Origin of the sequence: Chromobacterium rhizoryzae (assembly GCF_020544465.1) — a bacterium.
In the GTDB taxonomy this organism is placed as follows: domain Bacteria; phylum Pseudomonadota; class Gammaproteobacteria; order Burkholderiales; family Chromobacteriaceae; genus Chromobacterium.
Genome location: NZ_CP066126.1, coordinates 1,420,933 through 1,477,145, shown reverse-complemented (window position 1 = coordinate 1,477,145; position 56,213 = coordinate 1,420,933). Strand labels below are relative to the sequence as shown.

General features: G+C 66.2%; 52 protein-coding genes (2 of these 52 only partly in view). 27 read left to right on the top strand and 25 right to left on the bottom strand.

What is annotated here, in order from left to right; translation table 11 throughout:
* A protein-coding gene (locus JC616_RS06810) for an ABC transporter substrate-binding protein (RefSeq protein WP_227107393.1) crosses the window boundary here: on the top strand, positions 1-587 show its 3' portion. 448 nt of this gene lie to the left of the window's left edge; the window shows 587 of its 1,035 coding nt (coding positions 449-1,035); the start codon falls outside the window, past its left edge; its stop codon occupies positions 585-587.
* Between the two features lie 66 nt (positions 588-653).
* Here the strand turns inward: JC616_RS06810 and JC616_RS24560 are convergent, their stop codons facing one another.
* From JC616_RS24560 to JC616_RS06785, 4 genes are all read right to left on the bottom strand, one after another.
* On the bottom strand, positions 654-2,084 hold the full coding sequence (locus JC616_RS24560) for a carbohydrate-binding protein (RefSeq protein WP_319792923.1): 1,431 nt from the start codon (positions 2,082-2,084) through the stop codon (positions 654-656).
* A gap of 67 nt (positions 2,085-2,151) precedes the next feature.
* Positions 2,152-2,784: a lytic polysaccharide monooxygenase auxiliary activity family 9 protein gene (locus tag JC616_RS06795; RefSeq protein ID WP_107799917.1), complete on the bottom strand. Its 633-nt coding sequence runs from the start codon at positions 2,782-2,784 to the stop codon at positions 2,152-2,154.
* A gap of 104 nt (positions 2,785-2,888) precedes the next feature.
* Entirely contained in the window at positions 2,889-3,713 is an 825-nt protein-coding gene (locus JC616_RS06790; RefSeq protein ID WP_227107391.1) for a nucleotidyltransferase domain-containing protein, read from the bottom strand.
* A 144-nt stretch (positions 3,714-3,857) separates the two neighbouring features.
* Positions 3,858-5,084: an RtcB family protein gene (locus JC616_RS06785; RefSeq protein WP_227107389.1), complete on the bottom strand. Its 1,227-nt coding sequence runs from the start codon at positions 5,082-5,084 to the stop codon at positions 3,858-3,860.
* 548 nt (positions 5,085-5,632) lie between these two features.
* Between JC616_RS06785 and rtcR the strand changes: the two genes are divergently transcribed.
* From rtcR to JC616_RS06765, 4 genes are all read left to right on the top strand, one after another.
* Positions 5,633-7,237 (top strand): RNA repair transcriptional activator RtcR, encoded by a 1,605-nt coding sequence (gene rtcR, locus JC616_RS06780; RefSeq protein WP_227107387.1) that lies wholly within the window; start codon positions 5,633-5,635, stop codon positions 7,235-7,237.
* Positions 7,238-7,315: 78 nt separating this feature from the next.
* Positions 7,316-7,648, top strand: a complete 333-nt coding sequence (locus JC616_RS06775) for a metal-sulfur cluster assembly factor (protein ID WP_107799924.1) — start codon at positions 7,316-7,318, stop codon at positions 7,646-7,648.
* Positions 7,645-8,736 (top strand): hypothetical protein, encoded by a 1,092-nt coding sequence (locus JC616_RS06770; RefSeq protein ID WP_227107385.1) that lies wholly within the window; start codon positions 7,645-7,647, stop codon positions 8,734-8,736. Before JC616_RS06775 ends, JC616_RS06770 begins: the two co-directional genes overlap by 4 nt.
* Complete coding sequence (locus tag JC616_RS06765; RefSeq protein ID WP_227107383.1) at positions 8,733-9,137, top strand: hemerythrin domain-containing protein; 405 nt, start codon at positions 8,733-8,735, stop codon at positions 9,135-9,137. The genes JC616_RS06770 and JC616_RS06765 overlap by 4 nt, the downstream gene beginning before the upstream one ends.
* A gap of 142 nt (positions 9,138-9,279) precedes the next feature.
* Here JC616_RS06765 and JC616_RS06760 read toward each other — a convergent pair whose 3' ends face one another.
* Positions 9,280-10,152 carry a LysR substrate-binding domain-containing protein gene (locus tag JC616_RS06760; protein WP_227107380.1) on the bottom strand — a complete coding sequence of 291 codons (873 nt, stop codon included), beginning with the start codon at positions 10,150-10,152 and terminating at the stop codon, positions 9,280-9,282.
* 100 nt (positions 10,153-10,252) lie between these two features.
* Between JC616_RS06760 and JC616_RS06755 the strand changes: the two genes are divergently transcribed.
* Both JC616_RS06755 and JC616_RS06750 read left to right on the top strand, forming a co-directional pair.
* A complete protein-coding gene (locus JC616_RS06755) occupies positions 10,253-10,858 on the top strand; it encodes a LysE family transporter (RefSeq protein WP_227107379.1) in 606 nt (201 codons plus the stop codon).
* A gap of 80 nt (positions 10,859-10,938) precedes the next feature.
* Complete coding sequence (locus tag JC616_RS06750; protein WP_227107378.1) at positions 10,939-11,691, top strand: substrate-binding periplasmic protein; 753 nt, start codon at positions 10,939-10,941, stop codon at positions 11,689-11,691.
* 238 nt (positions 11,692-11,929) lie between these two features.
* Here the strand turns inward: JC616_RS06750 and JC616_RS06745 are convergent, their stop codons facing one another.
* Complete coding sequence (locus JC616_RS06745) at positions 11,930-12,352, bottom strand: MarR family winged helix-turn-helix transcriptional regulator (RefSeq protein WP_107799930.1); 423 nt, start codon at positions 12,350-12,352, stop codon at positions 11,930-11,932.
* 82 nt (positions 12,353-12,434) lie between these two features.
* Here JC616_RS06745 and JC616_RS06740 point away from each other — a divergent pair, with 82 nt between their 5' ends.
* Entirely contained in the window at positions 12,435-13,010 is a 576-nt protein-coding gene (locus JC616_RS06740; RefSeq protein WP_158274302.1) for a YIP1 family protein, read from the top strand.
* Position 13,011: 1 nt separating this feature from the next.
* Here JC616_RS06740 and pgaD read toward each other — a convergent pair whose 3' ends face one another.
* From pgaD to pgaA, 4 genes are all read right to left on the bottom strand, one after another.
* Complete coding sequence (pgaD, locus tag JC616_RS06735) at positions 13,012-13,485, bottom strand: poly-beta-1,6-N-acetyl-D-glucosamine biosynthesis protein PgaD (protein ID WP_227107377.1); 474 nt, start codon at positions 13,483-13,485, stop codon at positions 13,012-13,014.
* Positions 13,482-14,729, bottom strand: coding sequence for a poly-beta-1,6-N-acetyl-D-glucosamine synthase (gene pgaC / locus JC616_RS06730; RefSeq protein WP_227107376.1), 1,248 nt, complete (start codon positions 14,727-14,729; stop codon positions 13,482-13,484). Before pgaC ends, pgaD begins: the two co-directional genes overlap by 4 nt.
* A gap of 67 nt (positions 14,730-14,796) precedes the next feature.
* Positions 14,797-16,755: a poly-beta-1,6-N-acetyl-D-glucosamine N-deacetylase PgaB gene (pgaB, locus tag JC616_RS06725; protein WP_227107375.1), complete on the bottom strand. Its 1,959-nt coding sequence runs from the start codon at positions 16,753-16,755 to the stop codon at positions 14,797-14,799.
* Positions 16,755-19,178, bottom strand: coding sequence for a poly-beta-1,6 N-acetyl-D-glucosamine export porin PgaA (gene pgaA / locus JC616_RS06720; protein ID WP_227107374.1), 2,424 nt, complete (start codon positions 19,176-19,178; stop codon positions 16,755-16,757). The genes pgaB and pgaA overlap by 1 nt, the downstream gene beginning before the upstream one ends.
* A 297-nt stretch (positions 19,179-19,475) precedes the next feature.
* Between pgaA and JC616_RS06715 the strand changes: the two genes are divergently transcribed.
* Positions 19,476-19,955, top strand: a complete 480-nt coding sequence (locus JC616_RS06715) for a VOC family protein (RefSeq protein WP_227107373.1) — start codon at positions 19,476-19,478, stop codon at positions 19,953-19,955.
* 10 nt (positions 19,956-19,965) lie between these two features.
* On the opposite strand, the gene JC616_RS06710 is transcribed toward JC616_RS06715, so the two are convergent.
* The 8 genes from JC616_RS06710 to JC616_RS06675 form a co-directional block, all read right to left on the bottom strand.
* Positions 19,966-20,529: a MarR family winged helix-turn-helix transcriptional regulator gene (locus tag JC616_RS06710; RefSeq protein WP_107799936.1), complete on the bottom strand. Its 564-nt coding sequence runs from the start codon at positions 20,527-20,529 to the stop codon at positions 19,966-19,968.
* A 136-nt stretch (positions 20,530-20,665) separates the two neighbouring features.
* On the bottom strand, positions 20,666-21,514 hold the full coding sequence (locus JC616_RS06705) for a 5'-nucleotidase, lipoprotein e(P4) family (protein ID WP_107799937.1): 849 nt from the start codon (positions 21,512-21,514) through the stop codon (positions 20,666-20,668).
* 170 nt (positions 21,515-21,684) lie between these two features.
* A complete protein-coding gene (locus tag JC616_RS06700) occupies positions 21,685-23,940 on the bottom strand; it encodes a TonB-dependent receptor domain-containing protein (RefSeq protein WP_227107371.1) in 2,256 nt (751 codons plus the stop codon).
* 159 nt (positions 23,941-24,099) lie between these two features.
* The gene (locus tag JC616_RS06695; protein WP_227107369.1) at positions 24,100-26,235 is read right to left on the bottom strand and encodes a S9 family peptidase; all 2,136 of its coding nucleotides are present in this window, start codon (positions 26,233-26,235) and stop codon (positions 24,100-24,102) included.
* An 86-nt stretch (positions 26,236-26,321) separates the two neighbouring features.
* Entirely contained in the window at positions 26,322-27,086 is a 765-nt protein-coding gene (locus JC616_RS06690; protein ID WP_227107367.1) for an energy transducer TonB, read from the bottom strand.
* 1 nt (position 27,087) lies between these two features.
* Entirely contained in the window at positions 27,088-27,507 is a 420-nt protein-coding gene (gene exbD, locus JC616_RS06685; RefSeq protein ID WP_107799940.1) for a TonB system transport protein ExbD, read from the bottom strand.
* The gene (exbB, locus tag JC616_RS06680; RefSeq protein WP_227107365.1) at positions 27,508-28,278 is read right to left on the bottom strand and encodes a tonB-system energizer ExbB; all 771 of its coding nucleotides are present in this window, start codon (positions 28,276-28,278) and stop codon (positions 27,508-27,510) included.
* A gap of 91 nt (positions 28,279-28,369) precedes the next feature.
* Entirely contained in the window at positions 28,370-29,212 is an 843-nt protein-coding gene (locus JC616_RS06675; protein ID WP_227107363.1) for a ChaN family lipoprotein, read from the bottom strand.
* 346 nt (positions 29,213-29,558) lie between these two features.
* Between JC616_RS06675 and JC616_RS06670 the strand changes: the two genes are divergently transcribed.
* The 4 genes from JC616_RS06670 to JC616_RS06655 all read left to right on the top strand — a co-directional run bounded on the left by JC616_RS06670 (position 29,559) and on the right by JC616_RS06655 (position 32,991).
* The gene (locus JC616_RS06670; protein ID WP_107799942.1) at positions 29,559-30,155 is read left to right on the top strand and encodes a TetR/AcrR family transcriptional regulator; all 597 of its coding nucleotides are present in this window, start codon (positions 29,559-29,561) and stop codon (positions 30,153-30,155) included.
* A 91-nt stretch (positions 30,156-30,246) separates the two neighbouring features.
* On the top strand, positions 30,247-30,987 hold the full coding sequence (locus JC616_RS06665) for an NADPH-dependent oxidoreductase (RefSeq protein WP_227107361.1): 741 nt from the start codon (positions 30,247-30,249) through the stop codon (positions 30,985-30,987).
* A 48-nt stretch (positions 30,988-31,035) separates the two neighbouring features.
* Positions 31,036-32,136: an N-ethylmaleimide reductase gene (gene nemA, locus JC616_RS06660; RefSeq protein ID WP_107799944.1), complete on the top strand. Its 1,101-nt coding sequence runs from the start codon at positions 31,036-31,038 to the stop codon at positions 32,134-32,136.
* A gap of 432 nt (positions 32,137-32,568) precedes the next feature.
* The gene (locus tag JC616_RS06655) at positions 32,569-32,991 is read left to right on the top strand and encodes a hypothetical protein (RefSeq protein ID WP_146176674.1); all 423 of its coding nucleotides are present in this window, start codon (positions 32,569-32,571) and stop codon (positions 32,989-32,991) included.
* A 90-nt stretch (positions 32,992-33,081) separates the two neighbouring features.
* On the opposite strand, the gene JC616_RS06650 is transcribed toward JC616_RS06655, so the two are convergent.
* The gene (locus tag JC616_RS06650) at positions 33,082-33,753 is read right to left on the bottom strand and encodes a UPF0149 family protein (protein WP_146176675.1); all 672 of its coding nucleotides are present in this window, start codon (positions 33,751-33,753) and stop codon (positions 33,082-33,084) included.
* Positions 33,754-33,846: 93 nt separating this feature from the next.
* Positions 33,847-35,535 (bottom strand): AMP-binding protein, encoded by a 1,689-nt coding sequence (locus JC616_RS06645; RefSeq protein WP_227107358.1) that lies wholly within the window; start codon positions 35,533-35,535, stop codon positions 33,847-33,849.
* Positions 35,536-35,682: 147 nt separating this feature from the next.
* Between JC616_RS06645 and JC616_RS06640 the strand changes: the two genes are divergently transcribed.
* Positions 35,683-36,081 (top strand): MerR family transcriptional regulator, encoded by a 399-nt coding sequence (locus tag JC616_RS06640; protein WP_107799948.1) that lies wholly within the window; start codon positions 35,683-35,685, stop codon positions 36,079-36,081.
* Between the two features lie 119 nt (positions 36,082-36,200).
* On the opposite strand, the gene JC616_RS06635 is transcribed toward JC616_RS06640, so the two are convergent.
* Together JC616_RS06635 and JC616_RS06630 are read right to left on the bottom strand one after the other, a co-directional pair.
* Positions 36,201-36,818, bottom strand: a complete 618-nt coding sequence (locus JC616_RS06635) for a nitroreductase family protein (protein ID WP_227107356.1) — start codon at positions 36,816-36,818, stop codon at positions 36,201-36,203.
* Between the two features lie 45 nt (positions 36,819-36,863).
* A complete protein-coding gene (locus tag JC616_RS06630; RefSeq protein WP_227108558.1) occupies positions 36,864-37,766 on the bottom strand; it encodes an EamA family transporter in 903 nt (300 codons plus the stop codon).
* A gap of 129 nt (positions 37,767-37,895) precedes the next feature.
* On the opposite strand from JC616_RS06630, the gene JC616_RS06625 reads away from it, so the two are divergent.
* From JC616_RS06625 to JC616_RS06610, 4 genes are all read left to right on the top strand, one after another.
* Positions 37,896-38,408, top strand: coding sequence for a MarR family winged helix-turn-helix transcriptional regulator (locus tag JC616_RS06625; protein WP_227107354.1), 513 nt, complete (start codon positions 37,896-37,898; stop codon positions 38,406-38,408).
* 104 nt (positions 38,409-38,512) lie between these two features.
* On the top strand, positions 38,513-40,183 hold the full coding sequence (locus tag JC616_RS06620) for a sensor histidine kinase (protein ID WP_227107353.1): 1,671 nt from the start codon (positions 38,513-38,515) through the stop codon (positions 40,181-40,183).
* On the top strand, positions 40,177-40,905 hold the full coding sequence (locus JC616_RS06615) for a LytR/AlgR family response regulator transcription factor (protein WP_319792922.1): 729 nt from the start codon (positions 40,177-40,179) through the stop codon (positions 40,903-40,905). Before JC616_RS06620 ends, JC616_RS06615 begins: the two co-directional genes overlap by 7 nt.
* A gap of 396 nt (positions 40,906-41,301) precedes the next feature.
* Positions 41,302-42,516: an L-lactate MFS transporter gene (locus JC616_RS06610; protein ID WP_227107351.1), complete on the top strand. Its 1,215-nt coding sequence runs from the start codon at positions 41,302-41,304 to the stop codon at positions 42,514-42,516.
* Positions 42,517-42,987: 471 nt separating this feature from the next.
* Here the strand turns inward: JC616_RS06610 and JC616_RS06605 are convergent, their stop codons facing one another.
* The gene (locus JC616_RS06605) at positions 42,988-43,206 is read right to left on the bottom strand and encodes a hypothetical protein (protein WP_227107349.1); all 219 of its coding nucleotides are present in this window, start codon (positions 43,204-43,206) and stop codon (positions 42,988-42,990) included.
* A 145-nt stretch (positions 43,207-43,351) separates the two neighbouring features.
* Between JC616_RS06605 and JC616_RS06600 the strand changes: the two genes are divergently transcribed.
* Positions 43,352-43,876, top strand: coding sequence for a hypothetical protein (locus JC616_RS06600; protein WP_227107347.1), 525 nt, complete (start codon positions 43,352-43,354; stop codon positions 43,874-43,876).
* 145 nt (positions 43,877-44,021) lie between these two features.
* Here the strand turns inward: JC616_RS06600 and JC616_RS06595 are convergent, their stop codons facing one another.
* Positions 44,022-44,471 carry a YaiI/YqxD family protein gene (locus JC616_RS06595; protein WP_043593836.1) on the bottom strand — a complete coding sequence of 150 codons (450 nt, stop codon included), beginning with the start codon at positions 44,469-44,471 and terminating at the stop codon, positions 44,022-44,024.
* A gap of 140 nt (positions 44,472-44,611) precedes the next feature.
* On the opposite strand from JC616_RS06595, the gene JC616_RS06590 reads away from it, so the two are divergent.
* From JC616_RS06590 to JC616_RS06555, 8 genes are all read left to right on the top strand, one after another.
* A complete protein-coding gene (locus tag JC616_RS06590; protein ID WP_081547845.1) occupies positions 44,612-45,781 on the top strand; it encodes an isovaleryl-CoA dehydrogenase in 1,170 nt (389 codons plus the stop codon).
* Between the two features lie 109 nt (positions 45,782-45,890).
* Positions 45,891-47,489, top strand: coding sequence for a carboxyl transferase domain-containing protein (locus tag JC616_RS06585; protein ID WP_081547843.1), 1,599 nt, complete (start codon positions 45,891-45,893; stop codon positions 47,487-47,489).
* 33 nt (positions 47,490-47,522) lie between these two features.
* A complete protein-coding gene (locus JC616_RS06580) occupies positions 47,523-48,098 on the top strand; it encodes a hypothetical protein (RefSeq protein WP_227107345.1) in 576 nt (191 codons plus the stop codon).
* 8 nt (positions 48,099-48,106) lie between these two features.
* Positions 48,107-48,970 (top strand): enoyl-CoA hydratase/isomerase family protein, encoded by an 864-nt coding sequence (locus JC616_RS06575; RefSeq protein ID WP_227107343.1) that lies wholly within the window; start codon positions 48,107-48,109, stop codon positions 48,968-48,970.
* A 507-nt stretch (positions 48,971-49,477) separates the two neighbouring features.
* Positions 49,478-51,445 (top strand): acetyl/propionyl/methylcrotonyl-CoA carboxylase subunit alpha, encoded by a 1,968-nt coding sequence (locus JC616_RS06570; protein WP_227107341.1) that lies wholly within the window; start codon positions 49,478-49,480, stop codon positions 51,443-51,445.
* Between the two features lie 5 nt (positions 51,446-51,450).
* Complete coding sequence (locus JC616_RS06565; RefSeq protein ID WP_227107339.1) at positions 51,451-51,963, top strand: GyrI-like domain-containing protein; 513 nt, start codon at positions 51,451-51,453, stop codon at positions 51,961-51,963.
* Between the two features lie 12 nt (positions 51,964-51,975).
* Positions 51,976-52,887: a hydroxymethylglutaryl-CoA lyase gene (locus JC616_RS06560; RefSeq protein ID WP_227107337.1), complete on the top strand. Its 912-nt coding sequence runs from the start codon at positions 51,976-51,978 to the stop codon at positions 52,885-52,887.
* Between the two features lie 53 nt (positions 52,888-52,940).
* Positions 52,941-54,899 carry an acetoacetate--CoA ligase gene (locus JC616_RS06555; protein WP_227107335.1) on the top strand — a complete coding sequence of 653 codons (1,959 nt, stop codon included), beginning with the start codon at positions 52,941-52,943 and terminating at the stop codon, positions 54,897-54,899.
* A gap of 132 nt (positions 54,900-55,031) precedes the next feature.
* Here the strand turns inward: JC616_RS06555 and JC616_RS06550 are convergent, their stop codons facing one another.
* Positions 55,032-56,213, bottom strand: the 3' portion of a protein-coding gene (locus JC616_RS06550) for an ArnT family glycosyltransferase (RefSeq protein ID WP_107799961.1). 474 nt of this gene lie beyond the right edge of the window; the window shows 1,182 of its 1,656 coding nt (coding positions 475-1,656); its start codon lies off the right edge, out of view — the gene reads right to left on this strand; its stop codon occupies positions 55,032-55,034.

Sequence of the window (56,213 nt, the reverse complement as noted above, 5' to 3'; positions counted from 1 at the left end):
TCCCCGGCAAGCGGGCATTGCGCCGCGGCGCGCCCTACACGCTGGAGATCGCGCTATTGGCGGACGGCGTGCCGCCGGCCGAGGTTTACAAAACCTTGGCCACGCCGGCCGGGGTGGACCGCGCCTTTCGCAAGCTGGATCAGCTCAAGCCCTATATCCAGTGGTGGGAAAGCGGCGCGCAGCCGCCGCAATACCTGCTATCCGGCGACGTGGTGATGAGTTCTTCCTACAACGGCCGCATCAGCCTGGCGCGGCGCGAGGGCCGCAAGCTGCGCATGGTGTGGCGCAACAATATCAGCGAGTTCAGCTACTGGGCCATTCCCAAGGGCTCGCCCAACAAGGACGAGGCGCTGAAGTTCATCGCCTTCGCCAGCCGGCCGGAGCAGCAAAAGCTGTATTCGGAGCAGATGCCCTACGGCCCCAGCAACCGCAAAGCGCTCAGCCTGTTGCCGGCGGCGGTCCAGGCCGACTTGCCCAGCCATCCAGCCAATATGGCCGGCTCGCTGGCGATGGACGCCGCCTTCTGGACCGATCACGGCGAGGCGCTGGAGCAGCGCTTCGCCAGTTGGGCGGCCAAGCGGCCGTAAGCGGCGCCGCTCACCCCACAAACTTTAATCGGCCCGCCGCCGCAACGGCGGGCCGCCAGGCTAGGCTCAGGCCAGCCGCCACAGGGTGAAGGCCACGTCCGGCGTCCAACCGGGGTTGGAACGGTGCGCTTGCAGGCAGCGGTAAAGCTGGCCCTGGTAGCTGACGCCGTCATCCACCTGGTAGTCGTGCTCGTTCAACCACTCCGGAAACTCCGGCTCCGGCCCGCCGCCGCTGGTGCTGGCGCTCACGCTGTTGCTGGGGCCGGAGGCGTGGCCGGCGGCGTCCAGCGCGGTGACGAAATAACGGTAGGCGGTGCCGGGCCGCAGGCCGCTGTCCAGGTAGTTGAGCGCGCTGGTCTCCCCCGCCGGCTGGCCGTCGCGGTGCAGCTGGTAATGCGCCACCGGCTGTTCACCGCCCTGGGAGGCTTCCCAGCTCAGGCTGATGGCGGTGTCGCTGCGGCTGTCCACCTTGAGGTTTTGCGGCGCGCCCGGCCGGTTGCCGCCGCTTTCGCCGTGGATCAGTTCGGCGTAGTCGCGGACAAAGCCCCAGTCGTACGGCCGGCCGCCGGCGTCGCGTCCGGCGTCCCAGTTGACGGACCAGGTCATCAAGCCGCGGATGGGATTGCCGTCGGCGGCCAGGCGGCTGAAGGCGCGGTACACCGCGCCGGGGTCCGCCACATAGCCGGTGGCGGCGGCGTCGTTGTTGGCCGGCAGGCCGATGGCGAACTTGTCCGCCGGAATGCGCAGGAAGCCGCGGCTGCCGTTGATCAGGCTATCGGTCAGGTAATAAAGAAAGTCTTCTTTTTGCTCCTGGTTGTCCTGAGACAGCCAGGCGTTCAGCTCGTCCACCCAGACGCCGTCGCCGCCCTGGTTGTAGTACTGCGGGGCGATGAAGTCGTAATAGCCGTCCAGCGCGGCGAGGTAAGGCGCGTATTTGTCCCCGGTCTTCAGGTAGGGGAATTCCGGCGCCATGCTGATGATGAAGCCGCGGCCCTCGGCGGCGTAATGGTCCTTGACCCGTTTGAGCGCGGCCGGGATCACCGCGCTGTTGTCGGCGGCGGCGATGGCGCTTTGCTCCAGATCGATGTCCAGGCCGTCAAAGCCGTAGGTTTCCACCAGGCGGATGATTTCGTCGGCCAGCGCTTGCTCTTGCCCGGCATGCAGTTCGATGTGGGCGTCCGCGCCGCCCAGCGAGATCAGCACCGCCCGCCCCTGGCGATTGAGTTCGCCCACTTGTTCGCGGAAGGCCTGATCGCTCAGATTGTAGGGTTTGAAAGTGGGAATGCCGGCGCCCTTCATGAAGGCCACCGCCACGATATTGTAGTCGGCCGGGGTTTCCGCCAGCGGCAGGTCCGCGGACTGGCCGCGCTGGTAGCCGTTGCCCGGCTCCGACGGCCAGTTGTGCCAGAAGCCCATCAAGAAGTTGCCCGCGATCTCCGGCATCAATGAGGCGTCGTCGCTCAGCGCGCGCCGTTCCGGCTTGGCGAATTGATTCATCTGCCCTTCCTTTCATGGAGACGACAGCGGCGGCCCAGGCCGCCGCGCCTTGCGCGATGCGCGTCGATCAGCTGAAGTCGAAATCGATCACCTGATAAAAGGCGTTGCCGGTGTCGGCCACTTCCCAGACCGCCAGCACCACGTGATAGCCCTGGCGCTCCGGCAGCCTGACGTTGTGGATGGTGGGGTCCGGCGGCATCAGTTCGGCGCCGTGGGACCAGTACGGCTGGGCGGTCAGTTCCACTTTGTAGAAAGGCTCGGACTCGAACTGGGCGCGGCTCAGCGGCTGATTGGGATTCCAGCCGGGCTTGGTGATGAAGTAGTTCCAGCGCCGGGTCAGGTGGACGGCGTGATAGCTCCAATGGAATTCCTGCGCCTGACCGGATTTGACCGGGTGCTTGTGCCAACGCTCGGCGCTCTGCTCGTCCAGCACCGCGGCGAAGGCCTGGCCGGCGCTGGCGATCTTGCCGTCCGCCGGCGGGGCCACATTGGCCACGTCGTCCGGCGCCAGCGGGTCGCGCAGGCCACCCGCGCCGGCGGGGAAGAATTTGCCGCCTTCCAGGCCGTTGACCTGCCAGCTTTGCAGCGGGCATTGGGCGTTGACGCCGTCCACGCAGAACTGGCCGCGCGATTCCGGCTTGAACACTTGGCCATGGCGCGGCTGTTGGCCAGGCCTGGATTCGACATTGGTGTAGCTCATCAGGATACCCCCGGGTTGATGTCAGGACGGCGGCGTCCGGCGCAAGTCCGTACCGCCCGCCGCCCACATCTTATTATCCCGATGGAATACGCAATGCTGTCCTTTCAGCTGGACACCAATTTCAGCTCATGGTCTAGCAGCCTGGCCAGCCGCCACAAGGCTTGGTCCAGCCGCGCGTTGTCGCCGCTGGGCCGCGCCAGGGCCGGCGCCGGTTCCGCCGCCGCCAGCTGCCGCTCGATGAAAGCGTGGATCCGCGGGCGGCGCGGTCCGCGCATGGTCTCGCCGCAGGCGATCTTCACCGCCAGCAGGCGGTTGATCTCGGCGGCCAGTTCGGCGTCGTCGACGGTGCCGGCGGCCAGTTGGGCGAAACGCGTCGGCGGCATGCCGCGGCCGGCGTCCAGCCAACGCACCGCCAGCAAGGCTCTCAGCACGTACAGGTATTTTTTCAGGCACACGCTGTCGCCCTGCAGATGGGCGTCGAAGTTTTTGCGCGCCATCGCCAGGTAGTGCCAGCGACACTTGAGGTCCGAGCGGAAGTCCGGCGCCAGGCCGCGCAGCAGCCGCAGCGCCTGCGGGTCCGCCCGGTACACCAGCGGCGATTGCAACCATTCGCACAGCGTGGGGTTGGAGCCTTGCAGCAGGCGCAGCGCCTTGCGCAGCTCCCAGCCGCTGATGTCCAGCTCATCGTTGATCGGCAGTTCGATCACGTCGCGCTGCGGCATCACGCGCAAATACCATTCCGGCTCGTGCACGTAGATGAAGCGCACGTCGTAATCGCTGTCCGGCGACGGAAAACCCCAGGCGCGGCTGCCGGATTCACAGGCGTAAAGCACTCGCACCCGGTGCCGTCCTTCCAGCGCGTCCAGTTCGCGCCGCACCCGCTCGCGCATCGCGTCTTCCAGCGGGTGTTGAAATAAAAATTCTCGCATTATCTTTGTCTCCAGCCCTGCCTAGGGGCTTGCTTTAGCTGCTGTTCAATGTCCGCCGCGCGCAGGCCGGACGGCTAGCAAAGAAGCTTAAAAACCGCTCCCGCGCTGGCCCGCCCCGCCGCGCGCCCGATCATGAACCGCCGCTCATCCTTTCACGCACACCACCTGGCGCAAGGTGTGCACCACCTCCACCAGGCTGGACTGCGCCGCCATCACCGCGTCGATGTCCTTGTAAGCCATTGGGATTTCATCGATCACCTCGGCGTCCTTGCGGCATTCCACATGGGCGGTGGCGCGGCGCTGGTCTTCCAGGTCGAAGCGGCGCTTGGCTTCGGAGCGGCTCATCGCGCGCCCGGCGCCGTGGCTGCAGGAACAGAAGGCTTCCTCATTGCCCAGGCCGCGCACAATGAAGCTCTTGGCACCCATGGAGCCGGGAATGATGCCCAGCTGGCCCTTGTGGGCGGCCACCGCTCCCTTGCGCGTCACCAGCACTTCGCGGCCAAAGTGGGTCTCGCGCTGCACATAGTTGTGGTGGCAGTTCACCGCTTCCACTTCGGCGTCGAAGGGCTTGCTTATCACGCCGCGCGCGGCGTCCACCGCCTGGCGCATCATCAACAGGCGGTTTTGGCGCGCGTAGTCCTGGGCCCAGCCCACCGCTTCCACGTAGTCGTCGAAATGACGGCTGCCTTCTTCGAAATAGGCCAGCTCACGGTGCGGCAGATTGGCGATATGCCCGCGCATGTCCGCCTGGGCCAGTTCGATGAACAGATTGCCGATGGCGTTGCCCACGCCGCGAGAACCGGAGTGCAACATGAACCAGACCCGGTCCGCCTCGTCCAGGCACACTTCGACAAAGTGATTGCCGGTGCCCAGCGTGCCCAGGTGAAGGTGGTTATTGGTTTTCGCCAGCTTGGGATATTTGGCCGCGATGGCGTCGAAACCCGGCAGCAGCCGCGCCCAGGCGGCGTCCACGCCGGCCGGCGGCCGCTGCCAAGCGCCTTTGTCGCGGCCGGAGCGGGAGGCGCTGCGGCCGTGCGGCACCGCGGCTTCAATGGCGCTCCGCAAGCCGCCCAGCTGGTCCGGCAGGTCCGCGGCGCTCAAGGTGGTGCGCGCCGCCATCATGCCGCAGCCGATGTCCACGCCCACCGCCGCCGGAATGACGGCGCCCACCGTGGGGATCACGCTGCCTATGGTGGAGCCCTTGCCCAGATGCACGTCCGGCATCACCGCCAGGTGCCGGAAGATGAAGGGCAGTTGCGCGGTTTGCAACAGTTGCTGACGCGCGGCGTCTTCCACAGGCACGCCTTGCGTCCACATCTTGATGGGCGCGCCGTTGGCCGCCAGCAGGGTTTGATAGGGATTCACGGTCATATTCTTGTCTTTCTTTGTGCATATCTGTTTTTAGAGCCGCTAACAAAACCGCGCTGCCTACCTGAGCCAAGGCGCGCCGACGCAGAAAACGAAGTGTCTGCGAAGCGACAGCACCAGTCGTACGACAAGGAGGCGCAACGCAGGATCAGGGGTTCTGTTAGCGGGTCTTAGAACCTGTTCACGATCTCGCGAGCAAGAGCGAGGCAAGGCGAAAACAAGCGAAAAGGCGGAATGTACTCGTGGTACATGAGCATTTTTGAGCTTGTACTCACCGTGCAACGCTTCACGAAGCGCAGCAGATCGTGAACAGGTTCTTAGCGCGCCGCCGGCGCGCTTCGCCCCAAGGCGCGGGCAGGCTTGCGCCGCCGCGCCCGTTCCGCGTATTGCCAGAATCGTGCCAGCTTCATGACAACTTGAAATTAAACATTCAAGCCATTGATTTAACAATAACAATCCTTCCACCCAGGTCCGCGCCGTCGGTTTCGGCAAAACCGTCATCAAGTCTTTTTTGATAAAATAGTCTATTCAATTATCCAAATAGATAATATATGCACGATAGAGTGGCGATTGGTTTCCTGGGCACGGTGCTGGACCGGCGCGGCCACGGCGCCGAGCGCTGGAAGAAATGGCGGCCCTCGGTGGGCATTTGCGCGCAGCCCGACATGCCGCTGCGGCGGCTGGAGTTGCTGCACGACAACCATCATGCGCGGCTGGCGCAGCTGACGGCGCAGGATATCGCCGCGGTGTCGCCGGGCACCGAGGTGCGGCTGCATGCGGTCAATCTGCAAGACCCGTGGGATTTCGAGGAGATGTACGCGGCCTTGCACGACTTCGCCGCGCGCTACGCCTTCGACACCGAGCGCGAGGATTACCTGGTTCATATCACCACCGGCACGCATGTGGCGCAGATTTGCTGGTTTCTGCTCACCGAATCCCGCCACCTGCCGGCGCGGCTGCTGCAAAGTTCGCCGGCGCGCCAGGGCCAGCGCCTGGCCGGCGAGGTCAGCCTCATCGACCTGGATCTGTCGCGCTACGACCAGATCGCGCAACGTTTCCGTCAGGAGAGCGACGACACCGTGTCCTTTCTCAAGTCCGGCATCGCCACCCGCAACACGCGCTTCAACCGCATGATCGAGCAGATCGAACGGGTAGCGGTGCGCTCCGACGCGCCCATCCTGCTCAGCGGCCCCACCGGCGCCGGCAAGAGCCAGCTGGCGCGCCGGCTCTACCAGCTGAAAAAGACGCGTCACCGGCTGGACGGCCGCTTTGTCGAGGTCAATTGCGCCACCCTGCGCGGCGACAGCGCGATGTCCGCGCTGTTCGGCCATGTGAAGGGCGCGTTCACCGGCGCGCACGGCGAGCGCGCCGGCCTGTTGCGCAGCGCGGACGGCGGCATGTTGTTTCTGGACGAGATAGGCGAGCTGGGCCTGGACGAGCAAGCGATGCTGCTCAAGGCCATAGAGGAGAAGCGCTTCTTCCCTTTTGGCGGCGATTGCGAGGTGCACAGCAATTTCCAGCTGATCTGCGGCACGGTGCGGGACTTGCGCCAATGGGTGCGCGCCGGCCGCTTCCGCGAGGACCTGTACGCGCGCATCAATCTGTGGAGCTTCGATCTGCCCGGCCTGGCCGAGCGCCGCGAGGACATCGAACCCAATCTGGAGTTCGAGCTGGCGCGCCACGCCGAGCAGCACGGCCTGCGCGCCCGCTTCAACGCCGAGGCGCGCCGCGCCTACCTCGCCTTCGCTGCCTCGCCGCAGGCGCGCTGGCAGGGCAATTTCCGCGAGCTGTCCGCCTCGGTGACGCGCATGGCCACGCTGGCCGACGCCGGCCGCATCGACGAGGACGGCGTCAGCGAGGAGATCGCGCGGCTGCGTCACGGTTGGCAAGACGAGACGCAGGACGAGGCAAGGGACGAGGCGCTGGCGGCGCTGGACCCGGAGCGGCTGGCGCAGCTGGACCTGTTCGACCGCATGCAGCTGGAAGGCGTGTTGCGCGTCTGTCGCGACGCCGCCACGCTGTCCGAAGCCGGCCGCCGGCTGTTCGCCGCCTCGCGCCAGCTCAAGGCCCAGCCCAACGACGCGGACCGGCTGCGCAAGTATCTGGCGCGCTTCGGCCTGGATTGGGAGCGAGTGCGCCGCCGCGATTTAGGCTGAACGGGCTATTGCCCGCACCCCGCCGCCGGCGTAGCATCCATAAGGTGTAATAAACATATACCTTTAAAGGCGACCACCATGCCGGACCCGCTCTCAGCCGAACAGCAACAGGAAGTGGACTTGGCGCGCAGCTTGCTGCGCCAGGTCATAGACCCGGAAATCGGCGTCAACATCATCGACCTCGGCCTGGTCTATCGCATCGATCCGCAAGCGGAACAGCTGTTGATCGAGATGACCATGACCTCGCCCGCCTGTCCGATGGGCGAAATGATTCTGGACGAGGTGGAGTTCGCGCTTACCCACGGCCTGCCGCCGCAGCGCCGCATCCACGTCAATCTGGTGTGGGAGCCGGCCTGGTCGCCGGAAAGAATGAGCGAGGACAGCCGCCGCCATTTCGGCTGGCAGGCATGAAGGCCCGGCTGCCCTGGCTGGGTCTGGCCGCGCTGGCCCTGCTCTGCGGCGCGCTGGCTGGTCTGGCGCGCCTGGGCTGGGCCGTACCGGCCGCCGCCGCGGCGCTGGCCGGCTGGCACGGCGCGCTGATGATAGGCGCCTTCTTCGGCGGCGTGATCAGCCTGGAGCGGGCGGTGGCCTTGAACCGCGGCTGGGCCTTGCTGGCACCGGCGGCCGCGGGCTTGTCCGGTCTGTGCCTGATCGCCGGCCTGCCGCCGCCGGCGGCGCAGTGGCTGCAAACGCTGGCCGCCGCCGTCTTGCTGGCCGGCAGCGTCCAGGTGCTGCGGCGTCAGGCCGCCGCCTTCACCCTGACCCTGGCCGCCGCCGCGCTGTGCTGGCTGATCGGCGCGCTGGCCTGGCAGCTGGGCGGCGATCTGCAGACGGCCGTGCCCTGGTGGCTGGCCTTCCTGATCCTGACCATTGCCGGCGAACGGCTGGAACTGACCCGCTTGCTGCCGCTGTCTTCCGCGGCCCGACGCGGCTTCGCGCTGGCGGCGCTGACGCTGGGCGGCGGCGCGGTCCTGTCCCTGTGGCGGCCGGACGCCGGTCTGCGGCTGTACGCGGCGGCCTTGCTGGCGCTGGCCGTCTGGCTGCTGCGCCACGACATCGCCCGGCGCAACGCGCGCCAGCGCGGGCTGACCCGCTATATCGCCGTCGCCCTGCTCTGCGGCTACGGCTGGCTGGCCGTCGCCGGCGCATTGGGCCTGGCCGGCGCGTTGCTGCCCGGCCATCCCTGGCGCGACGCGGCCTTGCACGCGGTGGGCCTGGGCTTTGTGTTTTCCATGGTGTTCGGCCACGCGCCCATCATCATTCCGGCGCTGACGCGGCTGAAACTGCCTTACCGCCCGCTGTTCTACGCGCCCTTGGCGGCCCTGCACCTGTCCTTGCTGCTGCGGCTGTACGGCATGCTGGACGGCGCTTTCGCCTGGCGGCGCGCGGCCGGCCTGCTCAATGCGCTGACCCTGCTGTTTTTCATCATCCTGCTGCTGAGCAGCCTGCGGCGCGGCCGCGCGTCGGCGAAGCCAGGCCAGAAAGAAGCCACCTCATGAAGCGACACCCCGCGCTGCTGGAATTGTCCCGCGAACACCACCACGCCTTGAAAATGGCGCGCCAGGCCCGGCTGGCCGTCGAATCCGGCGATCCGGAGCGGCAAACCCAGCTGGCCGCCGCGCTGCGCGCCTGGAGCGCGGAGGCGCTGGAGCCGCATTTCGCGGAAGAAGAAGCGACGCTGCTGCCGCGGCTGGCGCAGACGGAACACGCGGCGCTGGCCGCCCGGGCCTTGGACGAACACCGCCGGCTGCGCGCGCTGATCGCGGAATTGGCCGCGCCGCAAGCGACGACGCTGGCGCGCTTCGCCGAACTGCTGCAAGACCATGTGCGCTTCGAGGAGCGCGAGCTGTTCGAACGCTTTCAGGCAGGTCTCCCGGCCGGCGATCCGCTCAGCTCTTAGAACCGGTTTACGATCTGCTGCGCGTCGTGGATGCGTGACACGGTGGGCCCCCTTTCGAAATGCTCATGTGCCACGCGTACATTCCGCTTTCTCAGCCGTAACGCCTTGTCTCGCCTGAGCTCACGAGATCGTAAACACGTTCTTAAGTCAGATTCCGCGCCATCTGCCGGCGCAACCAATCCAGCACCGCCCGCCGGCGCGGGTCGCCGTCGAAGGGCCGCGACGACAGCAGCACATAGTTGGAGCCGTCCTCGCGAAAACCGGCCGGCGCCGTCAATTGGCCCAGCGCCAGCGCGTCCGCCGCCATATAGAGCGAGGCGATGGCCAGCCCCAAACCGGCCTCGGCCGCCTGCAGACTGAGGTAAAAATGCTCGAAGCGCCCGGCCTCCCCCGCCGCCGCCTCTCCCTGCGCCGCCAGCCAGCGGCTCCACGCTTCCGGCCGGCTGTCCGCATGCAGCAGGGGCAAGGCGCGCCAGTCTCCGCCCGCGGCCTGCAGCCGCGCCGGCGCGCACACCGGCCCCATCCGTTCCCGCGCCACTTCGGCCACGTGGTCGCCCAGGTTCCAGCCGCTGTCGTCGCGGCGCAGCGCCAGGTCGATTCTCTGTGAGGAAAAATCGACTTTCCCGCCGGCGGCGGACAGCAGCAGCTCGATGTCGGGATGTTCGGCCTGGAAGGCCGGCAAGCGCGGAATCAGCCAGCGCATCGCGATGGTGGGTTCGCAGGACAGCCGCAAGGGCGCGTCCGCCTGCCTTTGCGCGCGGGCCGCGCCCTGCTCCAGCACGCGCAGCGCCTCGGCGCAGCTTTGGCGGAAGCTCTCGCCGGCCGCGGTCAGAAACACCGCCCGGTTGCGCCGCTCGAACAGGGCCACGCCCAGCCCTTCCTCCAATTGCTTGACTTGGCGGCTGACCGCGCCGTGGGTCACGCACAGCTCGGCGGCGGCTTTGACGAAGCTGCCGTGGCGGGCGGCGGCTTCAAAGGTGCGAACGGCGGTCAAGGCCGGAATGCGATAGCTCATCTGTGATTTTTCCTCACGCAATGCAAGGACAATAAATCGATTTTCACCGCGCGCCAAGCCCGCGACAATCGCCGCGTCTCCCTTTGAAAGCCTTGTCGCGATGAACGAACTCCTGACCGTAGCCCTGCTGACCCTGCTCGCCGTGATCAGCCCCGGCGCAGACTTCGCCGTCATCACCCGCAACAGCCTGCAATACGGACGCGGCCACGGGCTGCTGGGCGCTTTCGGCATCGCTTTGGGCGTGCAATTCCACGTGCTGTGCGCGCTGCTGGGCGTCAGTCTGCTGCTCAGCCGCACGCCCTGGCTGCTGGCCGGCTTCAAGCTGCTGGGCGCCGCCTATCTGCTCTACATCGGCTACCGCACCTTCGTCCAGCCGCCACTGAGCGCCGGCCCCGCGGATAGGGGCGGCCGGCAGAGCGCCTGGGCCGCGCTGCGCGCCGGCCTGCTGTGCAATGCGCTCAACCCCAAGACTTCGCTGTTCGTGCTCAGCCTGTTCAGCCAGGCGGTCAACGCGGACACGCCGCTGTCGCTGCGCGCGGGCTACGGCCTGTTCATCTCCGCCGCCCATCTGGCCTGGTTCGCGCTGGTGGCCTTGCTGTTCACCCAGCCGCGGCTGCACGCCGGCATGTTGCGCCGTCAGCGCGGCTTGAACCGCGTCATAGGCTGCGCCTTGATCGGCCTGGGCGCCGCGCTGGCGCTGCGCTGAAACCGCCCATTTGTCATCAAACCGGCCCTTTTGTCTGGCAAACTGCCATGCTGTGAACCATCACGCATAACGGACAAGAAATGGTCATACCGGGGACTCTCATCCGCCCGCTGCTGGCGGCGCTCGGCGCATGCTGGGCGCTGACGGCGGCGGCGGCCGACATCAAGGCCTATACCGAGGACCTGCCGCCGCTCAGCTATGTGGAAAACGGCAAGGTCAAGGGCTATGCCGCCGAGGTTTTGCGCCTGGTCGCGGCGGAAGCCGGGCTTAGCCTGGCAATCGAGGTGCAGCCCTGGCTGCGCGCTTACGCCACGGTGCGAAAAACGCCGGACGCGCTGTTGTTCGCCATGGTGCGCACGCCCGAGCGGGAAGCCCAATTCCAGTGGGTGGGGCCGATAGGCCCGCGCCGCGTCTTCCTGTACCGGCTGTCCGCCCGCCGCGACATCCGCCTGAGCGGCGCGGCGGACGCGCGGCGCTATCGCGTGGGAGCGCTGGCCGGCTCCGCCGCCTTCAACCGGCTGGCGGCGCTGGACCCGCGGCGCGAAGGGCTGGACGCCGGCCAGGACGACGCGGCCAATCTGAACAAGCTGCTGCTGGATCGCGTCGATCTGGTGGCGATGCTGGACTGGGCGATGCGTTGGCATCTGGACAAGCTGAAGCTGCCGCCGCGCACGGCGGCGCCGGCCTATTTGCTGGACGGCGGCGGCCAGTACTGGTTCGCTCTCAACCCGGCCGCGCCGCCGCAGCGCGCCCGGCGTTTGCAGCAGGCCTTGAACCGCCTCGCCGCCGACGGCCGGCTGCGGCTGCTGCGCCGGCGCTATCTGGGCGATTGAGAGCCGCGAACAAAACCTCGCAGAGACGCGCCGATGCAGAAAACGAAGTTTCTGCGAAGCTACAGTACCCGTACAACGCAGGATCAGGGGCTTTTGTTAGCGGGTCTAAGAACCTGTTTACGATCTTGCGAGCTAAGGCGAGACAAGGCGAAAAAGCGGAGTGTACATACGGTACATGAGCATTTTGAGTTTGTTTTTAACGCGGTATCGCCGACGCGCAGCAGATCGTAAACAGGTTCTAAGCCGGGTCGAAGCCCGGCGGCGCCAGCTTGTCGCGCAGCAGACGGATTTCGTCGCGGTGCAGCGCGGCCAGCGCCTGCGCCTGATTGCGTCCGGCCTCGGTCAGGTGGATTTCCACCTGCCGCCGGTCCTCGCGGCCGGGCCGGCGCTGCACCAGGCCCAGCTCCTCGCAGCGGCTGACCAGCGCCACCACGCCGTGGTGGTGGGATTGCAGCCGCTCGGCCAGTTCGCCCACGGTGGCCCAGTCGCGGCCCGGATAGCCTTGCACGTGCAAGAGCAGTTGGTATTGCAGCGGCGTCAGGCCGTGGCCGCGGCAGGCGTCTTCGCTGAAACGCAGGAACACGCGCAGTTGATGGCGGAATTCGGACAGGCGTTCAAAATCCGCCTTGCTCAGGATGGGGGAGTCTGGAAAGGGATTCATGCTTGAATTTATATCACATCATGATACATATTGAGAGTATGTTCCGCCCGCCATGCCAGACCCGTCCTCAAGGAGCTTTGCCATGAAACTGAGCCATTATCCGAAGATGCTGTTTTCCAGCCACGGCGGCTGGGACGAGTTGCGCGGGCGCGCGCCGTCGCCGCGCCGCCTGATGTGGAAGCTGGTGCTGCCGTTCTCGCTGCTGCCCGCCCTGATGATTTGCTACGCTGGCCTGGCTCACGGCCGGCTTTACGCCCCCGACGCCGGCATGGAGCGCTGGCTGGCCGCCGCCGCGCTGTTCTTCGTCGCCGAACTGGCCACCGTGCCGCTGATGGCCTGGACGCTGCAAACGCTGGCCGCCAGCCACAAGCTGGCCGCGAGCTTCAAGGATTGCTTCTTGCTGGCGGCCGGCGCGGCGGTGCCGCTGTGGCTGTCCAGCCTGGCCTTGCTGGCGCCGGATCTCGCCTTCAATCTGCTGGGCGCGCTGCTGGGCCTGGCCGCGGCCTTCGCCCTGCTCTACCACGGCGCGCCGGCCATGCTGGGGCTGGAGGAGGAGGTGGAGTCGCAGCACTTCGCGTACAGCGCGCTGTGCGCCGGCGCGGCCGCCTGGGCGCTGTTGCTGGCCTTGGTGCTGCTGCCCTTGTTCGGCGGCTGGTGACTCAGCTGGGCGGCGGCAGCCGCGTCACGGTTTCGATGCGGGCGATGCCGCCCTCGCCGCAATGATGGACCACCGCCACCTTGGCGGCCTGGCCCTCGCGCAGCTCGTCCGGAGACACGCCCAGGTCTTCCGCCAGTTTTTCCAGGGTGACGTTGGGGATCGGGCTGCGTTTCTGCTTGCCGGCGAAGCGCCAGTAGTTGATGCGCGACCACAGCAGCAGACATAGCCCGATCAGCGCGATTTCGAAGCCGTAATCGCGCAGCCTGCCCAGGTGCTCCGGCGCGTCCTGCGCGCGCAGCGCCGCCGGCAACACGTCCCGGCCCCAGATCAGGTAGCCGACATAGGCCAGGGCCGGCAGCCACAGATAGATCCACGCCAGCCAGCACGCCAGGGTCATCAGCCAGGACAGCAGCCGCTGCAAGGCGCTCATATTGTGCGCGGCCTGGATGATCAGGCCGTCTCCCAGCCGGCTCATGCCCTCACCCCCCGGTCCGGGCTGACCCAGCGCGCGCGCTTGCCCTTTTTGCGGAACACCGCCTGCGGGAAGGCCACGATGGTGGTGCAGACGTTGAGCAGCCAGTAAACCAGCGGATACCACACCATCCAGTAGTAGTTCTTGCCCAGCTTGGCGTCGTACTGGCTGTCCATCATCTTGCTGATCATGAATTGCAGCATGCAGGTGCCGCCCAGCACCATGCCGTGCCAGCGCGGAATCAACGGCGTGCCCATCTGGGGCAGCCAGTCGCCCAACACCAGGCTCAGCAGCCAATAGACGATGATGCCGGCCATGGTGTAGGACCACACCACGCTGAGGAAGTACTCGGAATACACCGGCCACATGTGGCGGTGGCGCCAGGTGCGCAGCACCCAGGCGTTGCGCATCAGCGCCTGGGTGCCGCCCTTGGCCCAGCGCAGCCGCTGTTTCCACAGCCCGCGCAGGGTTTCCGGCATCAGAATCCACACCAGCGCGCGCGGTTCGAAGCGCACGTTCCAGTGCTTGAGCTGAAGTTTCCAGCTGATGTCGATGTCCTCGGTCAGCATGTCCTCGCTCCAGTAGCCCGCCTGGTAAACCGCGGTCTTGCGGAAGGCGGTGATCACGCCGGAGACGGTGAACAATCGGCCGTAAGTGCGCTGCGCGCGCTTGATCAGGCCGATGATGGCGGTGAATTCGCCCACCTGCAGCCGTCCCAGCAGGGTGGTGCGGTTGCGGATGCGCGGGTTGCCGGTGACCGCGCCCACGCGCGGCGAAGTCAGGAAATGGCGCATCAGCCATTTGCCCGCGTACGGGTCCAGCAGCGCGTCGCCGTCTATGCACAGCAGGTATTCGTGGCGCGCCAGCGCCAGCGCGGTGTTGAGCCCCACCGCCTTGCCCTGGTTGGTGGCCTGGTGCACCACCCGCAGCCGCGGATGGGCGGCGGCCAGTTCGTCCAGGATGGCGCCGGTGGCGTCCCGGCTGCCGTCGTTGACCGCGATCACTTCGAAGTCCGGATAGTCCAGCGCCAGCGCGTAGGCCAAAGTCTCGCGCACATTGTCTTCCTCGTTGTAGCAGGGCACCACCACGCTCAGCGGCGGATAGTCCAGCGCCGGCGGCTGATTGAGCGGCGGATCTTTTCTTTCGTAGTGGAGGTAGTAATGCACCGCCCCCACCATCCACAGATAAGCCATGAACAACGGATAAAAAAAGGCATATGCCAGCAGCAGTATCAATGCCAGGTTCACAACACTTCTCCTCGCCCCTTGATGCGACGGGTCATCAATCGTCCATGCGGTCTCCCGCCGCCGGCCTTCATTCTTCCGGCCTCGCCGTCAGCGAAAACACTCGCTTGAACGTCTTCAGCCTGGGCTGGTCCTGGAACAGGTCGTCCGGGTAGTAGGCGATGTGCCGCGCGCCCAGGGTGTTGAGTTCGCGCACCGTGGCCGCCAGTTCCGCGGTGGGAATCGGCTTGCGGCTGCGCCAATCGACGGCCTGCAGTTCGAACACGGTTTTTTCCAGCGCGCCGGGTTTGGCCGCCACTTTGTCGAACAGCCGCCGCAGCCAGGCCTTGGGCTGGGCCGCGTTTTCCATATAGGGCATCGCCATCACCGCCACCCGGTCGTAGCGGCTCAGCGCGCTGTCGAAGGACTGGGCGAACCAGGTTTCCGACTCCGGATTGAGCACCACCTCGGCGTAGAGATTGCGCGCGGTGCGCAAATCCGGCTGGTATTGGCGCACCACGGCCGCCAGCTCCATGCTGAAATCGTCCAGCAAGGCGGTTTTGTCGCGCGTCCAGCGCGCCATCTGCTCCGGGTCCGCGCGCACGTCGGCCACGCTGGCGGCCAGGCCCCGCCCTTGCCGCGCCTGCCTCGCCGCCGGGCCGGCGTCTTCGAAGTCGGACAGGGTGGCGTCGTCGTGGAACAGCAGGCCGCTGAAACGCGAGCTGCGCGCCAGGTCTTCGTAAATCTCGCGGATCAGTTGGCGCACCGGCGGCGAATACGGGGTCAGCCGCGCATAGCCCTGCACCTTGGCCTGAGCGCCGCCGCCCTGCTCCGCCAGCACCCGCTCGCCGGCCAGCGGATGGCCGGCCGGCAGCGCGAAGCCCAATAAGGGCATCCAGGCGTAGACCCTGACATTGGCCCGGGTCTGCAATTGCCAGGCGGCGCGGTTGAACAGGTCCGCGCGCATCGGCAGATGGCGGTTGGGGAAATACAGCGCCTGCGCCACGCCGTCGCCGTCGGGATCGGCGAAGGCCTGCAGGTAAACGGTGCTCGCGCCCATGGCCTTGACCCGGTCCAGCAGCCGGCCCAGGTTTTCGTCCTGGCGTTTGGGATCGGGATCGTAGATGTAGTCCAGATCCACGTGCATGATGCGGCTGGGTTCCGGCCGGACGCCGTCCGGCCAGCCGTTCAGCTGCTTGAATTGATAAGCCAGATCGCCCAGATCCATATTGGCGTCCAGCAACACCCGGCGCAGCGAGGACAGCGGGGTGTCGCGGACGTTGATGCCCGCGCCCAGCCCCATGGTCACCGGCATGCCCTCCTGCGCCGCCACCCCCGCCGCTTGCGGCGAGTAGCTGCCGTAGGGCCATACCATCGCCCTGGGCGCCACGCCCAGCCGCGCCTTGAGCAGCGCGCTGTTGCGGCGCAAATCGTCGCGGATGCGCGCCAGATAGGCCGATTCGCTTTCATAGCCGCCGGCGCGGAAGGCGCGGGCGGTCAGCGCCGGTTCCAGATTGCCCTGGGGATTGGCCAATACGCCCAGATGCGAGGCGTAGCTGTGGCTGGCCACTTCCACCAGGCCGCTGGCCCGCATTTCGCGGATCTGCGCCCAGCTCAGGAATTTGCTCCGCCCCGCCACGCCGTCGCCGTAGCTGACCTGGCTGCCCTCGGGCGCTTCCAGCCAGCTGCCCACCAGCGCGATCACGGCCGGCGCCCGGAACAGCTTCAGCACCGGATAGACATTGGTATACACGCTGCGGTAGCCGTCGTCGAAAGTCAGCAGCACCGCCTTGTCCGGCAAGGGCTTGCCGCCGGCGCGGTCGTCCAGCACCTGTTGCAGGCTGACGAAGCTGTAGCCCTGGCCGCGCATCCACTCCATTTGCTTCACCAGCGCGCGGGCGTCCACCGCGAACGGGTCCGAGGCGCCGCTGTCGGTCTTGTCCACCTCGTGGTAGCACAGAATCACCAAGCGCCCGGCCGCCGCTTGCGCCCAGCCGGTCCACAACAGGCAGGCCGTCGTCAGGGCCGCCAGCCATTGTTTCATTTTCATCAGAAGCGCCAATCCAGATTGAGATAAACCTTGTTGCCGGTTTCCGCCTTGCCGTCATAGGGGTGGCGCACCCGGGTGAAGCCGTAACGCAGGCTGCCGCGGCTGCCCCAGCGCCACTCCTGTTCCAACAGCAGCCCCCACACGCCGCCGGCGCCGAAGTCGCGCTGGGTGTAAGTGCCCAGCGTCAGCCCCAGGCGCTGATGCCAGGTGGTTTCGTATTCGCCCCACAGCTTCCATTCCTGCATCGCCGTCACCGAGGCCTCGCCGTCGGCGCGCGGATTGAAATAGCGGGCGGACGTCACCGCGTCGTTGGCGCTGGCCGCCAGCGTCAAAATGGTGTTGAGTTTGTAGCGCGGTCCGCTGACCCAGCGCTGGTCCCAGTTGGCGGACACCGCGCGGCGCAGATTGCCGTCGGACAAGGACAGGGCCTCGGCTTGCAAGGCGTAGCTGCGGTAGTCGTCGGCGCGGTACTGCAGGCTCAGCTGGGTCCGGTTGCCGCGCACATCGTCCAGGCGGCCTTTCAACGGCGCTTCGGCGCTGTTCAATTCAAAGCGCGCGCCCAGCGTCCAATAGTCGTCCGGCGTCCAGTCGTAGCCGGCGAAAGCGCCGCCGCGCCGTCCGCCGTCGATCTGGCCGGTCAGGCCGAATTCGCCTCGCCCCTGCTCGCCCCGCCATTCCGCGCCCATGCCCAGCGCCTCGTAACGGGCCGACGCCGTCTCGTTCACATAACTGGCGCGTTGCAGCTGATGCAGGCCGAACAAGCGCCAGTGGCCGAACGGCGACGAATACAAGCGCGCCGAGCTCTCCCAGGCGTTCTGCTCGCCCGCGCCCTGGCCGCCGCTCAAATCCTTCTTCCCTTCCAGCACCAGCTCCGGCCGCCGTTCCAGCCGGGCGCGCTCCCGCAACTGGCGCACGCCGGCGTTGTCCACGTCCAGTTCGTTCAGCCGTTGCAACTGACGGTCCGCCTCGTCCAACTCCTGCAGGTCCAGCGCCGCGCCGGCCAAGCCGGTCGCCGCCGCTTCCGGCTGGTCCGGTTCGTCCACGCCCAGCCGGGTGAACACGCCGCGCGCCCGCCGCGGCCAGCCGCGCATCAGGGCCAGGCTGCCCTGGTTCTGCCGCAGTTCCGGGTTGAACGAGGCCTCGTCCAGCAGGGCTTCCATCCGCTCCCAGCCGCCGCGGGTGTCCTCCTGATAGGCGGTGACCATCGCGTCCAGCAAGGCCACGCGCTGAAACGCCGGATTGAACACGCGTCGGCCGCTGGCGCGCTCGGTCTTCTGCCGGGGCGTGGCGGCTTGCAAGGCGGCCAGTTCCCGGCGGCAGGCCGCGTGCTGGCCGGACTCCAGCAGGGCGTAGACCAGGCCGATGCGCCAATCCAAGGCCTCGTCCGCCTGCGGCGCGTCGCGCAGCGCCGAGCGGTACAGTTCCTCGGCGCGCAGCGGCTGGCGCTGGTTGAGATAGGCGTCGGCCAAGGCCGCGCGGGCGTACGGCGACCACGCCTGGCCGGCGCTCTGCCGGTCCAGGGCGACGGCCTGCGCCGACAGACCGCGCTGCTGCAGCATTTGCACGCGGTCGTCCGCCGCCAGCGCGGCGAACGGCGGCCGCGCGGCTTCCGGCCGCGCCGCGATGTCCTGATTGAGCTTCAGCGCCGCGTCGGTTTGCGCGTGCCGGCCCGGCCCGCTGTCCTGGCTTTCCTGAATGCGTCCCCAACGGCTCAAGGTCGCCGCGCGGTCGAAATCGATCTGCAAAGCCAGCCGGGGATCCGAGACGGACGCCTGGTCCGCCTGCCATGGTGCGCCCAGGCGCAACAGGCAGCCCAGATAGCTGCGTTCCAGTTCCGGGTCTCCGGGAAAGCGCGTCCGCGCGCGGATCAGATAATCCAGCGCCTGGGTCAGGTCCCCGCTTTGCAGCAAGACGTAAGCGCGCGCGCGGCTCAGCTCCAGTTCGTCGGCCGGCGCGCCGGGCGGCGCGGCGTCCAGCGTGGCCAGCGCGGCGGCGGCCTGTCCGGCTTCGGCCTGGGCCATGGCCAGGCCGGCGCGATAGCCGGCCGCGGGCTGACGCGCCAGCAACACGCGGTACAGCCGCGTCGCTTCCGCCGCGTCGCGCTGATCGCGCGCCGCTCGCGCCAAGCGCGCCAGGGTGTCCGCCGACATCTCGGCCTCATGTCCGGGCAGCAGCCGCAGGGCCTCCGCGCCGCGTCCGCTCCAGCACAGCAGGGTCAGATAATCGTCCAGCAAGGGCGCGGGCAACGGTCCGCGCGCGCGTTCCCGCTCCAATAGCGCCAGCGCCGGCGCGGTCTGCCCCGCCCGGGCCTGGACGATGGCCACCGCGTACTCCGGCTGTTTCCAGACCGGCGTTTCCGCTCCCGCCGCGCCGCCGGCCAACAACAAACCAGCCGCCAGGCTGGTGAATAGATTTCGCGTCATGCTTGGCCCGTCAAGGTCTATCTCAACATCAAGTTACAAGTCATTAAACAGATATTAGATTCCATCCAATTAGATAGCAAATTTTTTTTCTATTTAAATTTGTTATTTAAAATAATCCGCATGAAAAACTACCCGCATTGCATGAAGGCAATATAGCCGTTGGCGCGCGGCTTGCTGGCTTGGCTGAGGTTTCCGTCTGTCCCGCTCAAAATACGCTTGACGTATAATACGTATAACGTACTATATAGCGACAGGCGGCCGCCTCTATCGTCACCCTCCACTTAAGGAAGCACACTAATGGCTATCGAAGTATTGGAATTGCACCATCATGGCTTGCGCATGCCTCTGAGCCTGGTTGAGGCCATGGGCGCGTTTTACCGCGACGTCCTGGGCCTGGACGCCGACGCCGGCCGCTGGCACATCCCCGGGGTGCCCGGGTTTTTCCTGGACCTGGGCAACGACTGCCAGATCCATCTGCTGGGCAACGACGGCGTGTCGCCGTACGCTCAGGGCGCGGATCAGGATCCGGTGGACAATCATGTGGCGCTGGCGGTGCGGGACATCGCCCAGGCGGAGGCGGAATTGCTGCGGCAAGGCATCGCCCACTGGCGGCAGGCCAACGTCGCCGCGCCGGAATTGACGCAGTTGTTCCTGCGCGATCCGGCCGGCCACCTGATAGAGCTGCACCAGATCGGCCATTGCCGCTGCAAGGCCAGCGACCGCGCCCGCGCGGACGCCTTGGCGGCGGCCGGCGCTCAGCCCAGCGCGCCGCGCTGAGAAAGCGGCCTCAGTCCGCTTTCAGCCGGCACCACACTTTGGCGAGCAAAGGCCAAAGCGCCGCGCATTCGCTCTCGTCCAGCGCCTCGGTCAGGCGCTGGCAGGCGCGCCAGAAGCCCGGCAGCGCCTGTCTCAGCAGTTCCCGGCCGGCTTCGGTCAGGCTCAGCCCCAGGCTGCGGCGGTCTTCGTCGCGCAGTTGCCGTTGCAACAGGCCGCGCCGTTCCAGCCAGTCCAGCTGGCCGGTGACGGTGGAGCGGGTCACACCCAGATAATCGGCGATCGCCGACGGGGTCAGCGGCCCGTTCCGCCACCAGCCCTGCTCTTGCAGCGAAAACAGCATCAACACGTTCAGCTTGCTCTCGGTCACGTCCAAGGCCTGCAAATCCGCGTTCACCGCGCCCAGCACGTCGTCGCTCAGCCACAGCAGCAGCAGGCCGAGCCCGGCGCGGGTCCGGCTCACCTCCTCGCCGGCGCTGTGCGCCAGCAATTGCAAATGAGGGGCGATGGCCGGCTCCAGTTCGCGCGCGGCGGAAGAATCGGACGGGGAAAGAGGGGCGGTGGCGTCGGCGGACATGGCTTCAAGACATTGAGGAGGAATCAAACCCGCGGCGGGCCTTGCCGGCCGCGGAAGCGAGGGCAGCGCGCGGCGCTCCCGCGGCTATCATAGTGGCCGGCCCGGCGCGACGCAAACGTCCGCCGGGCCCGGCCGCTCAGGGCGCCGGCTTCCAGGCGGACTTGCTGGCCGCCTTCTTGAAGATCTCGCGGTTGCGGTCCGTGGCCGGCGGCTCGGAGTCGCCGAAAATCGCCCGCATCCAGTGGCCGTCGGTGGGATTGGGCATCAGGATGAATTTGCGGCCGAACAGCTCGCGGTCCTCCTCCATCAAGCGCGCGCGCTCGTCCACATCCTTCACATAGTATTTGCGCTGAAAATCATTGAGATTGTCGCCCAACATCGCCACCACATGGTATTGGGCGGCGATCTCCTTCTGCCGCGGCTCCTTGTTGGAGCTGTCGCGCAGAATGGTCACATGCTTTTCGTCGACGAAGGGAAAACCGGCGGCCCGCAGATTGCCCAGCGCGTATTCATAGGTCTTGTCGCCCTGATCGCGGCTGCTGACGTAGAACACTTCCACGCCCTGGGATTGGGCGTAGTTGAAGAAGTCCAGCGCGCCGGGCGTGGCGGTCAGCTTGTTTTCCGGAATCCATTTGTCCCAGATCGCGTCGTCGAAGAAATCCCGGTCCTGCTGGATCAGATAGCCCCAGTAATTGACGGCGTTGAGCACGGTGTCGTCGATGTCGGTGATCACCGCCAGCGGTTTGTCGCCGGGCTTGCGCGCCGCCAGCGCCTGATCCAGCCGCATCCGCGCCAGATTGAAAGCCTGATGGTAGAGCGCGCGGTATTCCGCCGCGGTCTGCTTCCAGGCCGCGGCGGCGATCAGCAGATTATTGCCGCCGTTGCCGGACGGGCCGTTGCGATTGTCGGCCTCGGCGGCCTGCGCGCCGTGTCCTACGCTGAGCGCGCACAAGGCGGCGATGGCCGCGCGGCTGAGCTTGTTCATGGAGATCTCCTTTGTCGTTTGGTCTTGTCCAGGTTCCGGTCATGCCGGAACCTGGACAATCTACCCTGAGACGACCTGGCTTTGAACCTGTTTATGATCTCGCGAGCTCAGGCGAGACAAGGCGTTTTCAACGCCGTATCGCCGACGCGCAGCAAGTCGTACGCAGCTTCTTAAAAGCGCAGTTCGGTGGCCAGCATATAACTGCGGCCGCGCGCCGTGCTGTTGGGCGAGATATCGGGCGACTGCGACGGAAGCGAATTCAAGGTGTTCAGCGGCTCGGAGTAGCTGCGGTTGGCCAGGTTGCGCACGCCGGCGCGGATCAGCCATTGCTTGTTGACGCGATAGCTGGCGTAGAGGTCGATGATGACCGGATTGGCCTTCTGCTCCTCCTTGAGATAGGCGCTGGTACTGTCGTCCTGCAACTGGTCCGGCGACAGCCGGCGGTTGGCGCCGTCGCGCTTGAACAGCGCACCCACTTCCAGCTTGCGCTCCAGCCAGCGGCTGCCCAGATCCAGCGTGTAGTACTCGTCCGGCAGCTCGCTGACATTGCCGACGGAGAACATGCCGCTGGCGAAGGAGGTCGGCTGACTGGTGTGCTCGCGGCTGTAAGACAGCCGCGCGTAGACGAAGCCGGCGTCGTAGTCCGCCTCCAGTTCGAAACCGCGGGTGCGCACCGGGGTCAGCGAATTGGTGTAGATGGTCATGCCGTCGTTGTAGTCGTCGGAACCATTGGACCAAAACTCATCCAGCGTGCACTTGCGTCCGCCCTTGCACACATTGAAGGCCTGGCTGGAGATGTAGTCGGCGATGCGGCTGCGGTAGAACAGCGCCTTGGTGCGCAGGGTGTCGCGCTCGCTCAGCAGGCCGTGGAACATCGACGTCACGCCCAATTGGTAGGTTTCGGCGCGCTCGCTTTTCAGGAAGGGGTTCATCGACTGGCCGCCGGAATTGGCGAAGAAGACCTCTTGCGGATTCGGCCCGCGCATGGTGCGCGCATAGCTGGCGAAGGGCTGGAACCAGGGTTTGATCTCGGCGGACAGCAAGAGCGAGGGGTTGAACGCGCTTTCTTCCAGCTTGATGTCGGCCGCGCCTTGCGGGAAGCATTCCACGCGCGGATCGCAAGCCGGCTTATGGCCGCTGAGCGCGAAGCGGCTGTAGTTGAGATCCGCCTGCAGCGTGTAAATGCCGCGGCGGAACTCCAGACCGGTGAACAGGCTGCGGATTTCCTGGCGGCCGGCCGGCGCGAATATATTGTTTTCTATCGCCTGCTGGTTGGCGTCCGGGTTGTCGTCGGTGCTTTGCACCATGCTGTTCACATTGCGGGTGAAGCGGTTGCGCATCCACTTGCCGCCGACGCTCAGCGTGGCGTCGCCGCCGGCCAGGCTGAAGCGGCTGCTGTTGCGCGCTTCCAGCGCGTCGCCGATGTTATCGGTGCTGCTGTTGTAGAAGCTGAACAGGGAACCGCGCTGATAGGCCTGGCGGCCGCGGCCATGGCTGGCCAGCACGGAAAAGTCCAGCCATTCCGAATGCGGGGTGTAGTTGTACTTCAGGTAGAAGTCGTCGCTCTGGATGTCGCGGCGCACGAAGTTGTTGCGATAGCGCCGCGCGGACAGTTCCGCCTCGTGGACATCGCCCACGCGCAGATTGGCCTTGAACATCTGCGACTGCGGGTTCTGGGTGAAGTGCTCGTCGTAGCCGAAGCCGAAGGCCTCGCTGTCCACGCCCTGGGCGTTGCGATAATTGCCGCCTATCGAGCTGCTGCTGATCGCCCCCAGCAGGCCTAAGCGCACGCCGGGCGCCAGTTCCGTCCGCGCCGCGCCGGCCGCCATGCCGCTGCGGCCCAGGCCGTTGCTGCCCACGCTGTACTTCAGGCGCGCGCCCTGCTGTTGGCCGTCGAAGATCACGTCTTCCACGCCCAGGGTGCGGAAGTTGGCGCTGCCCGCCAGCGCGTTGACGCCGCTGGCGCCGCCGCCGGTGCCGCGCGTGACGTCGACGCCGACGATGAAGTTGGGATCGATCAGCGCGCCGAAGGAACTTGACGGTGCTGCGCCGTGGCTCAAGGAAGACGGCGCCGAACCGTAATAGTTCTGGCTGACGCCGTCTATCATGGTGTTGACCCGGCCCAGGCCGCTCAGGCCGCGGATATTGACGCTGACCGCGCCCTGGCCCGGGTCGATCTGGGTATAGGTGCCGGGAATCCCGCGCAGGATGCTGTCCAGCGATTGCAGCTTGGTGTTTTCACCGCGGCTGCTGACCGCGCCGGGTTTCTCCAGCGCGCGCTGCTCATCGCTCAGCGCGTCTCCGGACACCACCAAAGGTTTGAATTCAACATTCCCCTGCCCGGCGGCGTTCTCCGCCGCGCTGGCCGGAGCGGCTGCCACCGCCAGCGCGGCGCCGACCAGCCGGGCCATCATTTTCTTTTTCACAAGCAAACTCTCCACAGTGATCGCCGTCCGCCGCGTCAGGCGCGAAAACGGACGGCTTGGAACAGGAGAGCCGCGGGCCAGGCGGCCAGGCGGGGGACGAAATGGACATGGTGACGGGCTCCAGCCCGCCGCCGGCGCGGCCGGCGGCGGGGATCAAGATTAGCTTCCGGCTTGCGCCGCGGGCGGGGACGGCGGCTCGGCGTCCACCGTCAGCAGGAAGGCGTAATCGCGCGCCGCCGCCTCCAGCCGGTTCAAGCGGCCGGACTGGCCGCGATGGCCGGCCGTCATGTCGGTGAACAGCAACAGGCGCTGGCCCGGCCATTGCCGCTCGCGCAGCTTGGCCACCCATTTGGCCGGCTCCCAGTACGGCACCTGGCCGTCGTGCAGGCCGGCGCTGACCAGCAGATGCGGGTAGCGTCGCGCGGCCACATTGTCATAAGGACTGTAGGCCTTGATCCAGCGATAGGCCTCGGCCCGTTCCGGATTGCCCCACTCGCCGTACTCGCCCGTGGTCAGCGGCAGCGTCGGGTCCTGCATGGTGGAGAGCACGTCGACGAAGGGCACTTGCGCCACCACCGCGCGGAACAGTTCCGGCGCCTGGTTCATCGCCGCGGCCACCAGCAGGCCGCCGGCGCTGCCGCCCATCGCGTACAAGCGGCCGGGCGCGGCGTAGCCCTGGCGCAGCAGGCCGCGGCCGGCGTCCACGAAATCGTTGAAACTGTTGCTCTTGCGTTCCAGCCTGCCCTGGCGGTGCCAGTCCTCGCCCAGTTCCCCGCCGCCGCGCACGTGGACGATGGCGAAGACGAAGCCTCGGTCCAGCAGGCTGAGTTGCTGGCTGCCGAAGGCGGCGTCCATGCTGGTGCCGTAAGCTCCGTAGCCATAAGCCAGCAAGGGATTGCCGCCTTTGCGGAACAAGGATTTGCGGTAGACCAAGGACACCGGCGCGCGCGCGCCGTCGCGCATCGTCAGCCAGACCCGCTCGCTGCGATAGTCCCCGGCCCGATAGCCGGCGATCGCCTTGCGCTGCAACAGACGGCTGCCGCCGCCGGCCATGTCCCATTCATAGGTGGAGGTCGGCGTGCTCATCGAGGAATAGCCGTAACGCAGGCGGCCGCTGTCCGGGTCCGGGTTGTAGGCCAGCCAGGCGCGGTAGCTCGGGTCCGGGAAAGCCAGGCTGCGCTCCTCGCCGCCCCGCCAGGCGATGCGGCGGATGCGGGTCAGCCCGTCCGCGCGCTCCTTAACCACCAGATAGCGGCGGAACAGCTGGAAGCTGTCCAGTTCGCGCATGGGGTCGGGCGGCAGCACCGCCTCCCAATCCGCGTCCGGCGCCGCCGCGCGGTACAGTCCGAAGCGCCCGCCCTCGTGGTTGGAACGCAGGTAGAAGCGGTCGCGGTAGTGATCCAGATAGTATTCGCGGCCCGGCCGGCGCGCGGCGAAACGCCGCGGCGGCGCGTCCGGCGCATGCGCGTCCAGCAGCCAGGTTTCCGAGCTGTCGGCGCTGCTGGCGATCAATTGCAGATAGCGGCGCGAGGCGGTATTGGACAGGTTCAGCGAGAAGGCCTCGTCGTCCTCCTGGTAAACCAGCGCGTCCCGGCTCTGCGGCTGGCCGGGGCGATGGCGGTAAAGCTGGTAGGGGCGCAAGGTTTGCGGGTGCAGCTTGACGTAAAACAGGCTGCCGCCGTCTGCGCTCCACTGCAGGCTGCCGGACGCCTGCTCCAGCGTTTCCGGCAGCCAGCGGCCGCTGGACAGATCGCGCAGCGACAGCCGCGAGGCGCCGCGCGCGCCCAGGTCTTCCGCCGCCGCCAGCATGGGCCGGCCGGCGGCCACGCTCCAGGCGCCCAAGCGGTAGTAACGCTGGCCGGCGGCGCGTTCGCTCCCGTCCAGCAGCAACTGCCAGCGGCCGCCGGCGGCGGGCTGACGCTCCAGCCGCGGCTGCTGGCCGCCCGGCGCATAGCTTTCGCGATAGCGCCAGCCGCCGTCGACAAAGGGCGGCGAGCTGTCGCGCTCGCCGATGCGCGCCCGCATCTCGGCCAACAGCGTGCGGCGCAGCGGCTCGGCGGCCGCCAGCTGGGCTTCGGCATAGCGATTTTCCGCTTCCAGATGAGCCAGCACGTCCGGCCGGCTGCGGCTGTCGTCGCGCAGCCAGGCGTAGTCGTCGACGCGCACGTCCCCGTGCGCTTCCAACTTTTGCGGCCGGCGTTCGGCCTGCGGCGGCGCGTCCGCGGACGCGGCCGGCGCGAACGCCAGCAAGACGCCGGCCAGCGCCGCCGCGGACAGATGGGAATTCAACTTCATGCGAACCTCGATTCAGGATGCGCGCCGCCGGCGGCGACGCGAAAAACCGGATGGATAGGCGCTACAGGACGGGAGCGGAACCGGGCTTAAGATTCGCTCAGCTCGAAGCGCATCGGCATGCTGACGCTGACCCGGCCGCCCTTGAGCAGATCCGCCGGCGGCGCCGGCAAGGGCTGGGCGCGCTGCAGCATGGCGGCGGCCTCGCGGTCCAGCGAGGCGGTGCCGGAGCCGGCCAATTGCTGGCTGGACAAGAGCCGGCCGTCGGCGTCGACGACGAAGCTCATCTGGACCACCCCGTCGCGGCGGCGGCGGCTGGCGTCTTCCGGATAACGGCGGAAACGCGCCAAATGGCTTTGCACCCGTCCCTCCCAGCTCTGCTTCAGCGCGCGCGCCGCGCCCTCGCTATTGAACGGCGCGGCGGCGACCTCCCCGGCGTCGGCCCGCGGCGCGGCGCTGCTGGCGGCCGGCGCGGATTGCGAGGCCTGCTCGCTGTCCCGCGCCTCCGCCTTGTCCGCGGGCTGTTCCCGGCTTTGCCGCGCCGCCAACAGCCGCGGCGCTTCCGCCTCGGCCAGTTTGGGCAGCCGCTCCGGACGGCGCTCGGCCTTGGGCCGGCTGGCGGCGGCGGCCAGGCTTTGCTGCGCGCCGGTGGGCAGCGGATGGCTGGACGGCTCGGCGCTGACCTCCGCGGCCCACACCCGCATCACGGCGGCCGGCGCGGCCGGGGCCGGAACCGGCTCGGCCACGGACAGGTATAGGCGCAGCGCCAACAGCGGCGCCCCCAGCGTCAGCAGACAGGCGTTGCCCCAGCTGGCCAGCGGCAGCGGCGGACGATCCCATGCGGCGACGGCCATCTCAGCCGCCCTCGCGGGCGACCAGGCCGACGCTCAGATAGCCGGCCTCGCGCAAAGCGTCCATCACCGCCATCACGTCTTCGTAGCGCGCCTGGCGGTCTGCCTGGAAAAACAGCGGGGTGTCGCGACGGCCGCCGCTGTCGCGGTCCAGCCGCGCGGCCAGCTCCGCCAGCGTCACCGGCTGCTTGCCCAGTTGCAGCGAGCGGTCCTGATTCATCGTCAAATAAAGGGGCTTGTCCGGCCGCGGCTGCTGGCGCGCGCTGGAGGCCGGCAGTTCGATCCGGGTGTCCACGGTGGACAGCGGCGCCACCACCATGAAGATGATCAGCAACACCAGCATCACGTCGATGAAGGGGGTGACGTTGATATCGGACAGCTCCGCCAGGCCCTCGTCCTGGCTGCTGGGAAAACCGCCGGCCATTCAAGCGCTCTCCGCGCGGACGTCCAGCTCACGGCTGAGCAGCAAGAGCGCCAGGCCGGCCGCCTGCTGGCTGCGGCCTTTGTGCCGGGCCAGCGCGCGGCTGAACAGGTTGTAGATCACCACGGCGGGGATGGCGGCCACCAGGCCGACGGCGGTGGCGAGCAAGGCCTCGGCGATGCCCGGGGCCACGGTGGCCAAGGAGCTGCTGCCGCTGCGGGCGATGCCGACGAAGCTGTTCATGATGCCCCACACCGTGCCGAACAGGCCGACGAAGGGCGCCACCGCGCCTATGGTGGCCAGCAGGCCGATGCCGGCGGCCAAGCGCCGCCCCTGCTCCGCCTGCCATTGCTCCAGCCGGAAGCCCGCCCGCGCCTGCACGCTGTCGCGCGGCGCGCCGGGCGAGGACAAGCGCAGCTCGGCGTCGGCTTCGGCCAGCAAGCCGCGGGCCGGCTCGTGCGCCGGCTGCGCGGCGCAGCCGGCGCGGGCCTCGCTCAGCGTGGCGGCCTCGCCCAGCAGGCTGAGCGCGCGGCCGGTGGCGCGGTCGGCGCGCCACAGCGCCGCGCCCTTGACCAGCAGCACCACCCAGCAGGCCAGCGCCGCCAGCAGCAGGCCCAGGATCACGGTCTTCACGACCGGGTCGGCGGCGCGGTACATGCCCAGCGCGCTCAGGTCGGCCGGCATGGCCGCGCCGGCTTCCGCCAGCGCCGTCAGCGGCCAGCACGCGCCTGCCAGCGCGCAGCCTGTCGCCGCTCGTTTCATGGTGTTCATCATCGGAAATCCAAGCGAAGTTTTATTTGTTCGAGTTGAGAATGTTATACGTAATGAGAATCATTATCAATATATAAGCGCAGCGCAACCGCGCTCAAGGCCGGGCCGGCGCCGCGAACCAGGCGTAATCGCCCTGGCGCGCGTCCAGCTTCATGCCCTCTTCCGCCAGGATCAGCACCCGCAACGGCGTTTGCGGCTGCAAATCGCGCACATGCAGCGGCACGCCGATGTCGGCGGCGGCGTGATAAGCACCGGCGATCAACAGCGCCGGCGCCGGCGCGGCCAGCAGCCGCTCGGCCATGCGCCGGTCCCGCGCCTGCTGCACCGCCAGCATCGAGGCCAGGTGCTCGGCCTTGACCTCCCCGCCGTGCTCCTCGCGGATCAGTTCGCTCAGCTTGGCGCGCACCTCAGGCCGCGTGGACGCCTGGCCCGGCAATTGCACCTGGCTGCGGTACACCGCCTGCATCTCGTTCCTGTCCAGATTGGCCGCCAGCACCGGATAAGGCGCGCGCATCACATGCTCGGCCAGTTTGCCGTACAAGGGCCACGGCCAGCCCGGCAGCCAATCCACCGCCTGGGCGAGCGCGGCGCCGGACAGCGGCTGGCCGGCGCGCAGCCGGGCCTGCGCCTGTTCCACCTTGGCCTGCTGCGACGGGGTCAGCATTTCCAGCAGCACGCTGCCCTGCGGCCGCCGCGCCGCCAATTCCGTCGCCAGCCAGCGTTCGATACGGTGGTGCTCGCGGTTGTCGTGCTTTTCCCCCACCAGCAGCCGCGGCGCCGGGGCCAGCCGCTGCAACAATTGCGCCGGCTGCAAAACTTCGCCGCTGCGCAGGTCCACAATGCGGCCGGGCGGGTCTCCGGCCGGTTCGGCCTCCTGAGACAGGGCCGCGCAGCCGCTCAGCAGGACGATGGCCAGCAGCTTCCAGATTGACTTCATAGGGTTTCCTCTCGCATCGTCGGCTTAGAACCTGTTCAAAAATCTGCTGCGCTTCGTGCAGCGTTGCACGGTGAGCACCCGCTCAAAATACTCATATGCCACGCGTACCTTCCGCTTTTCGCTCGTTTTCGCCTTGTCTCGCTCTTGCTCGCGGGATCATGAACAGGCGCTTAGCGTAAAACCCGGCATTGTAGTTGCAATTGATTCTTATTATCAATATTTGCCATGCTAAAAGCATGCCAAGCCCGCCTGATTCGCCGGCCTCGCCCTTGTCGCCAGCGCGCGCCTCTCCCAAGGATTGAAAAATTTCTTGAAACTAGACGACCGGTCTAGTAGACTTCAGCCCATGTCACGTCCCAACCAGTTTTCAGACACTCGCGAACACCTGCTGGCCACCGGCGAAGCCATCATCCTCGGCAAGAGCTTCTCCGCCGTGGGCCTGGCGGAAATCCTCGGCGCGGCCGGGGTGCCCAAGGGTTCGTTCTACCATTACTTCCGCAGCAAGGAAGGCTATGGCGTGGAACTGCTGCGTCGTTATTTTGAGAAATACGACGGCAGACTGGTGAGCTTTCTGTCCAAGGACGCCGGCAGCGCCCGCGATTGCCTGCTGCATTATTTCGACGGCTGGCTGGAAACCCACCGTTGCGATCAGCCGCAGCGCTGTTGCCTGGCGGTGAAGCTGGCCGCCGAGGTCTCCGACCTGTCCGAGCCGATGCGCGAGGCGCTGGCGGAAGGCATGGGTTTCGTGGTGCGCAATCTGGCCGCCTGCATCCGCCGCGGCCAGCAGGAAGGCTCTCTGGACGCGGACCTGCTGCCGGACGAGACCGCCAGCGCGCTGTACAGCCTGTGGGTGGGCAGCGCGCTGCTGTTCAAGACTCAACATTCGCGCGCGCCGCTGTTGGCGGCGATGGCGCACACGCAACAAATTCTGCGCGCGCCCTAGCCAAGGCGAGGCCGCGCCCTCCCCCGCTCCCCGGAGCGGGTTATTTTGACATTAAAACTAGACGACTGGTCTACTTGAAGGAGTCCCAAGCATGAACTCGACACTGGAACTAATGCAAGAGCACCGCAGCGTGCGCAGCTACCAGGACAAACCCATTCCCGCTGAAGTGCTGGACGCGGTGCTGGACGCCGCCTGGAAAGGCCCCACCTCCATCAACGGCCAGCAGGTGTCGCTGGTGGTGGTGCAGGACGCGGAGCGTCGCCAAAAAATCGCCGAGATCGCCGGCGGCCAGCCGTGGATCGCCCAGGCGCCGGTCTTCGTCGCCATTGTTCCCGACTTCTACAAAACCCGGATCGGCGTGGAAAAAGCCGGCGCCGAGCAAGTGATCCACAACAGCGTGGAAGCCTTCGCCGTCGGCGCGGTGGACGCCGGCATCGCGCTGGGCAACATCATGACCGCGGCCCGTTCCGCCGGCCTGAGCGTGGTGCCCATCGGCGGCATCCGCCGCGACCCGCAAGCCATGGTGGAACTGCTGGAGCTGCCGGAACTGACCTTCCCGCTGGTGGGCGTGGTGCTGGGCTACGCCGATCAGGACAGCGCGGTCAAGCCGCGGCTGCCGCGCGCCAGCTTTGTGCACCGCGAACGCTACCAGGCGGCGGAACTGCCGGCTATGATCGCGCAGTACGACGCGTCCATCATGGATTACTGGAAGAGCATTCAGCGCGCCGACGGCCAGCCCTGGTCCGCCAACACCGCGCAGTATTACCGCAACGTGTATTTCCCGCAGGTCGCGCCGGTGGCGCGCAAACAGGGTTTCGGTTTCGATCTGTGATCGCGCCCGCCCACTTTTCCCCGCTTAAATAGAGCCAAGGACATCGCAATGCAAGCCGACAAACTGTTCACCCCGCTGCGCGTAGGCGCCGTGACCCTGAAAAACCGCGTGGCGATGGCGCCGCTGACCCGGCTGCGCAACACCGAGCCGGGCGACGTGCCCACCGCGCTGGCGGAAACCTATTACGCCCAGCGCGCCGGCGCCGGCCTGATCGTGGCGGAAGGCACCCACATCTCCCCCACCGCCAAGGGCTACGCCGGCGCGCCGGGCATCTACAGCGAAGCGCAAGTGGCGGCCTGGACCAAGGTCAACGCCGCGGTGCACGCCAAGGGCGGCCTGACCGCGCTGCAACTGTGGCACACCGGCCGCATTTCCCACCGCTCCTTGCAGCCGGACGGCGAAGCGCCGGTGGCGCCGTCGGCGATCCAGGCCGACAGCCGCACCAATATCCGCGCCGCGGACGGCAGCCTGGTGCGCGAGCAGTGCGACACCCCTCGCGCGCTGGAAGTGTCCGAACTGGCCGACATCCTGGAAGACTATCGCCGCGCCACCGACAACGCGCGCCGCGCCGGCTTCGACCTGGTGGAAATCCACGGCGCCCACGGCTATCTGCTGGACCAGTTCCTGTCGCCGCAGGCCAATGTCCGCACCGACGAATACGGCGGCAGCGTGGCCAATCGCGCGCGCTTCCTGCTGGAAGTGGTGGACGCGGTGGTGTCGGAATGGGACGCCGAGCACGTGGGCATCCGCATCTCGCCGCTGGGCGTTTTCAACGGCATCAGCAATACCGATCAGCTGGAGATGGCGCTCTACCTGGCCGAGGAGCTGGCCAAGCGCAAACTGGCCTTCCTGCACATTTCCGAACCGGACTGGGCCGGCGGCCCAGTGCTGGACGAGGGCTTCCGCCAGGCGCTGCGCCAGCGTTATCCGGGCGTAATCATAGGCGCCGGCGCCTACACCGCGGAAAAGGCGGAAACCCTGATCCGCCAAGGTTATATCGACGCCGCCGCCTTCGGCCGCAGCTATATCGCCAACCCGGACCTGGCCGAACGCCTGCAAAGCGGCGCGCCGCTGAACCCGCCGGACCTGGCCACCTTCTACGGCGGCGACGCGCGCGGTTACACCGACTACCCGGCGCTGAACGGCTAAGCCCGCCGCTCACCGCCAGGCACGCGGCGCGCCTCCCCCAAGGGAGCGCGCCGCTTTTTCATGGCCGCACCCATCCGGGCTTGCCGGCCGGCTATTTTCCGCCCGCGGCCGATACCGGCCGCGTAAGCGAGCATTGACGGGCTTTTAACGCCCGGCCTGCGCCTTGACCGGGCAGCGGGCAACTGTGCACAATCGCTGCCGTGCCGTTCCTCGCGGCACCGGACTTGGCCGTCCGGCGAACTACACTGCGAACAAGCGCTTGAGCTTTGCGTTTGGATCGCTGCACTCGTGCGCGCTCACAATGGCGGGCCGGGTGGGGACACCTTAGCGGGTGTGCCGGAGTCGTGTAGTCCGGTCGGCCAACCCTGTTCGGTCTGCCACCTCCGCTTGGCCGTGGGGGTGGCAATGAAAAACCGCTACACGGAGGTGATCATGTCGATCAAAACCCCATCCCGCCGCCATTACCGTCCAGACCCGGACCCGACGTCCCGCGCGGAATTGCCGTTTGCAGCCAACGCGTCCAACCGACGCGGCGTTCATTGCTGGCAAGTTCCGCCCATAGACGACCAACACGCCGCGCATTTGCTGGGCCGCGAATTCGCAGGACATTTCATCAAGTATCTGCAGGACAATCCCGACGACGGGCTGCGAAACCTGCTCGCCCAAATCGCCGCGGACATAGACTTTAGCGACGACAGCGCCGCCAAAGGCTATTGGGAAGGCTTCTTCAGCCTGCTTGAGCAAGTGCTGGCGCTGACCACCTCGCTGCTGGACGTATTCGATTACATCGACCGGCTCAACGCCCGGGAGGCCGCGGAACGCGCGCTAAAGCCCGCCGCCGCGGCCGGTACTTAACAATTTCAGCAAGCGCCAAGGCGCGCCGGCATGAAAAAAGGAAGCCTCCCGGCTTCCTTTTTTTAACGCCCGGCGCAACGCGCGGGACAATCAGTTGCGGCCGCAGCAGGCCTTGTACTTCTTGCCGCTGCCGCACGGGCAGACGTCGTTGCGGCCCACTTTGTCGCCTTCGCGGCGCACGGTGCTGGGCGCCTGCTCCTTGGCGCGCCAGTAGGTATGGACCGCGGCCAGCGCTTCCAGCATTTCTTCCTTGTAGCCTTCCACTTCTTCGTCGCTGAAGGTCAGCAGGTCTTCGCCGTCTTCCTGCTCGAAAGCGCCGCCCAACACCAGCATCGGCATCATCAGGCTTTCAAAGCCCTCGTCCTCGTCGGCCACTTCGAACCAATCGGTGTCCACCACGTCCAGCGCGTAGAGGAAGGCGTTGGCCCACGGCCAGTAGTCCGGCTCGTCGCTGTCGCTGTCGTCTTCCGCGTACAGGATCAGATCCAGCTCGTCGCCGGCCGCCAGCGCGGCGGCGGTGGCGTCGTACAGCTTCTGCAGCAGGGTTTTCAGTTCCGCCGCGTCGTCCGCGTTTTCAAAGGCCGGCGCGTCGCCCAGCACTTCTTCCAGCCAGAAATCGGCGTCCACCGCGTCCGGACCGCACGCCAGCGCGGCGAAAAAGCCCTGCACTTCGTCCGGGCGCATGGTGCTGCCGCTGGCGGACAAGGGGGTCAGCAGGTTTTCCAGACGCAGCAGATCGGCGTCGTTGAATACGGTAGTCATGATGGATTCCTCAGCTTAAAGATCAGTCTGGCGGCATTGTAAGCCAAAAAGCCCCGGCAAGCCGGGGCTTTTACTCCCATTGTTTGAGACGGGTCAGGCGGTTTTGCCGTCCGCCAGACCCAACTTCTCCTTCATCTTCTCCCGCATGACGAATTTCTGAATCTTGCCGGTGATGGTCATCGGGAAACTATCGACGAATTCGATGTAACGCGGAATCTTGTAATGCGCGATCTGCCCCTGGCAAAAAGCACGGATATCGTCGGCGTCGGCGCTTTCGCCGTCGCGCAGCCGGATCCACGCGCACAACTCCTCGCCGAAGCGCTCGTCCGGCACCCCGATCACCTGCACGTCCTGAATCTTGGGATGGCGGTAGAGAAACTCCTCCACCTCGCGCGGATAGATGTTCTCGCCTCCGCGGATCACCATGTCCTTGACCCGGCCGACGATGTTGACGTAGCCGTCCGCGTCCATCTCCGCCAGATCGCCGGTGCGCATCCAGCCGGCGGCGTCTATCGCCTCCGCGGTCTTGGCCGGGTCGCCCCAATAACCGGGCATCACCGAATAACCGCGCGTGCACAACTCGCCGCTCTGACCGCGCGGCGTGATGCGGCCTTCCACGTCCACGATCTTCACCTCCACGTGCGGATGGATGCGCCCCACCGTTGCCACGCGCTTGTCCAACGGCGTGTCGGTGGCGCTCTGGAAGCTCAGCGGGCTGGTCTCGGTCATGCCGTAGCCTATGGTCACCTGACTCATATTGAGCTGGCTGGTCACCCGCTTCATCACCTCGATCGGACACGGGCTGCCGGCCATGATGCCGGTGCGCAGCGTGGACACGTCGTAATCGGAGAAGTCCGGCCGATCCAGCACCGAGATGAACATCGTCGGCACCCCGTGCAGGCCGGTGCAGCCCTCCTCCTGCACCGTGCACAACACCTCCTGCGCGTCGAAGCTCTCCGCCGGAAACACCATGGCCGCGCCGTGGCCCAGGCACAGCAAAGTGCCCAGCACCATGCCGAAGCAATGATAAAGCGGCACCGGGATGCACAGCCGGTCGTCCGGGCCGAAAGCCATCGCCGCGCCGGCGAAGTAAGCGTTGTTCAGGATGTTGTGATGGGTCAGGGTGGCGCCCTTGGGGCTGCCGGTGGTGCCGGAGGTGAACTGGATATTGATCACGTCGTCAAACTGCAGCGTCTCGCCCAAGCGCTGCAACCCGGCTTTCTCCTCGGCCGACGGCGCGGCCATCAGATCGGCGAAATTGAACATGCCCGGCGTGCGCTGCCGCCCCAGACGGATGACGATTTCCAGCTGCGGCATGGCGGCGGACTTGAGCCGGCCCGGCTCGCTGGCGGCCAGCTCCGGCAGCAGATCCGCCGCCATCGCCAGGTAGTCGCTGCTCTTGAAGCTGGGCGACAGGATCAATGCGCGGCAGCCCACCTTGCTCAGCGCGTATTCCAGCTCGGAGCGGCGATAGGCCGGATTGATGTTGACCATGATCAGGCCGGCCTTGGCGGTGGCGAACTGAGTCAACACCCATTCCGCGTTGTTCTGCGACCAGATGCCGATGCGGTCGCCGGGCTTGAGTCCCAGCCGGATCAGGCCGCAGGCCAGCCGGTCCACCTGCTCGCGCAATTCCTCGTAACTCCAGCGTATCTGCTGATGGCGCACCACCAGCGCTTCGCGGCGGCCGTGCTCGCGGCAGGTCTGGTCGAACAACTGGCCTATGGTCTGGCCGATCAAGGCTTGCGGGCTGGCGCCGTGGACATAGCTGGGCAAGGTCATCGAATCTCTCTCTCCTGGTGGACGGTACGCATCGCTTTTGTTTTTTTCATTCATCCCACAAGTTGACGATTACGTAAACGTAAATCATGCTAGGGCTGAGAACGCGTTAAAAAAAAGCTACAATCGCCGCTTGCCTTGGAACACACCATGACCGAACCCGAATTCTTCAGCATCTCCGACCTGGCGCGCGACTTCGACGTCACCCTGCGCACCATCCGCTTCTACGAGGAACAGGGCCTGATAGAACCGCAGCGCGACGGCCGCCAGCGGGTGTTCAACCGCCGCGACCGCGCCCGGCTCAAGCTGATCCTGCGCGGCAAGCGCATCGGCCTGTCCTTGTCCGACATCCGCGAAATCCTGGACCTGTACGAGCAGGCCCACGACGAGGCCAGCCAGTCGCAAAAACTGCTGGACCTGGTGCTGGAACGCCGCCGCCTGCTGGAAGAACAGCGCCGAGACATCGACGCGGTGCTGGAAGAAATCACCCGCCTGGAGAGCCACTGCCGCACGGTGCTGGCGCAGCCGCCGGCCGCGCGCAGCGCCTGAGAACCTGTTTACGATCTGCTGCGCGTCGACGATACCGCGTTGGAACCGAGCTCAACATGCTCATGTACCACGCGGACATTGAGCTGGCTCTCAAAACCAGTTCACGATCAAGCAGGCCATCAAGCCCACACCATCACCTCGGCCACCGGCCGACGCGGCTTCTGCGGCCAATTGCCGGCCGCCGCCCGCCCCACCGTCACCAGCATCACCGGCAACTCGTCCGCGCCCAGGCCAAATTCCCGCGCCACCGCGGCCGCGTCGAAACCGCCCATCGCGCAACTGGCCAGGCCGCGTTCCTCCGCCGCCAGCAGCAAGACCATCGTCGCCAATGAGGCGGAACGGATCGCCTCGTCGCGCTGCGCGCGCGCGTCGTCCCGGTGGGCGTTCTCCGCCGCGCGCAGCCAGCTGTCGCCGACCTCCGGCGGCAGAATGCCGGCGTCCACCGCCGGCCGCAGCGACGCCTCCAGCCCGCGATGCGCGTTCAGCGTACCGCAGCAAATGAAGGTCACCGCCGCGTCCGCCACTTTTTGCTGGCCGTAGCTGGCCGCCTGCAAACGGCGCTTGGCCTCGGCGCTGCGCACCGCGACGAACTTCCAGTTCTGCAAATGATAGGCCGACGGCGCGCGGGTGGCGGCGTTCAGCAATTGCTCGATCTCCGCGTCCGCCAACACATGGGAGGGATCGAAGTGATTGGCCGACACGCGCTGGTCCAGCAGGGTTTGCAAAGCGCTCTTCATGAACAGACTCCTTATCTGATTGCTGCTGATTGATTCCATTACCGCTCAAGACCGCGCGCGCACCGCGCCGGCCATGATCTGCTTCTCCGCCGGCGGCGGCGCGGCCATGCTGCGCTGCACCGCCAGCACGCTGGCCAGCACCGTGGCCAGGCCCGCCAGCTGCAAGGGCCCCAAGGCCTGCCCCAGCAACAGCCAGCCCAACAACACCGCCGTCAGCGGGCTGAGCAGGCCCAGCGAGGACACCGCCACCGGCGACAGCCGCGCCAGCCCGCGAAACCACAATAAATAGGCCAGCAAGGCGCCGAACAGGCAGAGATAGCCGTACCCCAGCCACTGCGTCGCGCCCAGCGCCGGCAAGGCCGGGTCCAGCGCCCAGGCCAGCGGCGCCAGCATCAGCCCGCCCAGGGCCAGTTGCCAGCCGGTCAAGGCGGCGAGCGGCGCACTCGGCCGCCAGCGCCGCGTCAGATAAGTGCCGCTGGCCATCGCCACCGCGCCGCCCAGCGCCGCCAACATGCCGACACCGTCCCAGACCGCGCCCGGCGACAACAGCAAGGCCGCCATCCCCGCCACCCCGGCGACGCCGGCCCAGGCGGCCACTCGCGCCGGGCGGCGGCCGTCCAGCCCCCAGGCCAGGCCCATCACCAGCAGCGGCTGGGTGGCGCCCAGCACCGCGGCCAGGCCGCCCGGCAAACGGTAGGCGGCCACGAACAACAGCGCCTGGAACACGCCGATATTCAAGGCGGACAAGACCAGCAGACGGCCCCACTCGCCGCGCCGCGGCAAGTGGCGGCTGGCCAGGATCAACAACAAGCCGGCCGGCAACACTCGCAGCAAGGCAGCGGTGAACGGCCGGTCCGCCGGCAGCAGCTGGGTGGTGACGATATAGGTGGAGCCCCAGATCGCCGGAGCCAGCGCGGTCAACAACACATCGCTCCAACGGGAGGCCATCAGGCGCGCAGACATGGGCATTCCTTTCGCAATCGCTTATAATCGCATCGAAAACTGACTTGAATTCAAGATAACATTACCTTGAATTCAAGACAAATAAAATCTTGAATTCAAGATAAAGGAATGCGCATGACGCAACAGAACGCCGGCGACGCCGTGGACGCCATCCTGGCGCAATGGCACCGGGAACGGCCGGACCTGGACGTGGCGCCGATGGGCCTGATCGGCCGGCTGCGCCGCTGCTCCGTGCTGCTGCAGCACAGGCTGGACGCCACTTTCGAGCAATTCGGCCTCAGCGGCTGGGAGTTCGACGTGCTGGCCACGCTCAGACGCGCCGGCGCGCCGCACAGCCTGGCGCCCACCGCGCTGTTCTCCTCGCTGATGATCAGCTCCGGCACCATGACCCACCGGCTGAAAGTGCTGGAAAGCAAGGGCTGGATCGAACGCGCTGCCTGCGCCGAGGACGCGCGCAGCACCCTGGTGCGCTTGACCGAGAGCGGGCTGGAACTGATAGACCGCGCCGTCACCGCCCACGTGGCCAATGAGCACGCCATCCTGTCCGGCCTCAACCAGCGCAGCCAGGACGCGCTGGACCGCAAGCTGGCGGAGTTGCTGGCGGCCTTGGAGCCTCCTGCGGCATGACGCCCGCCTAATCTGCGCCCGCCTGCGGCCAAAGCCCGCCGCATGGCTTAAAATCAGGGCTTGAGGCCGGCCCCAGCGGGCGCGGCCGCCCCACTCCCGACGCCATGATAGAAAACCAAGCCATGCTGCTGGCGGTGTTCGAACGGGCGGCGCTGATGTTGATGGCGCTGTTCTTCCTCACCCGCACCCGCCCGTTTCAACACCTGCTGCGCAAACAGGACCACAGCCCGGCCGAACTGGCGGCGGTGTCGCTGCTGTTCTGCCTGTTCGCCGTGTTCAGCACCTATACCGGCATTCCGGTGGACGGCTCCCTGGTCAATGTGCGCATCATCGCCGTCCTGTCCGGCGGCATCCTGTTCGGCCCCTGGGTAGGGATACCGGCCGGCATCGTCTCCGGTCTGCACCGCTACCTGATCGACATCAACGGCTACACCTCGCTGCCCTGCCTGATCTCCAGCGTCTGCGCCGGCCTGCTGGCCACCTGGATACACTGCCGCGCAGACCGGGGGCGGCTGTGGCTGTACGGCATCCTGGCCGGCATGCTGTGCGAAGGGCTGACCATGGGCCTGATCCTGCTCTTGACCGAGCCGGCGGTGGGCGTGCCCATCGTCAGCCACATCGCCTTCCCGATGATTGTCGGCACCGTCTGCGTCGGCCTGATCATCAAGCTGGTGCAAGACCTGAACGACGAAAAAGAACTGCTGGCCGCGCGCCAGGCCAAGCTGGCGCTGACCATCGCCAACCGCACCCTGCCCTATTTCCAGAACCTGGACCGCGACGCCATGGTCCAGGTCTGCACCGTGATCCGGGACCAGCTGGACGCCGACGCGGTGGCCATCACCAACACCTCGGACGTGCTGGCCTATGTCGGCCTGGGCAAGGACTACTACGAGATGGACGAGCACTCCGCCATCGGCGCCATCACCCGCCAGGCCATCGCCGGCGACCAGATCATCATCGAGAACAATCTGCAGCAATACCACCTGGCGGACTTCCACTCCGTCATCATCATCCCGCTGCGCGAAAAAGCCGGCGTCAGCGGCACCCTGAAAATCTTCTACCGCAAGAGCCACGGCATCAGCACGCCGCTGCGCGAAGTGGCGGTGGGCCTGTCCCAACTGATCTCCACCCAGATGGAAGTGTCGCGGGTCAAACAGCTGGAAGAAATGGCGCGCAAGGCGGAATTCAGCGCGCTGCAAAGCAAGATCAACCCGCACTTCCTGTTCAACGCCCTGAACGCCATCTCCTCGCTGATCCGCATCCAGCCGCAGCAGGCGCGCCAACTGATCGCCAACCTGGCGGACTACTTGCGCTACAACCTGTCGCTGGGCGACCGGCTGATCGACATCCAGGAAGAACTGCAGCAAGTGCGCGACTACGTGGCGATAGAACAGGCGCGCTTCGGCGCCAAGCTGACGGTGGACTTCGACATCGACGACGTGCATGTGCGCATCCCCAGCCTGCTGTTGCAGCCGCTGGTGGAAAACGCCATCCTGCACGGCATCCAACCGCGCAAGGAGCCGGGGCGGGTCAGCATCGCGGTCAAGCGCGACGGCGGCAAGGTCCATGTCTGCGTGCGCGACACCGGCTACGGCGTCAGCCAGGAAGTGCTGGACGGCGTGGCCGCCGGCACGCTGTCCAGCCGCAGCATAGGCCTGAGCAACGTCAACCAGCGGCTCAAGCTGCTATACGGCGAGGGCTTGCGGCTGACCCGGCTGGAGCCCGGCACCGCCGTTTGTTTCGACCTGCCCGCCGCCGAGGAGCCGACATGCTGAAAGCCCTGATCGTGGAAGACGAATACCTGGCGCGCGAAGAGCTGGCCTATTTGATCCGCGAGCACAGCCACATCGACATCGTCGCCAGCGTGGAAGACGGGCTGGAAGCGTTCAAATTCCTGCAGGAACACGAAGTGGACGTGGTGTTCCTGGACATCAACATCCCATCCATTGACGGGCTGCTGCTGGCCAAGAACCTGCACAAATCGTCGCGACCGCCGCGCATCGTCTTCGTCACCGCCTACAAGGAGTTCGCGGTGGAAGCGTTTGAGGTGGAGGCCTTCGACTACATCCTGAAGCCCTACAACGAGGCCCGCATCATCAATCTGCTGGCCAAGCTGGAAGCGCAAACGCCGCCGGCCGCCGCCGCGCCAGCCGAAGCCCCGGCCGCCAGCCGCACCGTCAACCTGGTCAAGGGCGACAGCATCATCGTCACCCCCTGCGAGCAGATCTACTACGCCGAGGCCGACGAGAAAGTCACCCTGGTCTACACCGCGCACGACCGCTACGTGATGTCGATGAGCATCAGCGAATTCGTCGCCCGCCTGCCGGCCGACAGCTTCTTCCGCTGCCACCGCTCCTACTGCGTCAACATCCACAAAATCCGCGAAATCGCGCCCTGGCTCAACAGCACCTACATCATCAAGCTGTACGACCTGAAAGCCGAGATTCCGGTCAGCCGCAGCAATATCAAGGCTTTCCGGCAGTTGATGCATCTTTGAGCGTTGGCCACCCGCGCGGCGCATCAAACCGGCTGCCAGCCGGCTCCTGAATAAGAACCTGTTCATAATCTGCTGCGCTGCGGCGATACGGCGTTGAAACCGGCTTCGAAATGCTCATGTACCCTATGTACACTCCGCTTTCTCAGCCGTTTTCGCCTTGGCTCGCTCTGGCTCGCGAGATTTTGAACAGGCTCTAAGGCCAGACATTCCATTGGCAAGCCAGCTTGGCAATGGAAATGCCATTCACTCATGCGCGCCATTTTCAGGGCCTGTAACTGATTCGCCGCCGTCTGCACTTCATTCCGCCCCGCCTGCATCTCATGCCGCCGCCGCGCCCCCTACATAAGCACAGGCTTATAGTCACACCAACAGTAATGACTTTAAGCGAGCAGCGCCATGAACGCCTCAAACACCATCCGCTACCGTACCCTGGCCGGCACCGTCCTCACCCAATTCGCGCTAGGCTCCGTCTACACCTGGAGCCTGTTCAACGCCCAACTCTCCGCCAAGCTGTCCGAGCCGGTCAGCCAGGTGGCTTTCGCCTTCGGCCTGCTCAGCCTGGCGCTGGCGGTGGCCTCCTCGCTGGCAGGCAAACTGCAAGAACGCTTCGGCGTGCAGCGCGTCACCCTGGGCGCCGGCCTGATGCTGGGCCTGGGCTTCTTCCTCACCGCCCAGGCCAATAATCTGGTCATGCTCTATCTATGCGCCGGCGTGCTAGTGGGCCTGGCCGACGGCGCCGGCTACCTGCTGACGCTGTCCAACTGCGTCAAATGGTTCCCGGAACGCAAGGGCCTGGTGTCCGCCTGCGCCATCGGCGCTTACGGCCTGGGCAGCCTGGGCTTCAAATACATCAATCTGGCGCTGCTGGCCCGCTTCAGCCTGGAAACCACCTTTGAGCTGTGGGGCCTGATCGCCATGGCCATGGTGGTGGCCGGCAGCCTGCTGATGCGCGACGCGCCGCAGCAACAAGCCGCCGCGCAGCAGAACGCCAGCCATGACTACACCCTGGCCGAGGCGATGCGCCAACCGCAGTACTGGATGCTGGCACTGATGTTCCTGACCGTGTGCATGAGCGGCCTGTACGTGATCGGCGTGGCCAAGGACATTGGCGAAAGCTATGTGCACCTGCCGGCGCTGACCGCCGCCAACGCCGTCGCGGTGATCGCGGTGGCCAATCTGTCCGGCCGGCTGGTGCTGGGCATTCTCTCCGATAAGATGCCGCGCATCCGGGTGATCACCATCGCTCAGATTGCCGCGCTGGCCGGCATGCTGACCCTGCTGTTCGTGCCGCTGAACGCCACCCTGTTCTTCCTGGCCATCGCCTGCGTCGCCTTCAGCTTCGGCGGCACCATCACCGTCTACCCCTCGCTGGTCAGCGATTTCTTCGGCCTCAACAATCTGACCAAGAACTACGGCGTGATCTATCTGGGCTTCGGCATCGGCAGCATCGTCGGCTCCATCGTCGCCTCGCTGTTCGGCGGCTTCCTGGCCACCTTCCATCTGATCCTGGCGCTGTTGATCGTCGCGCTGCTGTTCTCGCTGACCATCCGTCAACCGGGCAGCAGCAAAGAAGCGGAGTTCGAAGCCGAGCCGCATCTGGGCAAGGCCTGATTCCCACTCCGCTCGCCGCAACGCCCCCGTTTTGGGGGCGTTGTTGTTTGGGGAGCTTGATGGCTGTCGCTGGTGGGTATCGCCTGCGGCTCCACCCACCCTACCCATGACGAGCGGCCGCGCGTAGGGTGGGAGGAGCGTAGCGATACCCACGCGGAACCCCACTGCGCCACGCAAGATGATGGTGGCGATCCACCTTACCGGACCCTGCCGGCTTGACGCCCTCCCGCGCCTCCCCAAACAATAGCCCTCGCGCCGCAGTAATCGCGGCGCTCGGGTTTAGTCTCCCCAATACGAATCACTGCAACAGATGCGCTATTTCCACAGCGCATCTATTGCCATTGCTTTGCCTATGCGGACGGGCCGTGGCAAGTGGCGCCCTCACGGGCGCGCCGGCTTTTGCAGTGACTCACCGGTAGACTAACTCTTGTCATGTGCCCGCCCTACCTCTTTGCTGCATGGCCCTTCTGCTCAAGAGCTTACAAAGGGTAGAGCTTGTCCATTCGGCATTAGGCTGCGCAGAGTTTGATTTCGGCGGTCCTTTTCTTTGCTAGACTTCGTCGGCTTGACGCCCTCCCGCTCCTCCCCAACAATAGCCCCCGCGCCGCAACAATCGCGGCGCTCGGGATTGGCCTCCTGAATTGAAATGTCGTCGCGGATGCGCTGTTTCCACAGCGTATCCGCTGCCATTGCTTTGCCTATTCGGGCGGGCCATGGCAAGTGGCGCCCCTCGAGGGCGCGCCGGCTTTGTACGACATATCACCGGTAGGCCAACTCTTGTCATGTGCCCGCCCTGCCGCCTTGCGGCATGGCCCTTCTGCTCAGGAGGTTGCAAATGGTAAAGCCTGTCCGTCCGGTGCTAGGCATCGAACTCTCTCCGCCCTCTGCTGAAACCCAAGACATCCGTCTGGACTCCGTATCCCCACTCCCGCCGCTAGGCCCGCGCTCCCGCTACCGGTTTGCCGGCCCCCACGCCAAAGACCTCAGCCTGCCCTTCATCCGTCGCATCAAAGGCCGTACCTATCCGCATTACTGGCAGCCTGCCGAAGCCAAGGATGAGTTTGAAGCCCGCGCCTTGGGCCATCAGTACGCCGCCCATCTGGCGCAGTTGCTGAAGCTCAACCGCCAGCACTCCGGGCGCGGACTGCTGTTCCGCATCACTAACGACATGGATTTCAGTCAGCGCGGCCACCGCCGCAGCATGTGCAAGAGCTTCTTCAACTATCTGGAGATACTGCTGAACTTGGGAGTGCAACAGCTTGACCTGCCTAAGCATGTGGAGGCGGTGCAACGCTTCCATCTCAGCCTGGACGAATTGAACACCTTGCAGCGGAAGCCGCGTAGAAAGAAGAAAGGCTAAAACCTATTGGCGCTGGAAACGGGAGCGGCTGGTGGGTATCGCCTACGGCTCCTCCGACCCTACGCGCAGTGGCTCGTCATGGGTAGGGTGGGTGGAGCGCAGCGATACCCACGCGGCTCCCCTCTCCTCCATAACCGCTGCCGCCTCAGCCCCGCCGCTTGGCCAGCCAGATATCCAACTGCCGGGCGAAAGCCTGACGGTCCGCCTGGCTCAAGGGCGGCGGGCCTTCGGTCTGCACGCCGCTGGCGCGCAGCGTGTCCATGAAATCCCGCATCGTCAGCTGCGCGGCGATGGTGTCCGGCGAATACACGTCGCCGCGCCAATTCAGCGCCTGCGCGCCCTTGCCCAAGGCCTCGGACGCCAAGGGGATATCGCCGGTGATCAAGAGATCGTTCGCCGCGATGCGACGGACAATCTCGTTGTCGGCCACGTCAAAACCCTTGGGCACTTGCAAGGCGCGGATGTTGGGCGCTTTCGGCACCGTCAATAGCTGATTGGCGACGAACACCAGCTCCACACCGGTGCGCTGCGCCGCCCGGCATAATGTTTCGCGGATCACCTTGGGACAGGCGTCCGCGTCCACCCATATCGTCATGTCTGTTCTCTGCATGCAAACCCGGCCATGATAACGGTTTCGCGCCGGTTTCCGTCGTTGCCATGTTGACGCTTACGTAAACGTAAGTAATGATAGAGCATATCACGCGAATCACGCGCGCCCATCAGAGGAGAGAAACCATGTACAGCAGCCTGCGCTTCGCCTTTGGCGACACCTACGATATGTTGCGCGAAACCGCGCGCGACTTCGCCCAAAGCGAAATCGCCCCGCGCGCCGCCGACATCGACCGCGACAACCTGTTCCCGGCCGATCTGTGGCGCAAGTTCGGCGATCTGGGCCTGCTGGGCATGACGGTGGACGAGCAGTACGGCGGCACCCAGATGGGCTATCTGGCTCATATGATCGCCATGGAGGAAATCAGCCGCGCCTCCGCCTCGGTGGGCCTGTCCTACGGCGCGCACTCCAATCTCTGCGTCAACCAGATCCACAAGAACGGCAATGACGAACAAAAACGCCGGCTGCTGCCCAAGCTGGTGTCCGGCGAGCATGTCGGCGCGCTGGCGATGTCCGAGCCCAACGCCGGCTCCGACGTGGTCAGCATGAAGCTGAAGGCCGACAAGGCCGACGGCGGCTACCTGCTCAACGGCAGCAAGATGTGGATCACCAACGGCGGCGACGCGGACGTGATGGTGGTGTACGCCAAGACCGACGTCAGCGCCGGCGCCAAGGGCATCACCGCCTTCATCGTGGAGCGCGGCTTCGCCGGCTTCAGCCACGGCAGCAAGCTGGACAAGCTGGGCATGCGCGGCTCCAACACCTACCCCATGTTCTTCGACAACTGTTTCGTGCCGGACGCCAATGTGCTGGGCGGCGAAGGCAACGGCGTCAAGGTGCTGATGAGCGGCCTGGACTACGAGCGCGCGGTGCTGGCCGCCGGCCCGCTGGGCATCATGCAGGCCTGCATGGACATCACGGTGCCTTACCTGAACGACCGCAAGCAGTTTGGCCAGGCCATCGGCGATTTCCAGCTGATGCAGGGCAAGCTGGCGGATATGTACGTCAAGCTGTCCGCCAGCCGCGCCTATGTCTACGCGGTGGGCCAAGCGCTGGACCGCGGCGAAACCGGCCGCCAGACTCGCAAGGACGCCGCCGGCGCCATCCTGTACGCGGCGGAGGGCGCCACTCAGATGGCGCTGGACGCCATCCAGTGCCTGGGCGGCAACGGCTATATCAATGAATACGCCACCGGCCGCCTGCTGCGCGACGCCAAGCTGTACGAGATCGGCGCCGGCACCAGCGAAATCCGCCGCTGGCTGATAGGCCGCGAACTGATGGCGGAAACCCGGTAATCGCGGCGGATACAGTGCCTGATGCCGCGTTGCGCTTCAGCCCCACCCGGCAAGCCCAATGCTCACTGACCGCACGCTTCGTCGACGGCGAATGACAAGGTAAAACGATATGCCCATCCTCGAATCCAAACTCTCACCGCGCGCGGCGGACTTCCAGGCCAACGCCGACAAGATGCGCGCGCTGGTGGCCGACCTGCGCGACAAGGTGGCCAAGGCCGCGCTGGGCGGCGGCGACAAGGCGCGCGCCAAGCACGCCGCCCGCGGCAAGCTGCTGCCGCGCGAGCGCATCGATCTGCTGCTGGACCCCGGCGCGCCCTTCCTGGAGCTGTCCCAGCTGGCCGCCTTCGGCATGTACGACGACGACGCGCCCGGCGCCGGCCTGATCAGCGGCATCGGCCGCGTCGCCGGCGTGGATTGCCTGATCATCGCCAACGACGCCACGGTCAAGGGCGGCACTTATTACCCGATGACGGTGAAGAAGCATCTGCGCGCCCAGGAGATTGCGCGCGACAACCGTCTTCCCTGCGTGTATCTAGTCGATTCCGGCGGCGCCTTCCTGCCCTTGCAGGACGAGGTGTTCCCGGACCGCGAGCACTTCGGCCGCATCTTCTACAACCAGGCCAATCTGTCCGCCGCCGGCATTCCGCAGATCGCAGTGGTGATGGGCAGTTGCACTGCTGGCGGCGCTTATGTGCCGGCGATGTCGGACGAAACCGTCATCGTCAAGGAACAAGGCACCATCTTCCTGGGCGGCCCGCCGCTGGTGAAGGCGGCCACCGGCGAGGTGGTAACGGCGGAGGAGCTGGGCGGCGGCGATGTGCACGCCCGCGTGTCCGGCGTGGCCGACCACCTGGCGCAGAACGACGCCCACGCGCTGTCCATCGCCCGCCGCATTGTGTCCGGCCTCAACTGGCGCAAGCAGGGCGAGCTGGACCGCGCCGAGCCGCGCCCGCCGCGCTACGCGGCCGAGGAAATCTACGGCGTGATCCCGGCGGACCCGAAAAAACCCTTCGACGTGCGCGAGATCATCGCCCGGCTGGTGGATGATTCCGAGTTCGACGAGTTCAAGCAGAACTACGGCGCCACCCTGGTCACCGGCTTCGCCCGGCTGAACGGCTACCGCGTCGGCGTCATCGCCAACAACGGCATCCTGTTCTCCGAATCCGCGCTCAAGGGCGCGCACTTCGTCGAGCTGTGCTGCCAGCGCGGCATTCCGCTGCTGTTCCTGCAAAACATCACCGGCTTCATGGTGGGCAAGAAGTACGAGAACGGCGGCATCGCCAAAGACGGCGCCAAGCTGGTCACCGCCGTGGCTTGCGCCCGCGTGCCCAAGTTCACCGTGCTGATAGGCGGCAGCTTCGGCGCCGGCAATTACGGCATGTGCGGCCGCGCTTATTCGCCGCGCTTCCTGTGGATGTGGCCGAATAGCCGCATCTCGGTGATGGGCGGCGAGCAGGCGGCCGGCGTGCTGGCCCAGGTGAAGAAGGAACAACTGGGCGACGCCTTCGGCGCCGAGCAGGAAGAAGCGCTGAAAGCGCCGGTGCGCGAGCAGTACGAACGCCAGGGCCACCCCTATTACGCCAGCGCGCGCTTGTGGGACGATGGGGTGATAGACCCGGCGCAGACCCGCGAGGTGCTGAGCCTGGCGCTGGAAGCGGCCTTGTCCGCGCCGGTGGAAAGCACACGCTTCGGCGTGTTCCGGATGTAGTTTGTATTTGCTTTTCCACCATTGAGGTATGCCATGCATGACAAACGGTTTTGGAATTATAACATCACTCTACATTCACAAGATCACCAACATGATGACTGGGCAATGTATTATGGACAATATAAATTCACGGTAGAAATGATATTTGAAACCGCATATCGTGGCTCATGCACAGGCATATATCTCCCTATTCTATTCTTAATAAGGCACACTTTAGAGCTAGGTTACAAAACAAACTTAAAATTCTTAAACCCTCTATTAAAGCCAGAAGAACAAATAGAATTCAAAAATGACCACAACCTAAGCAGTCTTCACGAAAAATTCAGACAAACAGTCAAAAAAATAAACATATCACTAAATCTAAAAGAAGAATTTATAAAAGAGTTCGAAAAACACGAGAGCAAGTTAAATAAGTTCAAACAGGAATTGCACGAGATTGATTCTGGATCTACTACTTTTCGCTATCCATCTACACGAGAAGGCGACCCAAGCATACCTGCACCTGTCAACATTAATTTCATTAACATTAAAGAATCGTTTGAAGAGTCAATTACCGTCCTAACCTACACCCATGACGTAATTCATAATTATTTAAACCGAGAACAGTAGGAGGCGTCATGAACTACTCCACAATACAAATAGAGTCTGAAGCGTCAATTTATACGATCTGGATGAACCGGCCGGACGTTCACAATGCGATGAACGAAACCCTGATCGCCGAGCTGACCGCCGCCTTCACCCATTTGCAATTGCAGTCGGACTGCCGCGCCATCGTGCTGGCCGGCCGCGGCAAAAGCTTTTCCGCCGGCGCGGACCTGGACTGGATGCGCCGCGCCGCCGGCTACGGCGAGGAGCAGAACCTGGCCGACGCGCAGCGGCTGGCGGCCATGCTCAAGAGCATCTACCGCAGCAAGAAGCCGGTGATCGCCCGCATCCACGGCGCGGCGCTGGCCGGCGGCACCGGCCTGGCGGCGGTCTGCGATGTGGCCATCGCCACCGAGGCCGCCAAGTTCGGCCTGACCGAGGTGAGGCTGGGCCTGGTGCCGGCCACCATCGGCCCTTATGTGGCCGACGCGATAGGCTGGCGTCAGGCGCGGCGTTATTTCCTGTCCGCCGAGCGCATCGACGCCGCCACCGCGCTGCGCATCGGCCTGGTGCATGAGCTGGTGCCGGCGGAGGCGCTGGACGCGCGCGTGGCCGACATCGCCGAGGCGATGGCCCAGGGCGCGCCGCAGGCGCTGTCCTCGGCCAAGGACTTGCTGGCCATGCTGCGCGAGGGCTCGCCCTGGGACGATCAATTGCTGGAGGACACCGCTGGCCAGATCGCCAGCGTGCGCGCCGGCGCCGAGGCGCGCGAAGGCCTGGCCGCTTTCTTCGAAAAACGCGCGCCGAACTGGCTGGAAGCAGGCCTGGACGCCCCCTCTCCCCAACCCCTCTCCCACAAGGGGAGAGGGGCTTTGGGTGGCGACGTCGACAAGTGACTTTGACCAAACGAGATTCGGCGGTTGAAACGGCAACAACGCTTGATCACTCCTCTCTCCACTTCACGGGAGAGAGGCTTTGGGTGGCGGCGTCGACAAATGACTTTGACCAAACGAGATTCGGCTATTGAAACGGCAACAACGCTTGATCTCTCCCCCTCACGGGAGAGGAGCTTTGGGTGGCGACGTCGCCAAGTGACTTTGACCGAACGAGATTCGGCGGTTGAAACGGCAACAACGCTTGATCTCTCCCCCTCACGGGAGAGAGGCTTTGGGTGGCGACGTCGACAAGTGACTTTGACCGAACGAGATTCGGCTATTGAAACGGCAACAACGCTTGATCACTCCCCTCTCCCCCTCGCGAGAGAGGGGCTTTGGATGGCGACGTTGACGAGTGACTTTAATCAAACGAGATTCGGCTATTGAAACGGCAACAACGCTTGATCACTCCCCTCTCCCCTCGCGGGAGAGGGGCTGGGGGAGAGGGGCCGACCATGAAAGAGCACCATGTTCAATAAAATACTCATCGCCAACCGCGGTGAAATCGCCTGCCGCGTGATCAAGACCGCGCGCGCGCTCGGCATCGCCACCGTCGCCGTCCATTCCGACGCCGACGCCGACGCCCGCTTCGTCAAGCTGGCCGACGAGGCCTATCGGCTGGGCCCGGCCCCGGCGGCGGATTCCTATCTGCGCGGGGACTTGATCCTGGACATCGCCCGCCGCAGCGGCGCACAAGCCATCCACCCCGGCTACGGCTTTCTGTCCGAGAACGAGGACTTCGCCGCCGCCTGCGAGGCCGCCGGCATCGCCTTCATCGGCCCGCCCGCCTCCGCCATCGCCGCGATGGGCAGCAAATCCGCGGCCAAGGCGCTGATGGAGCAAGCCCGGGTGCCGCTGGTGCCCGGCTATCACGGCGAGCGCCAGGAGCCGAACTTCCTGCGCGGCCAGGCGGACGCCATCGGCTACCCGGTGCTGATCAAGGCCAGCGCCGGCGGCGGCGGCAAGGGCATGCGCATCGTGGAAGCTTCTGCGGACTTCGAAGCGGCGCTGGCCTCCTGCCAGCGCGAGGCGCGCGCCAGCTTCGGCGACGACAAGGTGCTGGTGGAGAAATACCTGCCGCGCTCGCGCCATGTGGAAATCCAGGTGTTCGCCGACCGCCACGGCCAATGCGTGTATCTGTTCGAGCGCGATTGCTCGGTGCAGCGCCGCCACCAGAAAGTGCTGGAGGAAGCGCCGGCGCCGGACTTGCCGCCGGCCACCCGCGAGGCGATGGGCGCGGCCGCCTGCGCCGCCGCCCGTGCGGTGGGCTATGTCGGCGCCGGCACCGTGGAATTCATCATGGAAGTGCAGGCCGACGGCAGCCCCGGCCGCTTCTTCTTCATGGAAATGAACACCCGGCTGCAGGTGGAGCACCCGGTCACCGAGATGATCACCGACCAGGACCTGGTGGCCTGGCAATTGGCCGTCGCCAGCGGCCAGCCGCTGCCGCTGGCCCAGGAACAGCTCAGCATCAGCGGCCACGCCATCGAGGCGCGCATTTACGCCGAAGACCCGGACAAGGGCTTCCTGCCCGCCACCGGCACCCTCTACCACCTGCGCGCGCCGGCGGAATCCGCCGTCGTGCGCATCGACACCGGCGTCGTCGCCGGCGACAGCATCTCGCCCTTCTACGACCCGATGATCGCCAAGCTGATTGTCTGGGGCGAGGACCGCCGCCAGGCGCTGCAACGGCTGGACGCGGCGCTGGCCGATTACCAGGTGGCCGGCGTCACCACCAACATCCCCTTCCTGCGCCGCATCGTGCAGCACGCCAGCTTCGCCGGCGGCCAGGTGGATACCGGCCTGATCGCCCGTCACCACGACGCGCTGCTGCCGCCGCCAGCCGCGCCGGACGCGGAGCAATTGGCGCTGCTGGCGCTGGCCGAGGCGCTGGCCGCGCCCGGCGGCTTCCCGGTGGCCGCCGGCTGGCGGCTCAACGGCGCGCTTAGCCGCAAGCTCGTGTTCCACATCGCCGGCCAGGACTATCCGGTGACGCTGCGCCATCTGGGCGACGGCTGCGAGATCGCCGCCGCCGGCAGGCTGTTCTCCGCCAGCGGCCGCCTGGACGGCGGAACGCTGCGCGCGCGGCTGGGCGATCAACAACGGGAAGCCGTCGTCGCCCGCAGCGGCCCGCAACGAGTGCTGTTCGCCGCCGGCAGCCGGCTGGAAGCGCAGTGGCTGGACCCGCTGGCGGTGGCCGCCGAGGAGGTTCACGGCGAAACCCATTTGAAAGCGCCGATGCCGGGCCGCATCGTCGCCCTGCTGGCCACCACCGGCGTCAAACTCAACAAGGGCGACCCGCTGCTGATCCTGGAGGCGATGAAGATGGAGCACACCATCCCCGCGCCGGCGGACGGCGTGGTCAAGGCTTTCTATTTCGGCACCGGCGAGCAGGTCAACGACGGCGACGAGTTGGTCGACTTCGAAGCGGAGTGACACCTATGGACCCCATCATCATCAATCATCCCGGCCTGAATCTGGCCGGCTACAGCATCGCCACCCAGATGGAGAACGGCGACAATCTGCGCCAGATTCCCGAGTTCTGGGGCGAATACGCGGCCACGCTGCGCCAGCCGCTGCTGGCGGCGCTGGGCCGCGCCGACGCCGCGGAATACGGGCTGATCCACGACTTCGACCCGGACAGCGGCCGCTTCGGCTATATGATAGGGATGGAGTGCGCGCAGCCCTTGCCGCTGCCGCCCGGCTGCGCGCGGCTCAGCACGCCGCCGGCCAAGTGCGCGGTGTTCACCACCCAGCCGGCCGGCAGCGACGCCGAGTTCGGCCAGGCGATCCAGGCGGCCTGGCGCTACATCATGCAAGACTGGCTGCCGGCCTCCAAGCAATGGGAGCAAGCGCCGCTGGGTTCCTTCGAGCGTTACGACGGCCGCTGCGCGCCGGGGCTGCCGCAACGCCAGATGGACATTTACATCCCGGTGCAGCCGCGCCGCCGCTAACGGAGAGCCGAAGTGCCGCAAGTGAAGATAGTGGAAGTGGGTCCGCGCGACGGGCTGCAAAACGAAAAACAGCCGGTGAGCACCGCCGTCAAGCTGGAGCTGATCCGCCGCCTGGCCGCCAGCGGCCTGCGCACCATAGAAGCCGGCGCCTTCGTCTCGCCCAAATGGGTGCCGCAGATGGCCGGCAGCGCCGAGGTGCTGGCCGGCCTGGACCTGGCCGGGCCGGTGTCCCACCCGGTGCTGGTGCCCAATGAGCAGGGACTGGACGCGGCGCTGGCGGCCGGCGCGCGCGAAATCGCCGTGTTCGGCGCCGCCAGCGAAAGCTTCAGCCAACGCAATATCAACGCCAGCATCGCCGAAAGCCTGCAGCGCTTCACGCCGGTGATGGCGCGCGCGCAGGCGGCCGGCGTGCCGGTGCGCGGCTATGTGTCCTGCGTGGCGGGCTGTCCCTACGAGGGCCGCATCGCGCCGGCCAAGGTGGCGGAGGTGGCCGCGCGGCTGCTGGACATGGGCTGCTACGAGATTTCTCTGGGCGACACCATAGGCGTGGGCACGCCGTCCAGCGTGCTGGCGATGCTGGAAGCGGTGAGCAAGACTGTGCCAATGTCGAAGCTGTCCGGCCACTTTCACGACACTTACGGCATGGCCATCAGCAATATTCATGCGTGTTTGCGCGCAGGAATGATGACATTCGATTCTTCGGTTGCCGGTCTGGGCGGCTGCCCTTATGCTCAGGGAGCTTCCGGCAACGTCGCCACCGAGGACGTGGTCTATCTGCTGCAGGGCGAAGGCTTCGACACCGGCGTCGACCTGGCCGCGCTGGTGGACACGGCCTGGTTCATCGCCGGCGCGCTGGGCAAGCTGCCGGCCTCCAAGCTGGCGCACGCCGTCGGCGACAAGCGCCGCGCCAGGCCGGAGCAATAACAAGCCGCCGCCCGTCCATGGGCCGGCGCGCGGAGAAAATATCAGGAGAAAGCATGACCCCCGACACGCCCATCTGGACCCCCTCCGCCGGCCGCCTGGCCGGCGCCCACCTGACCGCCTTCGCCAAGCTGGCCGAACTGTCCTACGACCGCAAACTGAACGGCTACGCCGAACTGTGGCGCGCCAGCGTGGCCGATCCGGCCCGCTTCTGGTCCTTGGTCTGGGATTACTGTGGCGTGATCGGCGACAAGGGCGCCACCGCGCTGAGCGACGGCGACAATATGCTGGCCGCCCGCTTCTTCCCGGAGGCGCGGCTGAGCTATGCCGAAAACCTGCTGCGCCGCGACGACGACGGCGACGCGCTGGTGTTCTGGGGCGAGGACAAGCTGCAACGGCGCTGGAGCTGGCGCGAGCTGCGCGCCCAGGTGTCGCTGCTGCAACAAGCGATGCGCGGCGCCGGCATTCAGGCCGGCGACCGCGTGGCGGGCTTCATGCCCAATATGCCGGAAACCATCGCCGCAATGCTGGCCGCCAACAGCCTGGGCGCGGTGTGGACCAGCTGTTCGCCGGACTTCGGCGCGGACGGCGCGGTGGAGCGCTTCGGCCAGACCGAGCCCAAGCTGCTGTTCTGCCCGGACGGTTATTGGTACGCCGGCAAGGCGGTGGACATCCGCGCCAAGATGGCGGCGCTGGCCGAGGCGCTGCCCTCGGTGCGGCAAATCATCGTGGTGCCCTATCTGGGCGAAACCGGCGTGTTCGCGGAAAACGTGCCCAAGGCCATCACCCTGACGGACTTCACCGCCGCGTATCAAGCGCAAGCGCTGAGCTTTGAACGGCTGCCCTTCCGGCACCCGCTGTTCATCCTGTATTCCAGCGGCACCACCGGCAAGCCCAAGTGCATCGTCCACGGCGCCGGCGGCACCTTGCTGCAGCATCTGAAGGAACAGCAGCTGCACGGCGATGTGCACCATGGCGACCGCCTGTTCTACTTCACCACCTGCGGCTGGATGATGTGGAACTGGCTGGTGTCCGGCCTGGCGTCCGGCGCGGCGCTGATGCTGTTCGACGGCTCGCCCTTTGTCGGCGAAGGCCGCACGCTGTGGGACTACGCCGAGCGGCAGCGCTTCACTCACTTCGGCACCTCGGCCAAATACATAGACGGCCTGCGCAAGAGCGGCATCGCGCCGGTCCGGGAATGGAAGCTGGATTCGCTGCGCGCGGTGTTCTCCACCGGTTCGCCGCTGGTGGCGGAAAGCTTTGACTGGGTCTACGCCAACATCAAGGCCGACATCAATCTGGCCTCGGTGTCCGGCGGCACCGACATCGTGTCCTGCTTCGCGCTGGGCTGCGCCAGCCTGCCGGTCTACCGCGGCGAGCTGCAATGCCGCGGCCTGGGCATGGCGGTGGACATCTACAACGAGTACGGCCGGCCGGTGCGCGGCGAAAAAGGCGAGCTGGTGTGCACCCGCCCCTTCCCGTCGATGCCGGTGGGCTTCTGGAACGATCCCGACGGCGGCAAGTACCGCCAGGCCTATTTCGGCCGTTTCGACAATATCTGGTGCCACGGCGACTACGCCGAACTCACCGCCCACGACGGCATGATCATCTACGGCCGTTCCGACGCGGTGCTCAATCCCGGCGGCGTGCGCATCGGCACCGCGGAGATCTATCGCCAGGTGGAGGCTTTCGACGAGGTGCTGGAAAGCATCGCCGTCGGCCAGCAGTGGCAGGACGACGAGCGCGTGCTGCTGTTCGTGCGCCTGCGCGCCGGCGCGCGGCTGGACGAAGACCTGCAGCAGCGGATCAAGGCGCAGATCAAGACCGGCGCCAGCCCCCGCCACGTGCCGGCCAAGATCATCGCCGTCGCCGACATCCCCAAGACCATCAGCGGCAAGATCGTCGAACTGGCGGTGAAGAACGTGATCCACGGCCAGCCGGTCAGCAACCTCACCGCGCTGGCCAATCCGGAAGCGCTGAAGCTGTTCGAGAACCTGGACGAACTGCAAAACTGAGCCCACGCGCGGCCCATGAAAAACCCCCGCATTGATTGATGAATGCGGGGGTTTTTAGCCTGCTTAACAAAACCCGGTTTTACCGCTGGGGCAAGGCGCGCCACGCAGCGTCAGGGGGTTTGCTCGCCGCTCTTATTGCTCATGCGGATGAATGCGCCGCAATAGCGCGAACATCATATTCTGCTCGCGCGGCCGGGAGCCGTACCACAGCACTTCCCAGCCCGGCTCGGCGATGCCCTCGTCCTCCGAGCGCACCACCAGTTGGTAGTCGCAGGGCGAGGCGTTGCCCGCCGGATAGGACACCAGGTCCAGGCCGGCGTAATAGCGCCAGCTGATCAGCGCCAGCTGATTGCGGCTCTCGGTCGCCACGCAGGCGGCGTTGGCCGGCAGCGCCTTCATCATCCGCTCCACCACCGGACGGTAGCTCTTGGCGGCGTCGAACCACGGCAGCCACAAGGTCATGCCCAGACCCCACAGCAGGGTCAGGCCCGCCGCCCAGTTGCTGATGGCCTGGCGGCCGCGCAAATGCTTGCGCGTCAGCGCCCACAGCCACACCAGGGTGGCGATCACCGCGCACACCGCGGCCAGGCTGGACACGTGCTCCTGATAATACGGGCTGAAATACTGGGCTCGCCCGGCCAGGCCCCGCGGCCAGCCGAAGTTCATCGCCGCCCAGCCGGCCCACACCAGGATAGCGAAGAAGCCGAAGGTCATCAGGCCGAACCAGTTGAGGAAGGCCGCCGCGCCGCGCTTGAGGTTGTCCAGCTCCACCGCCGCCAGCAAGGACAGCGGCAGCAGCAGCGGCATCGCGTAAGTCATATTGGGACGGCTGGACAAGGTCAACAGGATCAACACCACGGCGAAGAACATCAGCGGCAGTTGCAAACGCGCCTGGTCCAGCCGTTCCCGGTTGCGGTACAAGGTCCAGCCGGCCAACGGCCAGGCCGGGAAGGCGAACCACAGCGCGTTCAGGCTGTAGTAGCCGAAGTCGTGGAACAGCTGCACCCGGCCAAAACCGTTGAGCTGGCCCAGCGAGTACTCGTTCCACCACAGATTGAACGCGTCCGGATGACTCTTGGCCAGCGCCAGCGGCCACACCAGGGAGGTGGGCGCGGCGATCAGCAAGGCCAGCAGCACGGTGATCGCGTATTGCTTGCTGCGCCAGGCGGAGAAGGCCGGCAGCAGCAAGACCACCATCCACAGCAGCAAGAGCTCCATCAGGCTGGCGCTGAGGAAGATGGCCGCGCTGGCCGCGCCCAGCAAGGCGCCGGCCAGGCCGGGCGAACGCAGGGTCAGCGACAGCGCGTAGAAGGC

Excerpts from the sequence above, each read along its gene's own strand:
- JC616_RS24560 (WP_319792923.1), bottom strand. The coding sequence starts at position 2,084 with ATGAATCAATTCGCCAAGCCGGAACGGCGCGCGCTGAGCGACGACGCC.
- JC616_RS06795 (WP_107799917.1), bottom strand. The coding sequence starts at position 2,784 with ATGAGCTACACCAATGTCGAATCCAGGCCTGGCCAACAGCCGCGCCAT.
- JC616_RS06790 (WP_227107391.1), bottom strand. The coding sequence starts at position 3,713 with ATGCGAGAATTTTTATTTCAACACCCGCTGGAAGACGCGATGCGCGAG.
- JC616_RS06785 (WP_227107389.1), bottom strand. The coding sequence starts at position 5,084 with ATGACCGTGAATCCCTATCAAACCCTGCTGGCGGCCAACGGCGCGCCC.
- rtcR (WP_227107387.1), top strand. The coding sequence starts at position 5,633 with ATGCACGATAGAGTGGCGATTGGTTTCCTGGGCACGGTGCTGGACCGG.
- JC616_RS06775 (WP_107799924.1), top strand. The coding sequence starts at position 7,316 with ATGCCGGACCCGCTCTCAGCCGAACAGCAACAGGAAGTGGACTTGGCG.
- JC616_RS06770 (WP_227107385.1), top strand. The coding sequence starts at position 7,645 with ATGAAGGCCCGGCTGCCCTGGCTGGGTCTGGCCGCGCTGGCCCTGCTC.
- JC616_RS06765 (WP_227107383.1), top strand. The coding sequence starts at position 8,733 with ATGAAGCGACACCCCGCGCTGCTGGAATTGTCCCGCGAACACCACCAC.
- JC616_RS06760 (WP_227107380.1), bottom strand. The coding sequence starts at position 10,152 with ATGAGCTATCGCATTCCGGCCTTGACCGCCGTTCGCACCTTTGAAGCC.
- JC616_RS06755 (WP_227107379.1), top strand. The coding sequence starts at position 10,253 with ATGAACGAACTCCTGACCGTAGCCCTGCTGACCCTGCTCGCCGTGATC.
- JC616_RS06750 (WP_227107378.1), top strand. The coding sequence starts at position 10,939 with ATGGTCATACCGGGGACTCTCATCCGCCCGCTGCTGGCGGCGCTCGGC.
- JC616_RS06745 (WP_107799930.1), bottom strand. The coding sequence starts at position 12,352 with ATGAATCCCTTTCCAGACTCCCCCATCCTGAGCAAGGCGGATTTTGAA.
- JC616_RS06740 (WP_158274302.1), top strand. The coding sequence starts at position 12,435 with ATGAAACTGAGCCATTATCCGAAGATGCTGTTTTCCAGCCACGGCGGC.
- pgaD (WP_227107377.1), bottom strand. The coding sequence starts at position 13,485 with ATGAGCCGGCTGGGAGACGGCCTGATCATCCAGGCCGCGCACAATATG.
- pgaB (WP_227107375.1), bottom strand. The coding sequence starts at position 16,755 with ATGAAAATGAAACAATGGCTGGCGGCCCTGACGACGGCCTGCCTGTTG.
- pgaA (WP_227107374.1), bottom strand. The coding sequence starts at position 19,178 with ATGACGCGAAATCTATTCACCAGCCTGGCGGCTGGTTTGTTGTTGGCC.
- JC616_RS06715 (WP_227107373.1), top strand. The coding sequence starts at position 19,476 with ATGGCTATCGAAGTATTGGAATTGCACCATCATGGCTTGCGCATGCCT.
- JC616_RS06710 (WP_107799936.1), bottom strand. The coding sequence starts at position 20,529 with ATGTCCGCCGACGCCACCGCCCCTCTTTCCCCGTCCGATTCTTCCGCC.
- JC616_RS06705 (WP_107799937.1), bottom strand. The coding sequence starts at position 21,514 with ATGAACAAGCTCAGCCGCGCGGCCATCGCCGCCTTGTGCGCGCTCAGC.
- JC616_RS06695 (WP_227107369.1), bottom strand. The coding sequence starts at position 26,235 with ATGAAGTTGAATTCCCATCTGTCCGCGGCGGCGCTGGCCGGCGTCTTG.
- JC616_RS06690 (WP_227107367.1), bottom strand. The coding sequence starts at position 27,086 with ATGGCCGTCGCCGCATGGGATCGTCCGCCGCTGCCGCTGGCCAGCTGG.
- exbD (WP_107799940.1), bottom strand. The coding sequence starts at position 27,507 with ATGGCCGGCGGTTTTCCCAGCAGCCAGGACGAGGGCCTGGCGGAGCTG.
- exbB (WP_227107365.1), bottom strand. The coding sequence starts at position 28,278 with ATGATGAACACCATGAAACGAGCGGCGACAGGCTGCGCGCTGGCAGGC.
- JC616_RS06675 (WP_227107363.1), bottom strand. The coding sequence starts at position 29,212 with ATGAAGTCAATCTGGAAGCTGCTGGCCATCGTCCTGCTGAGCGGCTGC.
- JC616_RS06670 (WP_107799942.1), top strand. The coding sequence starts at position 29,559 with ATGTCACGTCCCAACCAGTTTTCAGACACTCGCGAACACCTGCTGGCC.
- JC616_RS06665 (WP_227107361.1), top strand. The coding sequence starts at position 30,247 with ATGAACTCGACACTGGAACTAATGCAAGAGCACCGCAGCGTGCGCAGC.
- nemA (WP_107799944.1), top strand. The coding sequence starts at position 31,036 with ATGCAAGCCGACAAACTGTTCACCCCGCTGCGCGTAGGCGCCGTGACC.
- JC616_RS06655 (WP_146176674.1), top strand. The coding sequence starts at position 32,569 with ATGTCGATCAAAACCCCATCCCGCCGCCATTACCGTCCAGACCCGGAC.
- JC616_RS06650 (WP_146176675.1), bottom strand. The coding sequence starts at position 33,753 with ATGACTACCGTATTCAACGACGCCGATCTGCTGCGTCTGGAAAACCTG.
- JC616_RS06645 (WP_227107358.1), bottom strand. The coding sequence starts at position 35,535 with ATGACCTTGCCCAGCTATGTCCACGGCGCCAGCCCGCAAGCCTTGATC.
- JC616_RS06640 (WP_107799948.1), top strand. The coding sequence starts at position 35,683 with ATGACCGAACCCGAATTCTTCAGCATCTCCGACCTGGCGCGCGACTTC.
- JC616_RS06635 (WP_227107356.1), bottom strand. The coding sequence starts at position 36,818 with ATGAAGAGCGCTTTGCAAACCCTGCTGGACCAGCGCGTGTCGGCCAAT.
- JC616_RS06630 (WP_227108558.1), bottom strand. The coding sequence starts at position 37,766 with ATGGCCTCCCGTTGGAGCGATGTGTTGTTGACCGCGCTGGCTCCGGCG.
- JC616_RS06625 (WP_227107354.1), top strand. The coding sequence starts at position 37,896 with ATGACGCAACAGAACGCCGGCGACGCCGTGGACGCCATCCTGGCGCAA.
- JC616_RS06620 (WP_227107353.1), top strand. The coding sequence starts at position 38,513 with ATGATAGAAAACCAAGCCATGCTGCTGGCGGTGTTCGAACGGGCGGCG.
- JC616_RS06615 (WP_319792922.1), top strand. The coding sequence starts at position 40,177 with ATGCTGAAAGCCCTGATCGTGGAAGACGAATACCTGGCGCGCGAAGAG.
- JC616_RS06610 (WP_227107351.1), top strand. The coding sequence starts at position 41,302 with ATGAACGCCTCAAACACCATCCGCTACCGTACCCTGGCCGGCACCGTC.
- JC616_RS06605 (WP_227107349.1), bottom strand. The coding sequence starts at position 43,206 with ATGGCAGCGGATACGCTGTGGAAACAGCGCATCCGCGACGACATTTCA.
- JC616_RS06600 (WP_227107347.1), top strand. The coding sequence starts at position 43,352 with ATGGTAAAGCCTGTCCGTCCGGTGCTAGGCATCGAACTCTCTCCGCCC.
- JC616_RS06595 (WP_043593836.1), bottom strand. The coding sequence starts at position 44,471 with ATGACGATATGGGTGGACGCGGACGCCTGTCCCAAGGTGATCCGCGAA.
- JC616_RS06590 (WP_081547845.1), top strand. The coding sequence starts at position 44,612 with ATGTACAGCAGCCTGCGCTTCGCCTTTGGCGACACCTACGATATGTTG.
- JC616_RS06585 (WP_081547843.1), top strand. The coding sequence starts at position 45,891 with ATGCCCATCCTCGAATCCAAACTCTCACCGCGCGCGGCGGACTTCCAG.
- JC616_RS06580 (WP_227107345.1), top strand. The coding sequence starts at position 47,523 with ATGCATGACAAACGGTTTTGGAATTATAACATCACTCTACATTCACAA.
- JC616_RS06575 (WP_227107343.1), top strand. The coding sequence starts at position 48,107 with ATGAACTACTCCACAATACAAATAGAGTCTGAAGCGTCAATTTATACG.
- JC616_RS06570 (WP_227107341.1), top strand. The coding sequence starts at position 49,478 with ATGTTCAATAAAATACTCATCGCCAACCGCGGTGAAATCGCCTGCCGC.
- JC616_RS06565 (WP_227107339.1), top strand. The coding sequence starts at position 51,451 with ATGGACCCCATCATCATCAATCATCCCGGCCTGAATCTGGCCGGCTAC.
- JC616_RS06555 (WP_227107335.1), top strand. The coding sequence starts at position 52,941 with ATGACCCCCGACACGCCCATCTGGACCCCCTCCGCCGGCCGCCTGGCC.